This window comes from Chryseobacterium sp. BIGb0232, from assembly GCF_024810195.1.
Classification (GTDB): Bacteria; Bacteroidota; Bacteroidia; order Flavobacteriales; family Weeksellaceae; genus Chryseobacterium; species Chryseobacterium pennae.
Genome location: NZ_JANUEH010000011.1, coordinates 1 through 57671 on the forward strand (window position 1 = coordinate 1; position 57671 = coordinate 57671).

The window sequence follows — 57671 nt, forward strand, 5'->3', positions numbered from 1 at the left end:
TTTTATTTTAATTATTCTTTTTTATTTGATTAAAAAGTGAAAGAATCGTTTGGTAAACTGGAATTCCCTCCAGCTTCCAACTCCCATCTTCCAGCTCTTTACTCTAATTTCTTATTTTCAACTTTTGTTGTTTTTTCTACTTTAAATGCTCTGATCGGATCATTATAGTAGATGAATTTTGCGGTGTTCTGAATATTTCCTTTTAAAGAGTCTTTTACGTTCACCTCAGCATAGTTTCCATTTTTGGAATCGATATTCAGATTGGTAATTTTCCAGTAAGGGGCAATTAGACTTGCGGTATCGGAAATCTTTATCACTGCATCTTTGGTTAATCCTAAAAAGTTAGCACGGCTTCTGTTATGCATTTCCACTTCTGCCCTTCTTGTGTTGACAGATCCCATGAAGCTTGCATTATTTTTCATATTCAGTCTGAAATTATCGGTTTTAATTTCACTTGAAATATTCACTTCTACGGAGTCTGAAACGGCTACTTTTTCAAGATTATATTTTGAATAGATAGTTACGTTATAAAAATCGACTCCTTTTGTACCTCTTTTTTCTTTGATCGTAAGAGTTTTATCCTTTACATCTACGTCCAGATTACTGGCAACATTGGGATAGGTTTCTATTTCCACAAAGTTTTTCGGGCCTCTGGCATAAAATACACGGAATTTACCATTCAGATCTAGGTTTACAAATTCCGGAACGTCCACATCTTTCTTTTCAATATTTCCTTTTGGGGAAACTTTCCCACAGGAAACAACTGCAACCAGCATCAATGTGTATAGTACTTTTTTCATATTTAATTTTAAATATTCTACTGACGATCATTATGATCTGCTTTATTGAAAGTTTTCCGGGCTTTCAATATTATCTTTTAACAAAAATAGGATTAAAATTTCTAAAAATCTTTGTCTTTTGGCAATAAAATACCTGATAATTTTCAATTTTTCAGTTTTTCAGGGAAAGTTATTTTTTTGCTTTTATTTTTTTATAAAACCAGGTATCAGACTTCTCAGACGCTGATGACAACAGCAGATAATCCTTATTGATATAAGCAATTTTCATCCGTATTGTATCCTTACTTTCATTGTATTTCATTTTCAGTAGGTTATTTTCCTTTTGGTAATTTCCAGTAAGATCTTTGGAATCAAAGGAGTTATTGGGATGAAAACTCAAAATACCTGTTCCGTATCTGGAGCGGTTCTGCTTGTTTTTCAGGGTATCTATCTTTGGTACTGTCCCTTCATATAGTTCTATAAATTCCCATGAACCAATAAGCTTATTGGATGAACAGGAATATATAGACAATAGGACTGCAACAGCTAACAGCCTTTTTACGTTCAGCATTTAATTTTATTTAAGGTTTGTTTGGCGTAAAAATAAATAAAAAAACACCCTATTTACTATGGGTGCTGTTCTTTATAGCGTTTGCAATTGGACTTATTAATTTTTACGCAAAGGTTTAATAAGCTTGTAGAATATTTTTAAGGAACAAAGGTGAAATCAATTTCATTAATTTTTTTCAAGCGGATGGATAGCTGTCCTCTGTTAAGGTTTGATAGTATACTTTTTTTATCCATTTTATATTCATTCTAGCCACCCCAGATTCTTTTTACTTTAAATTTCTCTAAAGCTATCTTTTTATCTTTACACTGTACAACTACTTTAAAATCATTATACATAAAGCCGGGAACCAGAACAATGTCTATTGGTTGATCAGGGTATAACTTTCTCATTTCACCAAAAACCTCTAACATTTCTTGATCATTAAAAATAATCTCTGCATTGTATTTGGCAAAATAAAAGTTAACATCATAAGGAATTCCATCCGATTTATAAGACTCAACAGCTTTGGCATCTATTAAAAACTCAGATTCTCCATTATAATTAATACGATATAATCCTGTAATTTTGTCTTTATTATCATAAGGAGCCAGTACAAAACGGTAAGTATATTTTTCTCTGTATTTATCCCATAACCCAAAAGGAATACCCGTTTTTTCAATTGCTGTTTTTGTACTATCAGAAATATTTATTGAATATTTTTTATCAAAAAATTGTTGTTGAGTTTCATCATATTGTGGATGGGGTCTAAACTTATTTTTATCTACAGTTATTTCCTTTGCCTGTAAACGACAAACCTCTCTGCGGTGATGATTTCCTGATAACCAAACAACAACAACCCCTCCAGGTGCTGCTCCTATAGTAATTTTGTCATATGTGCTTTTTTCCCATGGAAAATTGCCATTATTATCAGGATTTCCCTGTACCATAAATCCCTCTTGAAATAATTGAAGTATTTTTTCTTTAGGTAACTCTGCATCTATCTTCCAAAATTTTTTTTCTGCATAATTAACATATGTAAGATCCAGATGCGATGGAATTCTACTTCCTCCTTGTCCACCAGCATCTCCATCATATTGCCAGCCCCCATCTTCAACACCCGTTTTAGGTACTCCACATATCAGCTCTTTTTTATCATCCGTCAATACTCCTATATGTACTTCTACAGGATATTCTTCTGGTGCAGTCATCGTTACCATATAAGAAAACTCTTCTTGTTGACTATTTTTCATCTTTGGTGTATCATTTTTTTTGCATGCTAGTAATAGAAATATACTACAAAGCAAACTGAGAATATATATTTTCATTATTTATTTTTCTTAAATCCATCCTCATCTCATTTCTAAAACATGGAAGTTTATTAATATACGGTTCTTTTTCTTTTCCCATCCACAATATTAGGATAATTTTTCTGGGAAATAAGATCAGATCCAGACTGTCCGTAAGTAGCATTCCAATGTAGGTAATGGTTTCTTAAAAACTTAATTTCTTTATTCTTTTTTTCTGCTTCTGCATCATTACGTCTTTGACCTTCCAACTGACGCTGTTGCCAATCCGCCACCGCTTTTCTATCACCTGTGGCATGTACAATGGGAGGTTCCTTATACACTTCAGGCTCAGTAAACACTAAAGGCTTTCCTCCATTAAAGCTATATTGTTTCAATTTCTCTTTAATACCTTCCAAGAACTTAACATTATCAGAAATCCAATTTTCCTGAAATTTATAATCATCAGTCACACCCTCTCCTTTAATAGGTATACTTTTTTTAGTGCAGAAGCTTACCATTAGATGCAGTGGAATAAAACTATACTGATTGCTAAGTTTTCTTTCCCCTTCAAGCCTATAATTGTTAACGGTAAGTCTATAAAAAGGGTCTGCTTTTATCGTAAGTTCTTCTGGCAGAAACCAACCTTGTCTTATCAGTTCTTGGGAAAGCGGATATAAAGAGTCCTTAATAATAGTTGCATCTATTCTTTTCGGATTATCAGTCCATCCTTCTACATAAGCACCTCCTACATCACAATGCACCCCAGGATAATGCAATTCAATTCCTCCTTTTTTACCACTGTCAGGAGAAACTTTAGCTACAGAAGAAATATCTACTAAACTAAAATTCGCACGATGCTCATCTGCTGCTACCATATGTACTACATAATCTGCTCTGTTCACATCATTTAACCCAAGATCCTTGGAATCATTCGATTGCAACAATCCATGGTGGGGTACCGTATCATAAATCCCCACAAATCTGATTTTTATTTTTGTCTGCTCATCCATTAGTCCTGCTTCGGAAAGCAATTGCCCTAGATATCCAAAGGCTGGCATTACCCCATTAGCATAAGACTCTGATATATTATATCCAAACATATCTTTAACAATAAAACCTTCCTTCCAAGCTTTTGTACGTGCTCTATAACTTCCCTGAGTCACAACATGTACAAAATGTCTTGCAGCAGCAGCTCCACGACTAAATCCAAAAACATCAAATGTTAACGTACCTACTACTTCTTTGCCTTTGACTACATTATTAACTATTTCTGTTTTAATATCATTTATTGATTTCCTTACTCTATCCATAATTCCAGCAGGCCCCATTCCAAAGGCAGGCCCCATCATCATATCATCTCCTTTATAATCATTTGTATTTAATACATCTCCATAGTTTTTAGGAGCTGTATTAGTTCCCATTCCTTCTGTATAAACTCTAAATATTTTATCATTTTTACTTTTCTTATAGTTTTTAAACAAAATAGCTGGATTAGAGAGGTCGTTTTCAAAACTTGTTTCTCCTTTAGAAGGTTTTCCATCTACAGCTCCACCCTTTTTCTTATAAATTTTTTGGGCTTCATCATCAGTTACTCCCGATATTTCAGCTTTAATAACATCTATACCAGTTACTTTTTGCCTGATCTCCGTATTATACATATTATTAAGAGTACCATCCAAGAAAACTCCAAATGTAAAATTAACAGGAGCTTTTTTTGTCTTAGCTACAGAATCCACCTTCCCCACCACAACAGGATTACTTCCTACACGGGGTGGCACCAGTTTAGAAAGCTCATTTTTAACCTGCAGCTGTATGGTATCTTTTATCTGATTAACCTTATTGCTGTACACTACCTTGGCGTAAAATTCATGTACACTTTCGTCCACATAATCCATGCTGTTCAGCTTTTTCTGATAGACCTTTATATTATCGAAGGTGATATAAGCGTAGCCTTTTTTATCTACATACGGTTCATAGGTTCCCATATTTCTTGAGGAATCTTCATCATGTCCGTCAGCGTATTCATCTTCATAGATGGTTACCTTTATTTTGTCATTGGCAGGGATATTTTTGGTTTTGATAACCAGTTTTACTGTATCCAGATAGCCTACAATACGTTTTCCGATTTTTTCATTATTAATATCCAGCCAATACAAATCTTCTATTGCTGGCATTGCAGCGAGAATCTGTAAATTGATGAAATAACTCATTTCTTTACCATGGATATCAACAACAGCGGTTAGTTTCACTGTTTTTCCAGCCATAGAAGGGTTAAAATTAAAAACGCCATTGGTACTTGTAGCAAGCACTTTACCGGCGTACTCCACCTTCCATTGTTTTACCTTTGGATTTCCTGTAGCCGCACTGATGGTATACGTATAATTCTTACTGGCAAGCGGGCGTGTATCTCCTATAATGACCATATTACATGTGTTTTTTAAAAAGTAACCTATTTCCAATTATTGTTACCGCTCAATATCAATCTGTTATTTTAGAATATTGCTCAGAAATAGCCTACTGCAATTAATTATTTAATTTTTATCTTATTTATTTCCAAAACACCTTTCGATTTCAGATATAAATGATCGGCAGGAAATGTTTTGTATATCTTTTGTTTTGTTTCAAAATTTGTTTCCTTACCCAATCCCACCTGAAAAGCAGTGATCTTTTCATTAAAGACCTTCTTCGAAATATCAAAAGTCTGTTCACTATCTGTAATTAACCGGCTTTCATTATTTCTATGAATAGCATATCTGAAAACTCCCTGATGATGCGACAAGATCTTTTTTTCTAATGCCTGATCTCCTTCTGCAGATTCTTTTAAAAGATATTTTAAAACTCCTTTTCCATCATAATCAAACTGTATATTCCATTTATCCAGATAATCTGAAGCCTGAGATCGATAAGATTCCATATAAGCCTTTAATACCCTGAAATCATTATGCTTATATTTTTCAAGGGAAGAAATACATCTTAGTTCTTCAATATTGTAATCTTCGAGAAAGTCTTCAAGAAAGTCTAGTAAATCCGGAATATTTAAGTTTTCATAAACACTTTTATGGAGATAGTTATAATATGCATCGTTCAGATAAAAAATATCTTTATTATTTATTGTAATTGTCTTTCCCTGATTATCAAATCCCAGATTCATATTACTCTCATCACTTCCTTTACAATGCAACACTATTTTATCCGTCTTTTTTTCAAGAATATACAATGACGGTTCTTCATTTTCTGTTACTGCTGAATTATAAAAGCTATAATATACTACACTGTCCTTTTTAGCATTATATCCATAAACCCGCTTCATTATATTCACTTCATCTTTTTTATCTACCTTTTCATCAGCAACATATTCTTCCCTATCAACCGTTTTATTCACTATATAAACAAGAGTATAAGGCTTAGAAGACTGAGCTAAAATATGTATGCCAACCAGAAATAATATAAAAGAGATCCCATTTTTCATGATATCATTGTACAATTTCTATTTATCATTCACAACCTGTAGGGAATCAATCATCTTTACAGAATAATTCTCCAGTTTCAGATTTTTAAATGCATATTTCTTTTTATACTGCTTCCTTCCCCAGGATTCAAGCTGAATATGATCTAAATACAACTCATTTACTTTATAAGACACTTTAACTTTTGAATACATTTTTGATGAATTCCCCTTTTCCATAGAGATTACAAAACCTTTTGGGTCAGGTATTATTTCCTGAAATGTATTGGGTTCATCCTCATATAAAGCATTTTTATAGACATTTGTTTTTTGAGTAGCATTATGCATAGACTAAAATCAGATTTCCATATGTTTCTTCAGGAAAACAATCTCCATAAGAATCATTCTGAGTATAAAAAGGATGGGCTATCATCACACTGTCTTTGGTATTGAAGGATAAACTTTTTTCTGCAGTATAAAATTTGGAGAGTAATACATTATACTTACTGTTAAAACCCTTCATACTCTGCTGACAATTGGGATCCTTTGCAGTATACCCTGCCGGCGCGAAAATAGTATCCTTCCTGAACGAATTCTGAATGGTTTCAAGCTTATTATTGTTTTTGCAAAAATAAAATAAGGTAGATATCATAAAATAAAAGTATAGTGCTTTCATAGTATTATAATTTAGTCAATGATATTTCACTTATCTCTTTTATGAACATATTGTTGTTCTATTTTTCCAGATACATTTCTACAAAACGGTTATTCTTAAAGATCAAATTACAATTAGCATACTGTTTACCATTTTTTACAATTAGCTTAAAGCCCTTTTTATCATTTAACAGAGTATAAGAAGACTTTTTAAAATATTTTTTAAAAGTCTTAACACTTGTATTAGTATTTAAAATCAGAGAATTTCCATTAGTTTTAAGCTTTAAATTAAAACTCTTATTTGGCTTTACATAAGTGATAAATATTTCATCATTCAGATTTTCATTATAGCTAAAAACAAGGTTTTTAGAAAAAACCGTATAAAAAATATCTTCAGATTTGAATTCACAGAATGGGATGTTCATTTCTTTTCCTGTAAATACCTTTGCATTGGTTTTAGTATCATCAATGTTTTTTCTAATACTCTGAAAATTGCTATATAACAAATGATTATTAACCATAATATTTTTAAAATCTATTGTATCATATGTTTGAGCATTCAGGACAATAGAAAAAAGTATAATGAGTATTATTTGTAGTTTTTTCATTTTTCCTTGGGTTTTGTGATATTTACTTCCTGCCAAAACATAGTCAGTCCATATTGTGCTACTGATTTCAATCTTATTTTATTTTTATTTGTCATACCTTTATAATTGGCTACTGCATATTTTTTCTGTGGAATATTAAAAAATTTTGTTCCAAATTTTGTTGAAACAGCCAATTGCCAAGAGTTATAATTGTCATTGTTAATATCCCACCCCATAACATTTACTTTAAACATAAATTTACCATTGGAAGAAATATCATGATTATCACTTGGCAAATGGGTCTGTTCTGCACCGTCCCATTGTTTTGCACCATTACTATAATCTTTTCCGTCAATTAATGCATTAATTTCAGCTGCTATAGAAAATACCATTGCCTCATTTTTATTCCTATCTGAATCAGATAGTTTTCTGAATTTCTTTGCAAAATCTGAATTTATCCCATATGCAACTTTATTCCTTTTATGTACACTAGCAATTGCAAAGAACTCATATTTATCAATAACATTATAAGCTGCTGAACTTTCCCCATAAATTGTAGAAGAATCACTAATAAATTTATCATGAGTTGAAGCAAGCTTTTTTATATTTATAAAAGTTTCTTCCTTACTCCCCCTTCCCTCACAAGCATAAACATCATTTTCCTTTCCCTTTTTTTGATCTGTGACTTTCCCTTCATACATTCCATTATAGTTATAATAATATCCGTTTAGCTTTTCCTCCAAAATAGGTACCAGCTGTGCCAGCACTTCAGGTCTGGCATTCGCCACATTCTGTGGAGTAGGTTCCGCCGTTTGTCCGTGGAATACAATTTTTATACTGGAAGCATTGCTTACCGCACAGGTTGCTTTGGAATCTTCGAGAAGTGCTTTCCCACTGTTGTCTTCTACTGTGATCTTATCATAGAATCCGTCCCATTTTGTTACGGCCGGAACGCAGGGATTGTTGTTGAGCTTTTTGCAGCTTCCAAATGTATTTTTTTCAAAAGTGGGTCCAATATCGGCATGAGTAGCCATCAGCTTTTGGGCACCGTCTTTATCGTTGATGTATCTTTTGGATTGGGTTTTCACCATAAGCTTATCAGTAGTGCTTCCGAAATCACAGCTACAGACAGCTCCCTGGCATACCAGATGTTTTTCGCTCATCGTAATTTTGTGTTTTTTTAATTCATAATTGACTATTCTTCCTTAAAGCATCTCCTGATCATTCAGGGTACTGTATGAGGATAAAAGAGTATTAAAACATCCTGACATCAAAGATATCCGGTTTCAAAAACACATAAACACCTCTTTTTCAGGAAGAATATTATTTCAAACAACAGAAAATAGGATCGAAATTCAGGGTTGATTTTCTTTTTCAGAGACAGGAAATATATTCATAACATTATTTTTAATGATTGGGTAAATCAAATATAAGATTTCTGCTGATAAATTTCAATATAAATCTTTATTTCTTCATTTCTGTAAAAAGTTGACAATTCCGCTTCCACAGAAGTTATATACTTTGTATTCTTATCTACTCTATACATTACATTCAAACTTCCTCTTTTTCCGCCTACTTCTCCATTATCTTCTTCCTCACCAGTTACATGAATTAAAATCTGATCCTGTTCCGTAAATGTTTTCTGCATTGAAAAGTGAGCTGCATAAGAAACAAACTGATCAATACCTGAAAAATTAAAACTCAGAGATTCTTCTTTCTCATAATCAGGATATGAAGTATATAAAGGCAAAAAGAATATCGGATAAAAGATATTAGTGTAAAGATCCTCCGGGGCTTCATCTATATTTTCATAAAAACCGTTCAACTTATTGATAAACTCTTCTGCCACAGAGCCTACGTAATACTGTTTTATTTTAGGAAGGTACTCTTTTTCCCATCGTTTCCGGATCTCTTTTCCGTTTAAAATTTTATCAATCTTTCCATCTTTTTTCAAAGAAAAATCTAATGGATAAAGAGCTTCTGACGCAGATTCTATCAGTTTTTCCATCATCAGTTCCAATTCCTGATCGTCTACATACATTTTCCTTTTTGTAAAAGAAACTTTATTTTCATATTCTCTCTGAATATCCACAAGGTAATGCATCTGAATCCCAGAGAGAGCGTCTTTTATCAATACTCCATAAGTAAGATCTGCCAGAGTATCCGGAAGATCAATTCTTGAATTAACGATCTTATCCTTCCGTTGAATTTGTATATCAGCAGGAATATAGAGGTATTTTATATATTTTGGAAGATGATCCGGAAGGATTTCATGCAGGGAACAATGTTGATTATGAAAGGCAATCAACTCTTTCTTTGGGATATTAAATTCCTTGGATAAAATTTCCAGATCCGCCAGATTACCGACTTCAATTCTTATACTTTCCATTTGTGTTTTTTATCATCCTACACTAAGATCGGAAAATAAATTAAATGAATCAAAAAAAAATCCCTTAAAAAGCCTGGTACTTTTTAAGGGATCATATTGTTTTAATTCTAAATTGATAAAATACAGTTGTTTTAATTCCTATATCACTTCGTCAATATTATAATTCTTATGCTCACGATTGGTTCTGATAATCATTTCTCCCAGGAATCCTGCTACAAAAAGCAGTGTTCCCATAATCATCATGGTTAAAGCAATGTAAAACCAAGGATTATTTGTGATTAAATGACCATAGATTCCTCTGGCTACATCAATCAGTTTTGAAAGTCCCAGCCAAAGTGCCGAAAGGAAACCGAAGATAAACATCAATGTTCCTACCGCTCCGAAGAAATGCATAGGTCTTCCTCCAAAACGGCTTACGAACCAAAGGGTTACCAAATCCAGAAATCCCCTTACAAATCTCTCTGTTCCGAATTTTGAAGTTCCGTAAGGTCTCGCCTGATGCTGTACCTCTTTCTCTGTAATTCTTCTGAAACCTGCATTGGCAGCCAATACCGGAATATAACGGTGCATATCTCCGTATACATCTACAGATTTTACCACCTGTCTTTTGTAAGCTTTCAATCCACAGTTGAAGTCATGAAGATAAACTCCGGAAACCTTTCTTGCTGCTGCGTTGAATAGTTTTGACGGAATATTTTTCGTCATTACATTATCAAAACGTTTCTTTTTCCAGCCGGAAACAATATCGTAATTGTCATGAATCACCATATTGTACAGCTCAGGAATCTCTTCCGGAAAGTCCTGTAAGTCGGCATCCATGGTAATTACCACATCCCCGTTTGTTCTTGCAAAAGCGGCATGAAGCGCCTGTGATTTCCCATAATTTCGGGAAAATTTGATAGCGTGGATCTGAGGATACTGTACTTTTAAGTTCTCGATAATACTCCACGATAAATCCGTACTTCCATCATCTACAAACCAGATCTCGTAAGATAAATTACTGGTTTTGCAGACGTTGTCAATTCTTGAAAAAAGCTCTTCCAGAGAGTCTTCTTCGTTCAGTAACGGAATAACTATAGATAAGTTCATTTAATTTTAATAAAAAATTAGTCTTGATTGGTTTCTTCGGGCTGATAGATACTTCTTGTTCTGAAAAATGCTCCGAAAAACACCGACAAAACTACGTAAAATATAAGAATTGCTGCAAAATATCCTGAAAAATGACTTGCGGTAAGCATATCTTTTCCTTTTACAGCCTCCGGACTAAAGCTCTGAAGCCTTTCATTATACTTCTGATCCAGCTCGTCAATATCTTTCTGATGCTTCATAATCTTTCTCGCAGAAGTATATTCCGTATCCAGTTCCGACTTCTGTCTTTGAACATATTGATAGTTCAAAAGCTTTTTTGCATCAGTATCTGCAAAGTTTAAAAAAGCATAAATACTGAAAATCGAAAGAATTCCTCCGATGAACATCGGAACGAATGATCTTTTGAAAGCTTCTTTAAAAGTTACCACGCGATGGTTGTTCCAATATAGTTTCACTGACCAGAATGCTGCTCCGGCATATAAAATAGGCAGCACAAATGCATTGGCTTTCAGTGATATATCAAAATAATTGATTCCTGAAAAAAAAGTGTACACTACAAAAAAAACGATCATTGTAGCGATAAAAAGTATAATTCCTAATGTTGATGGACTTTTCGTCATGTTTAAATTTTTAGAAAAAAGTTGAAAAATTATCCTCCTAAATGTCAGCTGTTTAGCTCTACCACTGCATTTTTTCGACAAATTTTCTTTAATAAAGTTTTGAAGTTTACAAATATTTCCTACCTTTGCAACGGCAAGTCCTAAACAACCAGCTCCTGAGAATCCTCCAGGGTGGGAACGCAGCAAAGGTAATTGGTCGTAGCGGTGTGATTTAGGTAGCTTGCCATTTTTTTTTGGTTTAAAGTGAAGAGAGAGGTAATTTGATAATTATCTTTTTTTGTTTTTAATACCTTAGTCATTATTTCCATTGTTTCTAATTTCGGTTTACCCCTTTCTTATTATTGATTAAAATTCGAACGTCTCCCCTAATGTTGGTAAAACAAGTTCTACATTTTTATCTGCGAAATGCTTTAATGCACTTTCATGATTGATCTCAATAGCTGGGAACGTATCAAAGTGACATCCGATTACTTTTGGAGTTTTTAATAGTTCTGCTGCTGCGAAAGAAGCTTTTCTAGGACACATTGTGTAATGACTTCCAATTGGAAGGATAGAAAGATCAATATTCCCGTATAATCTTGGAAATAGCTCCATATCTGCCATTACTCCTGTATCTCCAGCCAAATATACATTCTTCCCTTCAGGCAGTCTGAAAATATACCCTACAGGAACACCGCCATAGCTTCCATCCGGGAAAGAACTTGTGTGGTGAGCCGGAACCATGGAAATTTTAAGATCGTCGATTTTTGCCGATCCTCCGAGGTTCACATCATCTGTATTTTTAGCCTGTGTAAAGTATCCGCATACTTCCGGTACTCCAATTACGGTTGCTTCCGGATAATGCTGCAATACTTCCGCTACATCAGCAATGTGATCCCCATGAGCATGAGTCAACAGAATGTAATCGATTTTTTGAGCGGTAATATCAAAACCTGATTCCGCTTTTTTGTAGTTGTAGAAAGGGTCACTTAAAATTGTCTTGTCCTTGTACGTGAACAGAAAACAATTTTGCCCTAAAAATTGTATTTTCATTTTAAATTTAATTTCAATTATTATTAAACACAAATGACTCAAATGTTTTCACCAATAGCACAATAAGGTTAGTGACATTCGTGAAAATATTCGCGTCATCTGTGTTTGTTTAAAAACGCAAAGCGTTGTTTATTTACTTTAACTATTTCGATGGGAATTTATCTTCAATAAGTCTCAGATTGATCCCATGTTCCAGATACGCTTTACAACCGTCTAAAACTGTCGTAAAACCGCCTGTATTATCATTAACCTGTCTTAGGAGCTCTTCACCTGTTTGAGTGAATCCATAGCTCTTAATAATCACAAGAGTTCCATTTTCCATGGTTTTAAACTCATAGTCTACGTTTACAGAAGCTTCTCCCCATTCTGTCTTAATCAGTTGGTTCGGAATAATCTGATGAACGTTTACCACGTTTTTCACCCCATACATTTCCCATTCCCAGGTTACTGTTTTCCCTTCTTCTAATTTTCCGGTAGATTTTGTAAACCAGAAATTAGTGGTTAATTCAGGATTGATGAATGCTTCAAAAACATCTTCAACCGGTTTTCTGATAAGCATTTGTGCTTCAACATAGACATTGGAACTCATGATATACTATTTTTAGATTTAGTTAAATAAATTAAGTCCGGCTGCCGTAAGAATAGCCATTATAAACGTCATAATTCCTACCTGCTTTAAATACTGATCTAATTCTTTCGGCTCTTTTACTGACATGATGCTTCTTCTCAGTTTCGTCAAAGGAAACATTAGGATCATCACAATAAAAGCATAATAGTTTTGTTGCTCAAAGAATCCATTAATTCCCAGGAAAGCCAAGATCAATATCAATGGAAGATTTAACAGGATCATTTCATAGATCATTGCATTTTTGAATCCAATTCTCAATGCAAAACTGTTTTTTCCTGATAGCTTATCACTTTCGATATCTCTCATATTATTCAGGTTCAAAACAGCCATACTCATCATTCCTATTGCAGTTCCCGGCAACAGCATATCCCAGCTGAATGTTTTGGTAAACAGGAAATAACTTCCGCATACAGAAACCAATCCGAAGAAAATAAATACAAAGATATCTCCCAATCCCATATACCCGTAAGGCTTCTTCCCTACTGTATATCCGATTGCTGCCAAAATACAGGCCACACCCAATCCGATGAAAATATAAAATTCATTCATATAATCCGGAATGAAAGCTACGTATAACAAAGCAATGGTAGCAACAAATGACAATGCTGAGAAAAGAATCACTGCATTTTTCATCTGCTTAGCTGTAATTTTCCCTGATGCTACTGCTCTTGCTTCCGCTTCATTGATTCTTTTTGCATCAGTTCCTTTTACCCCATCGCCATAATCATTAGCATAATTTGATAAAATCTGATATAAAAGGGTTACCAAAAGGGCTAAAGCAAAAATCTTCCAGTCCCATGTTCCTCCTTCTCTGTACAGCCTCCATTTTGCGATGAAAGCTCCCATAATAATCCCGCTTAATGATAGCGGTAAAGTTCTTAGCCTTGCGGCTTTTATCCAATCTGTCATTCTATTTTATATACTGAATTTATAAAATTATTTGAATCATATTCTATTTCTGTAGGTTCGAGATTCATACCCAATAAACTGTAAGTAAACCACTTGCCACCATGAACAATCAATTCATCAACAGTATCCCCATCCCATTCATCGGTACATCTTGAACAACGTAACAGTCTTCCACCTTCATTTAAAAGAAAAACATTTTCGCTTATTTCCTCAATCCAGTCGTATACGCATGGAATGAGAATTTCTTCATTTTCATTGATGATTCCCCATTTACCATTGGGATGAAAAATGTAAACCAATATATCTGATCGGATTTCATCCAGTTTAGCCTGAACAATTTCAATTTCAGGATCTTCTTTTTCATATCCTGTAAAATGATACCAGCTTCCCTGAAAAAACTTATATTTTTGACTCATTGAACATTTTTCAACAAAATCATAAACCTGCTTCAAGAGCTGCTCTCCATCAAAATTGATAAGACTAAAGCCTACTTCATCTGTTGACTTATTATAAACTCTGAGACAATTCTCTCCAATTTCATCAATATGATTGAAACCGGGATAGGTTCTTTTCTTATCACCTTTGGTATCGAAACAGATTATTTCATTTTCATCTATAGCAAAAATGGTTTCTTCAGCAGGGCGAACTACTACATCAAGATAAGCTTTATCTAAAATAAAATTTCCATGATTATCCACTGTCTGTTTTTTTACAGCTTCACCAGAGCCTTTAATATACACAACAAACAGATCATATCGATATACCTCACCTACATTGAAACCATCCAGCTTTATTTCTTTTACTTCATTATCAATAACCGCAACATGAGGAAATAAATTAAGATAACGTTCTTTTTCCTGCCTGATAAATCTTCCTTTCGCATCAAAATAATATACCTGGCCTAATAAGGATTCCGAGTTTACAGGATCTTGAAAAGAGTTTCTACAAACAAAAACATTAAATAGGCTGTAAAACTGTATCGAATCAAAATAAGGCATTATGAGTATATTATTATTCTCTTCGGAACAAATCCCATAACAGGTTTTATATTTCCAAGGATAAATCGCCTTCGTATCCGTCAGATAAATACTCCTAAATCTTGAATCATAACCTTCAGAAGACATTTTACCTACTTCAAACTCCTGATCATTTATATTGGAACGATACCATTCGTGTTCGGGTTTTAATGGATTCAGTGGAAAAAAATCTTTCGAAGAGAAATCTTTATCAAGATTATCATAGAAATAGCGATCTGACAAATACTGTTCAAAGTCGACAGAGAGAAGAAATTCACTTTCCTTCCTTCTTTCTTTACTTGCTCTATTTTTTTCAAGATCTTCCCTACTGATTCCCATAGCCTACAAAAATAGTTTCCCGGAATTTATGAGATCCATTGATCGTCTCCGAAATTCGGTTTTCTTTTTTCAAGGAATGCATTTCTTCCCTCTTTAGCTTCTTCTGTCATATACGCTAAACGGGTTGCTTCTCCTGCAAATACCTGCTGGCCAACCATTCCGTCGTCTGTAAGGTTCATTGCAAACTTCAGCATTCTGATAGACATTGGGGATTTTCCTAAAATTTCCTGAGCCCACTCGTAAGCAGTATCTTCTAGTTCTGCATGTGGAACTACTTTGTTTACCATTCCCATTTCAAAAGCTTCCTGAGCAGAATAGTTTCTTCCTAAAAAGAAGATTTCACGGGCTTTTTTCTGTCCTACCATTTTTGCAAGGTAAGCAGATCCGTAACCACCGTCAAAGCTTGTCACATCAGCATCAGTTTGTTTGAAAATTGCATGCTCTTCACTTGCTAAAGTAAGATCACATACAACATGAAGTGAGTGTCCACCACCTACAGCCCATCCCGGAACTACCGCAATTACCACTTTAGGCATAAAACGGATCAGACGCTGAACTTCCAGAATATTTAAACGGTGTCTTCCGTCTTCTCCTACATACCCCTGATCACCTCTTGCTCTTTGATCTCCTCCACTGCAGAAAGCCCAGCCTCCGTCTTTAGGACTTGGTCCTTCTCCTGAAAGTAAAACAACGCCTATTGAAGGGTCTTCAGAGGCATCATAAAAAGCATCATATAATTCTGAAGTTGTCTTTGGCCTGAAAGCATTACGCACTTCCGGTCTGTTGAAAGCAATTCTTGCTACACCATTACATTTTTTATAGGTAATATCATCGTATTCCTTAACGGTTTTCCACTCGATCATCTTGTTAAAATTTTTCTCAAAGATACGGAATTACAGAGAATTTCTGGAGATGAAATTTACTGATCCTCTTCAGAAAGAAGAGAAATTTTGAATGATATATTTCAAGCAATAAATCCTGCTTTTTGCTAAAAACAAAAGCCGGAACATGTATGTTCCGGCTTTTTATTGTTGAGTTATCAAATGATTACTTTGCTGCTGCGCTTAGCTCAGCTTCTTTAGCTTTCATTTCTTTCACTTTATCCATGTTTTTAGTTACTACATAAATTTCTTTTAATGTACTAACGGCATCGATACTCTTAGGATCTGCTTTATACCAGCTTTCTGCAAAAGGTAAAGCTTGAGTAAATCTAGCTTTTCTCTCATCGATTAACTTAGTTGCTGCATCCGGCTTGTCTTTTCTCAATGCATTGATCTCAGTTACAATTTTAGAATCATCACCAATTGTTGTATAAACAAGGTTTTGATAAGCGTTAGCAAAATCTGGCTTAAGCTCAATTGCTTTTTTGAATGACTCTAATGCATCATTTACAGTAGTCGGAGTTTTTGCCTGCATTACTCCAAGGTTATACCAGTTTGTTGCATCATTAGGATTCTTAGCTAATTGCTCTTTCAGACCAGCAACAAATTTCTCTGTATTTCCTGACGCAAGATAAGCATTGGTCTGATTTTCTTTAAGCTTAGCATTATTAGGATATTTAGCTAATCCTTTCTCGATAACTACAAGAGCTTCATTTGGTTTTTTAGCGTTAAGATATAATGAAGCTAAAGTTTCATATAAATCTTCTTCTACCCCTTTTGACTGTTCAGTTTTGAAATCTGAGTAATCAGAACTTTTTTTCATAAGTTCCCAAGTAGCTTTATCAAGGTTTACTACCTGCCCACTTTTCTTTTCTTTTGCAGTATAAGTAGTTTCTACTCCTGTAAATCCGGAATTTACCAGATCAGAATATATTTTGATTGCTGCATCACTGTTATTAGCTAACGCCTGGCTAAGTCCGGCATAATACATATATAATTTATTATCCTGACCATTAGCCTTCAATAGGTCATAAACTTCTACAAACTTAGGTGCCGCAGCTGCATAGTTTTTTGCATTATATGCATCCATAGCTGCTTTATTAGCTTCCTGAAGCTGAGCGTTCACATCTTTCTTCTGTCCGAAAACCAAAGCAGATGCCACGATAGCCATACCTAAAATTAGTTTCTTCATAATAACTATTTTATATTAATTGTATATTTATTCTTCAGAGTCTGAATTCTCATTGTCAGCCTGAGATGCTGTATTATCGTCTTCCAGGTTATCAAATAATGTTCCGGTTCCTTCCTGAACTTCTCCCTCAGCTCCCTCAGCTTCGTTAAATTCTTCGGAATCCTCCTCTACATCCTTATCCATTTCTACTTTTGCAATCGCTGCAATTTCGTCATTTTTCTTAAGGTTGATCAGTTTTACTCCCTGGGTGTTTCTACCCATTACTCTCATTTCATCCATTCCCATTCTGATGGCAACCCCGGATTTATTGATAATCATCAATCCATCTTCGTCTGTTACGTTTTGAATAGCAATAAGATTTCCTGTTTTTTCGGTAATGTTTAGAGTGATAACACCTTTTCCTCCTCTGTTTGTAATTCTGTAGTCTTCTACTGCAGTTCTCTTACCGTATCCTTTTTCAGATACTACAAGTACTGTTTCGTTCTCTACGTCATTTACAACAATCATACCAATAGCTTCATCATTGTCTTCCATGGCAATACCACGAACCCCGATTGATCCTCTACCTACTTCTCTTACTTTTTCTTCAGGGAAACGGATACATTTACCATTTTTAGTAGCAATCATGATCTGAGAAGTCCCGTTTGTAAGGTAAGCCCCTAATAATTGGTCATTATCTCTAATCTCAATAGCATTTACCCCATTTACCCTTGGTCTTGAATAAGCTTCCAATGATGTTTTCTTGATCGTACCATTCTTAGTTACCATCACAACGCTCATTTGATTTACATATTCGGAATCCTTAAGGTTATTGGTTCTGATATACGCTTTGATCTTATCATCCGGCTCAATGTTGATAAGGTTTTGTACTGCTCTTCCTTTGGCTGTTCTTGAGCCTTCCGGAATTTCAAATACTCTTAACCAGTAACATCTTCCTTTTTCTGTAAAGAATAACATGTATTGGTGATTCGTTGCAGAAACGATGTACTCAAGGAAGTCAGAATCCCTTGTTGTTGCTGCTTTGTTTCCTACACCACCTCTACTCTGAATTTTGTATTCTGAAAGTGAAGTTCTCTTCACATATCCTGCGTGAGAAATTGTAAGAACTACAGATTCATTTGGAATAATATCTTCAATAGACATTTCTCCTCCTGAGTAATCAATTTCAGTTCTTCTTTCGTCACCGTATTTTTCTTTAACTTCAATCAGCTCATCTTTAATAATCTGGAATCTTCTAGTCTCATTAGCTAAGATATCTTCCAAATCAGCGATCTCTCTCATAATAGCATCATACTCGTCACGGATCTTGTCAAGCTCCATTCCTGTAAGACGCGCCAGTCTAAGATCAAGAATCGCCTGAGCCTGGATTTCTGAAAGCTCAAACGCTTCGATCAATCCTTCTTTTGCAGCCTGAGGGTTTGCACTGTGACGGATAATCGAAATTGCTCTATCAAGAGAATCCTGAGTACCAATCACCTTCATGAATCCTTCAAGGATGTGGGCTCTTTCCTTCGCTTTTTTAAGTTCATACTGAGTTCTTCTTACGATTACCTCATGTCTGTGCTCTACAAAGTGATGAATGATGTCTTTCAGATTCAACTGCTCCGGTCTTCCGTGTACCAACGCAATATTATTAACGCTGAAAGAAGTCTGAAGTGCTGTATATTTGTATAAAAGATTCAGAACTACATTTGGAATTGCATCGTTTTTTAATTCATAAACAACACGAAGTCCTTTTCTGTCTGATTCATCTCTGATCTCGTGGATACCGGGAATCTTCTCATCTTTAACAAGTTCTGCAGTTCTGGCGATCATCTCTGCCTTGTTAACCTGATAAGGAACTTCTGTTACAATAATTGCATTTCTGTTTCCAATTTCTTCAAAGTTAACCTTTGCTCTTAGCACCACTCTTCCTCTTCCTGTATGGAAAGCATCCCTTACTCCGTCATATCCATAGATAATACCTCCTGTAGGGAAATCCGGTGCAATAATATGCTGCATCAACTCATCGATGGTTACATCTTTGTTATCAATATAAGCACAGATTGCATCTACAGATTCTGACAGGTTGTGTGGCGCCATATTGGTTGCCATCCCTACTGCAATACCTGAAGCTCCGTTTACCAAAAGATTTGGAATCTTAGTAGGCATTACGGTAGGTTCCGTCATACTATCATCGAAGTTATTCTGGAAATCAACAGTTTCTTTGTCAAGGTCAGAAAGAACCTCATCAGAGATTTTTTTCAGTCTTGCTTCGGTGTAACGCATTGCTGCTGGTGGGTCACCATCCATGGAACCGAAGTTACCCTGTCCGTCTACCTGAGGATAACGTAAACTCCATTCCTGAGCCATTCTCACCATCGCGTCATATACAGAGGAGTCTCCGTGCGGGTGATATTTACCCAACACGTCCCCAACAATTCTCGCAGATTTTAAATATTTTCTATTCGAAAAAACCCCTAGTCCATACATACCATAAAGTACTCTTCTATGAACGGGTTTCAAGCCGTCTCTTACATCCGGTAACGCTCTTGAAACGATAACCGACATCGAATAATCGATATAAGACGACTTCATTTCATCAACAATGTTGATAGGAATCAGTCTTTCTCCTTCTTTTTGCATAAACAAATTTATTATAATGATTGCCAGACCTTTAGCTGTAAGTCTGAAAATTATTTATTTCCAATTTTTATTAACGGGCTAATTTACGAAAAAAATGCCGATTTTTGTCCTAGAATTTGTCCTAAAAATCTTAAAAATTCTTAAAATATGAGCGTATTAAGTATAACTTTCCACTGCACGAAAAATAATCTGGAAGAATGGGAAAATTATATTGATGAAACCCTGGTTTTAATGACCGAAAATCTGATGGATGTTGACAAGTATATCCTATCTGAAGTTCATAGTGATTATATTGATGAAGGAAAAAATTATAACCTTCTTTTGATCTTTGATAATGATGACCTGAGAACTGATTTTCTTGAAAGCGAACTGAAAAATATAGCGGAAAGGATTGAAAATAAATTCGGACAGGAAGTATTGATATTCGATACACTTCTGAACCCGAAAAAATCGAGGCTGTAATCCTACAAAGCAAAAAGCACTGAAACTTTCAGTGCTTTTTTATTTTTATCTGTGATGCCCGTGCCCGTGGCCTCTTCCTCTGTGATGATGGCCGCGATCTTCATAGATATATACCTTTTTAACATGTCCGGGTGCGTAATACCTTGCACTTCCACCATATACTCTTTTTGCATGACCAGGTGGCACTCCTCTTCTCTCATGAACCACACAAGATGATATCATCAGTGCTATCACACCTGCTGCTGCAATTTTTAACATACTTTTCATTATTTCACTTTTTCAAACTTAATAGCGAAATATATCAAGGTTAATGCCAAAAAAACTTATTTAATTTTTATTACACCCTATTTTTTAGTACCCATTTCTCTTTTTTACCTGTCCAGGAGCATAATCTTTAGCACTTCCGCCATATATTTTTTTAGCCTGCCCCGGAGGAAGCTTCTTTGCCTGATAGCCACCACCATTATCATATGCTACACAGGATGTAAACATAGACATCAGTAACAAAACACCTGTGATTTTAAATATATTTTTCATTATTTCTACTTTTTCCAACTTAATGGACAATCTATAACAAGGTTCAGGCCAAATGGTTTGAAGTTCTGTGTTGAAGGTTGATCGTTGAGAACAAATTACTTTCTCAACTTTACTACTTCTTATATTGTTTCGCTTCTTTTCTCCATCATAACAAGATCTTTCCATTCACCGTTGAGCTTTCCTATTTTTTTGCGCACGCCTACCATTCTGAAACCGTTTTTCTGGTGAGATTTGATTGCCATTTCATTTTCGGAGAAGATATTGGTCTGTAAAGTCCAGAATCCGTGATCTTCACTGTCCAGAATTATCTTTTTAAGTAATACTGAACCCAATCCCTTTCCCTGATATTCATTATCGAAATAGATGCTTACTTCTGCCACTCCTTTGAAAGCTTCTCTCTTGCTTACCGGTTTAAGAGCACACCATCCTACAACTTCATTATTTTCGTTTTCCAATACCCAACGGCAATCATTGAAGTATTCCATACTCCAGGCTTCAGCTGTGGGGACTTCTGTTTCCAAAGTGGCAATACCACCTTCTACTCCCTGTCTGAAGATTTCCAATACTCTTGCTTCATCATTGGGAAGCATTTCTCGTAATTCGTAATTCATGATGATTAATGATATTTTCTTTTATATTTTCTCTTAATTCTGGAATAATGGGTCTGCTTACTTTTTTCATCTTCAGAAACCACACTTATATTTCCATCCACTTCCAAAACAGACAGCTTCACATTCTTTATTTTTTCTATACCGTGTTCTCTTATTGCTTCTTCCAGTTCGTCCTGGGTTATCTTTACCCGATTCAGAGCCGACTGGTCCGCAATACCATCTCTTATTAAAATCACAGGTTCATCTTCCATAAACGCTTCAAAGGAACGATTGGAAAACATCAGTCTTTTTAAAATAAAATTAGCTACAAATAAAACTAAAGCCGCAATAATACCTCCCTGCAACGAAGTATCCTGCCCCACCATTGCATTCTGAACTGCATTGGAAATCAGCAGCAGCAAAACAATATCTCCTGCATTAAGCTGAGAAAGCTGGTTTTTACCAAATAACCGGATTGCTATCACCATAAAAAGGTAAACACAAAGGGAACGGACAACAACATTAAGTATAGGATCCATTATTTTTTTATCTATTCAAATGTATTGATTTTTTGGTATCGCATTCAGGTATTTATGACTTATCATAAAAATTGATCACCGAAGACTGCTGAAGCTGCTCTTTTTCTTTCCAGAGCACGCTCCTTTGGTATAGCTTTTGGAGTCAGACACCCATCAACATCCCCTTATGATACGACCATTTTTTTTATATTTTGTTCTTATTCTATGTTTTACTGCCTGTGGTAAAACTGAATCCCAGTCAGCTGAAAAGAAACTGATCACTGAAAAAACAAATCAGCTTTACAGTCAATATGGAATATCTAATGAATCTATTTACAAACACCCTCTACCTGATGACTTGTTTTCTCCTGAACTGAAAAAGGCATTGGAAACAGCAATACATGCTTCAAAAGCTGATATTGAAAAAGTGAAAAACAGTGACCACCCTGATGAGAAACCTCTAATATTTGAAGGGGCTATTTTTTCCAGTCTGTATGAAGGATATACAGGGTATACCATTAAAGATATTACTATTCATGGGAAAAAAGCGAAAGCAGTGATTCAGTTTGAATACAACATGGCTTCTCCAAAGATATTCTGGACAGATACAATACAGCTCATTGATTCTGATAAAGAATGGAAAATTGACAATATTATCTTTGATTCTATAAAAAACTCCAAAGATCTTAAAACAAGTCTGACGGATTTTATCCAATATACAAAACAATAAAAAAGCCGCTTCAAAAAGCGGCTTGATCTTTTATGGACACTGAACGATTGGAATTTCGCTGCAAAATACTTTATTTGCCCATTCGCAATACGTGCAATATTGTTTTGGCTGCCCTCCGTACACTGACTTTAAATCTCCTTTAGTCAATTTTTTTAAATTTTTCATATAGCTTTATTTTTATGGTATTGTAAATGTAAAACGAATATTGTTACAAATTATTACAATTTAAGGCTTTCAATTTTCATTATTTACACTTTTTTAACTAAAAAATTCTGCTTACAAATATTATCTATTATGAATTTCAACAGTAACAGGCATCACATAGGTATAAGCCACCATATTGTCCGTCAATTTATTACGGTCTACTCTATAATCCAGATCGCTTAGAACCGTTTCAATTTCTTTACTTACCGTCTTACAATCACCTTTAGAATGGACATTCACAATTTTTCCGTTTCTGGCAATATCAAATTTTACAACTGAATTTACAGTTCCCTGTTTGTATTCAGGATTATCCAAATCAAAATTTGACATTAATTTATTTCTTATATCATTAAAAGTTTCGCTTTTATTCAGCTGAATGGCCTGAATTGTATTTTTATCTGTAGTTTGGGCTTTTGTTTGATTCATTACAGCTGCTAATCCGGTAATAAAAAGTGAAGCAATCAATATTTGAATTTTATTTTTCATAACTATCTGGTTTTAAATATTATAATAAATTTATTTGTATCTCTTACCCAAAGTTATTAAAAATAATTCATATTAAATTTACTTTCAGTTAACATTCAGTTAACATTGAAATACAACTAACTGATTAACAATGTTTTAAATTTTAAAAATAAATGAAAATTTAACATTGGACACTGAATTTCATGTTGAAATCTCTAAAAATTAAGCCTAATCATTCTCTACAATAAGCGGTTTAGATTTTTTAGAATGCATTGAATGAATTAATTTGCTTTTACTGGTATTATATTAAAGGCATGGTAAACCAAGAAGGTCCATTTCAGAACTCCAAAGCAGATTTACTTTTCCTTTTGTTCCTATTTCGAAAACAGCTCTTTCCGGGAACTGACAATGAGAACCGGATTTTTTATCATACCATTTAAAATCGTCATAATAGGTAAAATACAGATTTTTATAGTTTCCGTAAGTGGTTGGATTATAATTTCCAAAGCCATAATTATTTTCTGTACTTTCTTTAGCCGCTGATTTTTTGATAGATTGATTGATCTCTGAGTAGCTATTGCCATATTTCAACGGAATTTCTTTTTCTGAAGCAATCAACGGATTCCCGATCAGGTTTTTATCAACATCCAGGATATAAGCAATATAATCGTTTCCACATTCTGTAGATTGAAAAACTACCCGTTTTATGGTACATTTCTGGAAAGATTTGGTTCCATACACAAAATAGGAAGCCTTCATTTCTTTTTTAAAGGTATCTTCAAACCTTTTATTATAATACAACGGACCTACCGATATTGTATCATAATATTTATAATCCTTCATATCTCTGCCATATATCCATGGAATGGAGTCTTTGATAAGGAAATTTTCGTATTTTCTGGATAAAGGTACATCAGGATCACCAAACTGCACGGGAATGCAGATTGCTATATCCTTGCTGGTAAGCTGATATACTCCGAAGAGTGAATTTTTATCCAATTGATATTGCTCTTCATCTGTTTTAATGCTGTCCTTCTTTTGAACTGCAGCTTCGGTGGGTACAGGTACAGTTTTCTCTTTTTTACAGGATAAAAGAAATGGAAAGATGGAAAGGATAATATATTTTTTCATGATTAGGTTTAGGATTTGATTGGGGATAAAAATAAAAAAAGAATCTGCTTTCGCAAATTCTTTTGTATACTTAAATTAATGTGTTCTATTATAATTCCCTCTTCAAAAACTTCCCGGTCAAACTTTTTTTAGACTTTACAATCTCTTCCGGAGTTCCCTGTGCCACGATCTGACCACCGTATTTTCCTCCTTCCGGTCCTACGTCAATAATATGGTCAGCCAGTTTAATTACATCCATATTATGTTCAATAATGATGAATGAGTTTCCAAGTTCTACCAATTGATTGATCGCATCCATTAAGATTTTTACATCCTCAAAATGCAATCCTGTGGTAGGTTCATCAAGGATATAAAGGGTATTTCCGGTTTGCCTTTTTGCCAGTTCTGTAGCTAACTTGATACGCTGTGCTTCTCCTCCCGAAAGGGTTGTAGATTGCTGCCCAAGAGTAATATAACCTAACCCTACATCCTGCAGAGTTTTCACTTTAGCAAAGATCTTTGGAATCGGCTGGAAGAAGTCTACTGCTTCATCAATGGTCATATCCAGCACATCGGAAATAGATTTTCCTTTGTAACGAACTTCAAGAGTTTCCCTGTTGAAACGTTTTCCGTTGCAGGTTTCACAATGAACGTATACATCCGGAAGGAAGTTCATTTCGATCACCTTTAATCCTCCACCCTGACAGGTTTCGCATCTTCCACCTTTTACGTTGAAAGAAAATCTTCCCGGTTTGTACCCACGGATCTTACTTTCAGGAAGCTCTGCAAAAAGATTTCTGATGTCTGTAAACATTCCGGTATACGTTGCCGGATTTGAACGTGGTGTTCTTCCGATCGGAGTCTGGTCTACGTCTACAATTTTATCGATATTGTCAAGACCTTCAATCTTTTTGTATGGCAAAGGTTCCTGAACCGCTCTATAGAAATGTTTGTTCAGAATTGGATATAATGTCCCATTGATCAGGGAAGATTTTCCACTTCCTGAAATTCCGGTTACCACCACCAGTTTTCCAAGGGGAACATCCAGGGTTACATTTTTAAGGTTGTTTCCCGTAGCTCCTTTCAGGACAATATTTTTTCCGCTTCCTGCTCTTCTTTCTGCAGGAATTTCAATTTTTCTTTTCCCGTTGATATACTGAGCAGTAATGGTATCTGCTTTTAGAAGATCTTTTGGTTTCCCTTGCCAAAGTATTTCTCCACCGAATTTCCCGGCTCTCGGACCAATATCCAGTACCTCATCGGCTTCCAGAATCATGTCCTTATCGTGTTCTACTACTAAAACTGAGTTTCCGATGTCTCTAAGGTTCTTTAAGGAATGAATCAGTCTTTCGTTATCTCTCTGGTGAAGTCCGATACTTGGCTCATCCAGAATATACAGAACATTCACAAGCTGTGACCCAATCTGCGTTGCCAGACGGATCCTTTGTGATTCTCCTCCTGAAAGGGTTTTTGAACTTCTGCTTAAGCTCAGATAATCTAAACCTACATCCAGAAGGAACTGAAGTCTGGTTTCAATTTCTTTTAAGATCTCATGAGCAATAATTTTATTTTTCTCAGAGAATTTATCTTTAACATCTGCCAACCATTCTTTTAAATCAGCTAAACTTAACCCATTTACCTCAGCAATATTTTTTCCATCAATTTTAAAACTTAAGCTTGAAGGCTGAAGACGGGTACCACCACATTCCGGACATATTTCTTCCGTTGTAAAGTGTCTTTCCAGTAAAATAGCTTCATAAGATTCTCTTTCATCGATAATTTCTTCCATGAAAGCGATCAAACCATCAAAGCTGATCTTGATCTTTTTGGTAATTCCTGCATATTTCAGATCTTTGTTGAATTCTTTGTGACATCCGTTATAGATATAGTCTAAAGCTTCTTCAGGAATATCCTTTAGCGGTGTTGTCATTCCCAATCCAAAGATCTCCAGAACGTTTTTGATCTGCGCCAGAATCCATTTATTAGATTTAATATCTTCCAGCGGCAGTAAACCTCCCTGATTGATCGACAGTTTTGGATTATCAATAAAATAGTCTGTATTGATCTTTTTAATTGTTCCTAATCCTTTACAGTTTGGACAGCTTCCTTTCGGAGAGTTGAATGAAAATGTATTAGGTTCCGGTAATGCTAAGGAATGCCCTGTGTCTGCATCCATCAGGTTTTTGGAGAAATATTCTATATCTGTGCTTCCCAGTTTCTGAATTCCGATGATTCCCTCACCCATTTCCATTGCAGTACGCAGGGATTTTTCCATTCTGCCTTCGGAAGCACTTTCTCCGATGATCCAACGGTCGATCACGATATCAATATCGTGGGTTTTATAACGGTCAAGTTTCAGATCATATTCAATATCCTGTAATTCACCATCAATTCTTGCCTGTCCGTAGCCTTTTTTAGCCATCTGTACAAAAAGTTCATGGTAATGTCCTTTTCTGGAACGTACAACAGGAGCCATCAGCATGATCTTTTCCCCTTTATAGTTTTCTTTAATGGTATCCAGGATCTGATCTTCAGTATAGCTTACCAGTTTCTGCCCTGTAGACAAGGAGTAAGCATCCGAAACCCTCGCATACAGAAGACGAAGAAAATCATACAGTTCTGTAACTGTTCCTACGGTAGAACGCGGGTTTTTATTAGTTGTTTTCTGCTCAATGGCAATAACGGGTGAAAGTCCTTCAATTTTATCTACATCAGGACGCTCCAATCCACCCAGAAACTGACGTGCATAGGCAGAAAATGTTTCTATATAACGACGCTGTCCTTCTGCAAAAATAGTATCAAAAGCCAGTGAAGATTTTCCACTCCCGGAAAGCCCGGTAATCACTACCAGTTCATTGCGCGGGATCTTAACATTAATATTCTTCAGATTGTGTTCACGTGCTCCGTAAACTTCTATATATTCTGTTGATTTGCTCATAATTTGGAGTGAGTTTGCCTGAAAATCACAACGTGCAAAATTACGGAATTTTTATGGAATTTATTTTATTCTGAAAGGGTTAAAATTTTTATAATATTACTTTATTTTATTTGATACTATAATAATATTTATATAAATGCTGTTGATAGGTTTTGGCTAAAGCCAATGATTGATTATTATTGAAAAAAAGATTAAAACCAGTTTCTATTGAACTTATTTGCCCACAGATTACACTGATTTTCACAGATGATTGTGGAGATTATTATTCTTATGCTGATTGATAGGTTAAGCAGCAGGTATCAGAGGATTAAAATTATGGATTCATCACTCATAGTTTTGGGTTATGGCTTGTTTATGTAGTATTCCCAGACTGCACTTCCTATATCTGCAATAATTTTTTCTGTGTCTTTCATTTCTTCATTGATGTTTTTCAGATATACAGATAAAATGAAATGTTTCCCATTAGGCAGTTTTGCAATTCCTACATCGTTCATGGCAGCTCTTATATTATCATCATTTCTTCCTGAAATTCCTGTACGGTGAGCCAATTCTGTTCCTATTGGTAAGCCGGCCTTCATCCAGGTTAGTCCTCTTGAAGTTTCTACCATAATCTGATATAGATATTTTGTAGTTTCCTTTTTCAGAACTTTCCCTTTGTAGAATTTTTCTAACAGGTCTGTTGTAGCTAAAGGAGTTGATGTATTAATGAAATAGGATTCAAAGGTATTCATTTGCTGTTCGTTCAATTTTACAGTAAAATCTTTAATACCTTGCTGATTGATGAATTTCTGAACAACAGGAGCTCCACCGATAATTTTAAGCAGAATATCACAACCATTATTATCGCTATGGGAAACGGTATATCTTAATAACTGATCTAATGTAAGATACATATCTCCTTCCTTATATTCTTCCCTGATCGGGCTCCAGGTCTCAGGTAATAAATCTTCTTTTTTAATAAAAAATTTCTGATCCAGTTTCAATTTCCCTTTATCTACCTGGTTTAAAACTGCTAATGCAATATGGAATTTAAAAACACTCAGCATTGGCATTTCTTTATTTCCGTTAATACTCAAGGTATCATGATCTTCAATTCCTTTTACAGAAATTCCAACTGTTGCATTTTTTGTTGATATGATCGTTTTGATTTTATTTCGCAGATCTTGTATTGTCTGGCTTTTTAACTGAAAGCTAAAAATACAAAGAGATATAAAAAGGAATATTTTTTTCATTTAAACCGTTTAGTTTTTAATAAATTTTTATAAATAGAGTATAAAAAATGCCGTACTTTCTACGGCATTTTATATTTTAAAATTGATTGTTGGTTGTACAACAAATCAAAAAAGTTACTTTACAAAGATATTATATGCTCCCAATACACTTTCATACGATGAATCGATCTGCTGGATATCATTGTCCTGAATTTTGCCTTTCTCTTTAGCATCCCGGATCAGTTTTCTGTACAAATCTAAAAAGTTAGAAGCATTTTTGTTGAAGCTTTCAAACTGAGGCTTTTTGTAGGAATACTGCTGATCTTTAACATCAAAATTTAGCTTAGAATTGGCTTCTACTGCTTTGGCAAATTCATCATACTTTTTCTGAGCTTCTGCCTCATTGAACTGCCCTGAATATTGTTTCTCAAGAAGGTCTATTACAGAATCCATTGAATTCATTACACTTTTGGAGGAAATAATATATTCTTTCATCGGATGATCCTTTAAAATAACCTCTTCCGCAGCATCCGTAGCAGGTTTGATCTTAAGCATAATATTCTCTCCTGCAGTATAGAAAGCATTCACGTCACCCTCAATTTCTTTTCTGATGGCCTCTGCTTTTGCTCCTTTATCATCTTTATAATCTTCTGAAGTCATATAAGACTTAAGTTCTTCAACTTTTTTATCTATATTTTCCTTTTTACTCTTATAAATACTGAAGTCTTTTTCAATAGCCGCCTTCTCTTTATCAAACCCTGATGGAATTTCTTTAATCTTTGAAAAGGAATAATCCATTGAGGTTAATGTGATAGGCATTATCAATACATTTTCACCTTTTGATTTGGCTACTGCCGCATCTGCATATTTTAAGATTCTTTCAATATGTTTGGATGTACTTTTATAGGAGTCTATAAAGTTGTTATTAAAATCAATAACAGCATTTGCATCTGCCTCACCTCCCATGTTTAAAACTGCACTCCCCAGTTTTCCGGCACCTTTTTTACAGCTTACCACTGTAGCAGTCAAAGACAGGGCCATTGCAAGTACAATAATCTTCTTCATATTTTTTGTTTTAATTTTTCAACTTACATATCCTGGAATTCAACATCCTCATTGGTTACTTTTACAAGATATTCAATACCGTCTATTGCTTTTGCAATAATCTGATTTCTGGTAATGTTTGCCATATTTTCCCAGTATGCTCTTCCATAGAAAGAATAATTCTGTGGAACAATCTCTACCTCAACAGTCCTTACAAAACCTTCTTTAGGTTTATTACTGATCATTGTTCCTCTTCTTACTCTTACTTCCCTCAACTCGTCTTTCAGGATCATCCGGCAATAGTTTTTTACATCTTCAAGGGAAATAATTTTATCTCTTGTTGTCAATGCATATTTATAAGCCTGAATACTGTCAGTCCCTTTTTGTTCTTCAGCTCCACCCAATGTTTCTGTAAGCAATACAACAGTTTGCGATTTCAGCTGATTGGAAAGTTCTGTTCCGGGGCGCATATGATTGGCCAGTGTACAATGTGTGATCCAGAAAGAGGCATAGGTATGGTCTGTTTTTTCTACAGGTTCCATAATGACGTAATTCAGTTCCTGTCTGATATTCCTCTTCGCATTATTTACTTTCTGTACCATAGACTTCATCTTGTCTGACATTTCGCTGAGAACACCTTTTACATTGTCTCTGTTTAAAAGGGAAAATGCGGCAATCTCATCTCTTGTAAGCTCCAGAACATTGGCAATCATATCCACTGCATTTCTGCTGGTGAAACGCTCCATTCCGCCTTTTCTTACGGTATATAATCCTTTTTTAAGATCATCAGCTGGTGTAAATGGTATTTCAGTATATTTTCTTCCATCTCCGTCCTGAACTTCATCCACATATAAGAAATGCTCACCTTCATCTGTCACCAAAGGAATATTGTTCCCCATGATATCAAGGCTGTACTCAGTTTTTTTCCATCCTCTGTTATAGATTGGAAAGGCATTCAGTACAAATGAAAAGTTATCGAGAATCTCTGCTGAAAACTGTGGCGGGAATTCAAAAGTAAGCCATAAATAGCGTTTGTTGTCCAGATATTTTACAATCTCTTCTTTTCCTGCAAGGAAATCCAGGTTCTGAGGAAGTTGTCCTGGCTCTGAAAACAAACTGTTTGATAGTCCTGTGATTTCAATAAATTTATGACGGTAGATACTTTTAATATCTTCAATCACTTTACTTCGGATAGACTGTTCTTTAAACATCTGCTCATAGCCATCCGAGGCACTTTCTGTAAGATAACTTAAACCTTCTCTTACAAACAAAGGATTACCGTTACTTGATACGGTAATATAAGGTAACAGTTTATACACAAAATCCAGATGTTCGAATGCCGGATTGGAGCAGAATATGCTCATGTATTTAGGAAAATATTCACTTACATATTTGCTAACATCAACCCCTACGGTAATTTTTCTGTAATCTTCCGGTCTGCCGTTAAATCTTGCAATAGGAATTTTATTGAATCTGTCATCAATACTGTAGCAGGTGTTTCCTACAAACATAATTGAAGTGTGAACTTTATTAATTCTCACATTCCCTACCGGAGTAAAAGGAATATTCAGTTGTTTATCCGATTCCGATTTTACTGTGGAAGTCATTTGTTTACGGAAGAAAAACTCCGTGTGCTCCAACAAAACTTCGGTAGAATCATAAGGCTGTGTAAATGCAACAGCATGAGCCGGAATAGGATGAGTATAAATGGATGGAGTTAACAGCTTTGCCAGTTTTTCAAGAATTCGGGCATTAACTGTCTGTATTTCATTATTCGCTTTGAAAACTTCTGTACTGAATGCATCAATTAATAGTTTTACAAATGGATCTAAAGACTGTGGGCTTTTCAATCCCCATACTTTAGTTGCATTCTGCAGCATTCTTGCTTTTACAGATTCTTTGGAATAAATATTCTGATCTAGGTTCATAATTTTTTTTCGCTGTTAAAAATATTAATCAATAGACATCGGGCTCAGGAACAGTTCTGTTGAAAAACTGAAACGATCTCCTGTTTCCTCCATCTTGGCATTGATGGCAATTCTTACTTTCTTTTTGATTTCGGTGTGTTCTTTGGTATCGTAACTGTGTTCTACAAACTGGATATTGGCATCAATCTGCGGCTGTACAATTCTTGGTTCATATTCCTGAATCTGCTTTCTCAGACTTTTAACAAAAACATTTTCCCAGATGGCACTTGTTACTCCATTATCGAATTCCAGGTTCCAAACATCGTTTCCATAGTTTTCATCATATCTGTTCTCTCCTTTTTTGGTAGTGATCAGCAGCATAATATTGTGGGCAATACTTTCCCCCATATCGCAGGTATCGATACTTCCTCCTTCGGTCATTAAAGTGGATGGCACAAAGGGCATTCTGTAATTTGGTGTATCCATAGCTTCTTGTTTTTTACTTCATGGTTCCGCTTCTTTAAAAACGAAATACCAAAATACACATTTTCACTTAATAATTGTTATAATAAATTAAAATATTATTCAAAAACCAGGGCCTTCAAACTGAATTGAAAGCCCTGAAACCATTATCTATATTGAATTTATTCTCTTAATTTACTGATCGCCTTTTCTCCGGTTGATGAAATAGTATACCGGAAGCCCTAATAATACCAGTACAAATCCAGGCCATGTATATTGCTGCTTATATATTAATAATAGGATACAGAAAACAGTTCCAATGATAAGGTAGATGATAGGCGTCACCGGATATAACCACGTTTTATAAGGTCTTTCCAAAGCAGGCTGTTTAATTCTTAAATAAATTACTCCGTAAACAGTAATCATATAGAAAAGAACGATCACAAACGAAATCATATCCAACAGGTTTCCATACTGTCCGCTCAGACATAGTAAAGAAGCCCAAACTCCCTGCATCCATAATGCATTTTCCGGTACTTCATTTTTATTGTTTTTTTCTGCGGACTTAAAGAACATTCCGTCTTTTGCCATTGTTTGAAAAACCCTTGCTCCGGCTAAAATCAGTCCGTTATCACATCCGAAAGTAGAGACCATTACCAACACAGCAATAATAATGGTTCCTGCACTTCCAAAAATATTCTGTGATGCTGCAACAGCTACTCTATCATTAGCCGCAAAAGCAATACTGTCTCTGTCCAAAGCATTTAAATACACAAAATTAACTGCTATATATAAAATCATCACGGCAGAAGTTCCGTAAATCATTGATTTTACAACATTTCTCTTTGGGTTCTCAATTTCCCCGGAAACAAACGTTACACTTTCCCATGCTACAGAACTGAAAACCGAGCCTACCATTGCAGCTGCAATACCTCCCATTAAAGTCATGCCACCAATAGGTTCCCAGCCTTCTTTCAGGAAATTTCCGCTCAGATCTTTTTTCAGGTTGCTAAATGAATCCATTCCCAGACTGAAATTTTCAGATAAATGAGAGAAATCAACCAGAATAAATCCGGCAGCAATAAGTCCCAGTAAAGCTAAAATTTTAGATCCTGTAAATATATTCTGCAGAAACTTTCCACTTTCCACCCCTCTTGTATTGATATAGGTAAGAATAAGAATGACCGCAATAGCTAAAATCTGTATCCATGTAATCTTGAACTCTCCACTTTGGATAATAGGTGCAGCATCATTAAGTGAGGGCACCAGATAGGCTGTAAACTTACCGAAAGCCATGGCTACGGCTGCAATTGTTCCCGTTTGTATCACAGTAAACAACCCCCAACCATATAGAAATCCCATTCTTTTACCGAAGATCTCTTTCAGATAAGTATATTGTCCGCCAGCCTTTGGAAACAGAGCAGAAAGTTCACCATAGCTTATCGCTGCGGCTACAGTCATAATTCCGGTTATAATCCAGACAACAATCAGCCAGTAGCCGGAGCCCAGATTACGCATCATGTCAGCGCTTACAATAAAGATTCCACTTCCGATCATAGATCCCATTACAAGCATAATGGCATCCCATAGTTTCAGTTTTTTCTGCATAGTCAAGTATAGGCGTCAAATATAAACAAATCTACCTTTCATTTTTAATTTTATTAACATTTCACGCAAGCACCTATGTATTATTAAATTTTATCGATTTATGATTCAATATTAATTAGTATTTTTGAAAAAAATATTAAACATGAAATTTAAAGCTATTTTATTTGCGGTGGCTGTAAGCGCTTCTACACTTGCATTTGCTCAGGAGACCTCACAGAAGAAATTTTCGCCGCCAGCAGGCAATGCCTTAGTGGGAGACACCTACGGAGCGGCAGTTGCTGCTAATACAGAATCCAAAGCTATTACAGTAGATAAACTGGGAAAGAAACTTAAAAAAGAAAATAAAAAGCTGGAAAATATAGCTATCAAAGGAAAAGTAACCGATGTATGTGAAAAAAAAGGCTGCTGGCTGACTATTCAGACAGATGATAACTCTCAGTTTTTTGTAAAAATGAAAGACTATGCCTTCTTTGTACCAACAGCTTTAAAAGGTAAAAATGTAGTTCTGGAAGGGAATGCTGAAAGAAAAGTAATTTCCATAGATGAACAAAAGCATTATGCTGAGGATGCTAAGAAACCTCAATCTGAAATTGATGCTATTACACAGCCTAAAGAAGAAATAAGATTCCTGGCAAGCGGAATTAAGGTAGTAAACTAAGATTTTCACTAATTGAATAAAATATTAAAATCTCTTGCTGATTTTACAGATTAGACAAATTTGAAAAATTAGGAAAAAGATAAACCTATAATGTATCATTTTGGAAGAATCTGATCTATGAATAGTATTAATTTTTTATTCATAGAAATTAAATAAAAAGCAATTTCGGCAACCCAAAGGGTTGCCGAAATTTTTAATCTTCTATTTTAAAATCCACTACTGCATCCAGCTTTGGATATTTATTGGCAGAAATAAATTTCTTTCCCGTACAATCTATTTCCAGCCAGCCTTTTCTTTTTTTAACATCACCAGCTTCCATTACAAATGGAACAAAAGAAATCTCGTTTTTCCCTTCCTCTTTCATTTCTCTATATTGAACTGCAATATCTAAAATGCATTCATGTTCCGTATTCAGTTTTACATTTCTGTAGATAATATCGTAATGGGTTTCTCTGTTCTCGGGGATATCAAGATAAGTTTCCCACCCTGTGATATCCGAGTTCAGTTCACTGATTGCTTTTAATGCATAATACAAAGCAATCGTATAAAATTTTCTGGTACCCTTTCTGGTATAATCATCTACAAAATGACCACCTTCAAATAATATAGTAGGCATTCCCGCTTTTATAAAATTATCTCCGGTAGAAGTAGGATAGAATTCATCAGAATATCTCCCGATCTGATTAGGGATCATTTCTTTTAAATGATCATAAACACTTCCGATTACAGCCATACATTTTTTTCGGTTTTCTGTAACTGTACGTTCTATATTTTCAGAAGGTGCCAAAAAAGAAAGCGTAGCCGGATGAATACCATCAGTAGTAAAAATGGTTCTCTGTTCATGAAGGTTTAAAGCATAATCATATTTCTTTGATGCTGCTGCTTTTTTCAGAAACTTAATCTCCTTACTAGCCTCGTTATGGAAATCGCGGTTAAGATCAATATCCACAGCATTCAATCTTGTCCATTTTTCAGACCCGTCAGGGTTCAGCATAAAGATAAAGTCCAGTCTGATTTTACTGAATAAATCTTCCTTCATTTCCGGAGCCTTATCAAGGGTTGTTAAAAGATCAAGCATCGCGTGCGTTGCATTGGATTCATTTCCGTGCATTTGTGACCAGGCCAATATCTGAATGCTTCCGGTTCCGATGCTTAATTGATAAATAGGTTTCTCTAAATAGGATGTTCCGATCTCCTGAATATAATCGCTGAGATTTGCCTGTAGGTAAGAAAATAATTTTTCAGGAGAAATATAGCGATTTGAGAAATCGGGATTGGGAGAATAAATGTGTTCAAAGTTCATTGCTGGAAAAATAATTTACTGGAATCAAATTTAACCATTTTGAGGCAAAAAATAAACATTAACATTTGTAAACAACATGAAAACAATAAAAATTGATGGAATTTTTGTAAACAGATTTTAATTTACAAAAGTTAAAAATAGAATTTTACTAGTTTCTTGCCTATTACCATCTGTAACATTGTTAAACAGCCTGTATGGACAAAATGTCTGTTGATAAAATTGTGGATTGCGAATAATTCAAACACAAATATTTAAAATGCTTAAATTCAATAAGTTATAAAATCCATCTAAACAGTATTTATAAGAATACTTTAAGTGACAAAACCCTTGTTTTAGGCCAAATGGGTATGCTTTTTTTAAACACGTAAAATATAGAAAACAATATTATTTCTTCTTTTATACAAATGTAAAAAAGAAGAAAAATTTTAAAATAGCATGAAAGTTTAGCTTAAATTGATTTTCTTGAGAGTTTTAAACTTAACCAAAAATTAATTTGCCCAACATGAGAAATTTATCCCTCAATTATCTTAAAAAATGACATTAAATTGGGTTTTACATAAGTAATTTACGGATGTATATCTGTTATAATCCTTCATATATGGTACTATAACGATGATTTTGGTTATTTACTACTCTATTTTCAAATGTATATCGGATTAGTTATGTAAATAGAAATATCGTAACATAAATCAAACAGAAAATGGACTATTATAGGTTGAAATTTACATTTATAATCACCTTTTCCAAGGTTATTTAATGAAAATTAACTGCCAGCATTATTCCAGGATAAATGAAATTTAATATATACAGTATTATAATACATTTGTAATTTACCTGTAAACATATAAAATACAGTTAATTATATCTTATTTACATTTGTATATTAAAAATATTTACAGTTATTTACATTTGTATTTTGCTTTTGTAAATTTTATAAGTTACATTTGTAACATAATTAAAGGCTTATTTTTATGAGTTTAAACGAAAGAATTTCAAAAGTTATAGAGTACTCCCAATTTACCCCATCTGAGTTTGCAGATGAGATCGATGTACAGCGTTCCTCAATTTCGCATATTACGTCCGGAAGAAATAAACCGTCACTAGAGTTTATCATAAAAATAAAATCCCGTTTCCCCGAGCTTCTTTGGGACTGGCTGGTCACTGGTGAAGGTGAAATGCTGAAATCAGAAGTCCCGGAAATAAAAATTTCTGAAGAGCAGCCTGAAGAAGATCAGGTAAGAACAACACCTCTACCCGATCTTTTCACCATGATGAATGATGATGATGAATTCGGAACCGATGAAACCGAAACAGAACCTGCTCTGACAGCTTCTGGAGAATCGGTTATACCAACACCAGATAAAGCTGCTGAAAAAATATCGGATTCTCAGCGATTAGAAACTTCACCTGAAGAAATTTTAAGTCAAGTTATTGGTAATCAAACCAATAAAATAAAACGTATTGTTCTGTTCTATGAAAATGGAAAATTCGAGAGTTTTGAGCCTTAAATTTAGATAATATTACTACTATATAGCTGTATTTTTTAATAGCCACGAATGCACGAATGATTTTTATTCGTGCATTCGTGGCAAAAAATAATCGTGTAATTAAGTTAAAATTATTGATTTTTCACTCCATATAATATAATCTTTACAACACATTTTCCTCTTATTTTAGTTTCAAATTATACAGATTTATGACCTATAGTCTATCCTTAATCTATGGAAAAGGAGAAGTTTTTATCTGTAGTTTTTATTGTAATAAGGGTAAATTTCAATAGACACGGATGATTTTTATTCGTCCATTCGTGGCAAAAAAACATCCTGTAATTGAGCTAAAAATTATTGATTTTTACTCCTTATAATATAATCTTTACAACACATTTTCCTCTTATTTTAGTTTCAAATTATACAGATTTATGACTTATAGTCTATCCTTAATCTATGGAAAAAGAAGAAATTTTTATCTGCAATAAGGGTAGATTTCAATAGCTTCGGATGCACGAATGATTTTTATTTGTGCATTCGTGGCAAAAAATAATCGTGTAATTGGACATAAAGATTTTATAATATCATAAATATTTTGAAAGAATAAAAAGGAATTAACTCACTATCCATTCTATGCAGAATCCTGCTTATTTATAAAAACCTGACCAAAGAAAATGGCCAGGCTAAAAAATATTTGAAGAAGAAAACTAAAGCTATTTGCTTTATTTGTTTTTAAATTTTAAGGGATTCCTGAGATGTATTTATCCTCTTTCACAAATCACTTACTGCTGCATATTGGGAAATTTTAAGGATATGATGTCTTCCGGAACCGGAGAAATCTGTTGCATTATAATATAATGATGGCAGATGAAAAATTTTTCATGTATTAGTTTTTTATAGCTTTATCAAATATAGAAAATTAAAAATTAAATCAACAATAAAAATTAAATTATTTTAACATATAATTAATATTAAAGAACAATTAATCTATAATCATTAATATGATGTATTTTATTGAAATTACAGATTTTATAATAAATACAGTGATTTAATTAAAATGATTCAAATAAAAAGACCCGCATATATTGCGGGTCTTTCCTTTATTTTGGGTAACAATTGTTATTGTTTTTTTCTTCTTTCAAGTTCTTTTTTAATCAGTCCAAGTTCCCTTCCGGTTTGTCCTGCTACAGAAGTATTTTCCTGGGCTCTTCTCGTAAGATATGGTACAACATCCTTTACAGGTCCGTATGGAAGATATTTAGCCACATTATAGCCTTTATCAGACAAATAGAAGGTAATGTTATCACTCATCCCGTAAAGCTGTCCGAAATACACGTGTGGATTCCCGTTTTCTAAAGATTTGGATTTCATTTTATCCATAATTAACTCAGAAGAGATCTCGTTGTGAGTTCCAAAGAACGCAGAGACTTTATCCAGGTGGTTCATCACAAAGTCAATTCCTGCATTATAATTCTTATCGGAGGCATCTTTGGTAGGCTGAATTGGATCTGCGTATCCTCTTTCTGCAGCTCTGGCTCTTTCTTTCTCCATATAAGCTCCACGAACAATCTTGTATCCGATGAAATAATTCTTTTCTCTGGCTCTTTGAAGGTGTGCTTCCATATATTCCAGTCTTCCTGTTCTGTACATCTGGATTGTATTCCAAACGATAGGTTTTTCCTGGTTATATTTCTCCATCATTTCTTCACAAAGCTGATCTGCAGAATCCTGCATCCAGGTTTCTTCTGCATCTACCATTACTTTTTTGTCATTTTCATGACAAAGAGCACATACTTCATCAAATCTTCTTACCACTCTCTCCCATTCTTCCTTCTGACTGGTCGTAAGCTCTACTCCTTTTCCAACGGCTTCATACAGATCAATTCTTCCGAATGCTGTAGGCTTGAATACGATAAAAGGAATTGCTGGATTTCCTACTGAAAATTTTACAATATCTTTGATCTCCTTACAAACAGCATCAAAAGTTGCTTCATCCTCTTTTCCCTCAATGGAATAATCGAAAATACTTCCAACTCCTCTCTTGAAAAGCTGTTTTACAACCTTCATACTCTCCTCACGGGTTTCTCCACCACAGAATTGTGCAAACAAAGTATTTTTTACAATTCCGGTAACGAATGGAAAGTCGTTGTGTACTGTAAAATTAAGAACGGATGTTCCAAGGCTGGTAAGAGTAGGCTGTTCAATCATTCTAAACATCCAGTAAGCCTTTCTCAACTGTGCATCTGTCTTGTCTGCAAATGCAACTTTAGTATCATTAAAAATGGGCATTCCTATTTATTAAATTTAGTTATGCAAAGGTAATAATAACCTTAGTTTATTTAAAGAATTTTTATTATAATTTATGTTCAATTCCATTTAAAAGCATAGCTATAATTCCTACAAAAACCCATAATCGTAATACATTGAGAGTGAGAAAGTTGCTTTTTCTGCTGGAATTTAAAAAAAGATAAATACAAAGGATCATCACAAATAAGCTGCCTGCAAAATAGTAAGCCATAAATCCAGAAACCCCAGTTTTAGTAATAATTTTCATAGAAACTCCCATTGTTATTAAAAGTAGGGAGATGAGAATAATCTTCGTATTTCTGCTTTTAAAATAATTCGGAATGGTGATATATCCAAATGTTTTATCCACACTTCTGGTAAGGGTGTCTTTTACAATATCAATGCATAAAAGGATGAGAAAAAGAAAAACAGCCATCAGAAAAACTTTCTTGGAAAAGGTTTCATAATAAACCATCATTCCAAAGAACGGATATAAGGTAAGGCTTACAAATGTGAGGTTATTCAGTATTAATATCCTGCTTAATTTATGACTATAAAACCACATGAAAAACTGATATACCACAAAAAACAGAAAAACATTATGGGAAATCATCCAGGCTACCCCTAATGAAATAGCACTCAATCCCAGATAAGCATATAAAAAATACTTTTGTTTGATGAAACTCTGGATTCTGGTTCGGAAGGGTTTTACAATATGATCTTTTTCCAGATCATAAAACTGATTGATGATTCCACCTGCTAGGATCGTCAGAACGGTACAGAAAATAATCCCGTGTACTTTAAAATCGAAAACAAAATTCCTGAAAGATTCTTCCTGATTGAACAGAAAAAAAGTGGAAACATAAAGGGCAAATGTTAGCAGAGATGCTACAAAAAACCGTGCTCCAAGTAAAAAGCCCACGAATTGTGAAACTCTGTAATATAGAGATTTTGAAATATATTTTTTGGATTGGAAAGTTTCTTTTTCAGAATTCATTTCCAGCCTGTTTAAAATCTGTAAATCACCTCTTTTTGGAATCCATCAAGCATTTTTTCTGCTTTTTCATAGTCCTGGGTAAAGCCTAAGATATAGCCTCCCCCTCCGCTTCCGCAGAGTTTTAAGTAATATGCATTGGAATCCAGTCCTTTTTTCCAGATGTTAAAAATACTTTCAGGTATCATCGGACGGAAATGTTCATAAGCCCAGTGAGAAAGTTTTTTTAGATTTCTGAAGAAAGGATTCATATCTTTTTTAAGAAAAGCTTCTATACAGGCGTTATTGTAACGGATAAACTCTTCTTTCAGTGTTTTACGGAACCCTTCTGTCTTCATTTTTTCAAAGAAGATCTGGATCATTGGTCCTGTTTCTCCTGTAATTCCGGAATCAATCAGGAAAATTGCTCCTTTTCCTCCTTCTCCGTCAGGAATTGACACTCTGTCTAAGTTTTCTTTGTTTTCAATAAGAATAGGAAGATTCATGTAGCAGATCAATGGATCCATACCTGAGCTCTTTCCATGGAAATAGCTTTCCATTTCACCGAAAACAGCCTTTAATTTTTTAAGATTTTCCTTAGAAATATTATCTGGATTTAATTTGCTGACCGAATATTTTTCAAAAATAGCAGCCACCAAAGCCCCCGAACTTCCTACTCCATATCCCTGTGGGATATTGGAATCAAAGAAAAGTCCGTTTGAAATATCGTTTTTAAGACTTTCAATATCCAATGTAAAATCATCAGAGAGATCAAGTGTTGTAAGAAAGTCTGAATATTTCTGCAGATGTCTGTTTGAATTAAGCTCAAATTCTGAAGCCAGGTCTGAAAATTTTAAGGTTCCTTTATAGAAGCTGTAAGGTACTACAAGCCCCTGGGAATCTTCAATCATTCCGTATTCTCCAAACAGGATTATTTTTGCATAAAATAAAGGGTTGGTCATATTGACAATAAATCTTTTTGCAAAGTTAAAAATTATTCCGCTGAATATAAGCAAAACCCGGACCGAAATATCAGTTATTTATATTTCTTCTCCGGTTTATATATTAAAAATACGAAAAAAGCCTGATATCCTCAGGCTTTTATTGATATTTATTTAAAAATCAGTGTTTGATCAGCTTTTTGTTGATCGTCTGCTTATCCGTTTCGATCGTTATTACATAGTTTCCTGTCTGGACGGATGAAAGATCTACTTCTTGCTTATTTCCTTTTAAAGAAGAGGCTGAAGCGACCAGTCTTCCGGACTCATCATATATTTTATAAGCTTTCAATCCTTCATTAGAGGATATGGTCATTATATTTTTAGCAGGATTCGGATAAATGCCGATTGTATTATTTTTCACATTTACATCTTCCACCCCCAGCACCGCGCAGGAGAAACCAGCTTTCCAACCAATACCGTTTTCGGCAGGATCTGAAACAAACTTGATTGTAATGGCTCCAGAGGGATTTGTAGAAGTAAAAGGTCCCGGAACAGCGCTTCCTGACAGCTTATTTCCGTTAGCAAATAAAGGTGAGGAAGTAGAAGGTCCATCATAAACATACATAAAATCATACCCCTGTTCTGTTCCAAATTCTGTAAAGGTCATAGTCATGGATGAACCTGAAGCGGGATAAAATGTTTTTATTATTTCTTCATCATTGCCATAATTGGCATTTGGGCCTCCTGTATCAATAAACTGAACTCCATCACACCAAGCTGCATCTGTCAGGAACACTCCTGATTTCTGATAGTATGTTTCATTAGCACAAGGACCTACTCCATCTATTCTGTAATAAGTTCCAGGCTGAAGATTGGCAATACTAAAGTTTGCTGTACTGGTATTTCCTGTTGTCACAGGGGTACCATCAATTTTTGAAACCTTATATTTCCAGGTTGAAGATATGGCATCAGTAATCAATATATCAGCAGAATTCTGTGTTGTAGAAGTTGCCGCAATAGATGAGATACTGGGAATACATGATACTGTACAGTTGGTTCCAAGACAAGGTTTGGAATCAATGGTATTTCTGATCAAAGCAGCCGGCTGATCTCCAAAACCATTGCTGAAATTGATTCCTATTCCTGACATTAAGTGGCAGTAGCTCATGATTGTACCTGAAGCAGGCAAAATATTACTCGTACACGTAAGCCCTTCATCCGCTATTATAGATGGCTTTGCAGTGGGTCCACACCAGTCAATTGGAGTATTATTTCCGTTCCAGGCACATGCATGGGTATGTGGTGATCCTAAGCTATGTCCCATTTCGTGTGTCATAGCCTGAATTGTCCAGGAATATACCGGTACATTATTATAACTTTGGCTGATTCCTGAATAGGCATGTGCATAGGTTTTACATAAAGAATTCAGATAGGCAACACTTGTTGTACTTGGAGCATTGATCAAATGAGCAAGATCACCATTAAAAACCTGTCTGTTGGCTGAAAATTTAGATAGATTATTACTCGGATTTCCTGTATACGGATCTGGCGTGGTCCAGATATAAATTTCATTCAAAGCTGTTCTTATATCATCATTGGTGTAGAGGGTTGCAATATTATTATGAACCGCTGTAAGCCAATTAGTAACAGTGGTGGTATTGGAACCGTTATTCTGATAGGGTTTATAGCAAACTTCATAGTAGATCCTTACACAATTTTGGGTCAACGTTTTTTTCTTACTTAGATTGGGATCATACGAAATTTTCTGTCCCTGATTTTCTTTTATTTCATCAATACCGCAGATAAAAGGGTTTGCTCCTGTTAGTTTGGAGTCTGAATAACTTACAAAATCTTCAGTATTTTTGGCTTTTCCCAATACTATATTTCCCAGCTCCGGCGTAGAAGCTACCCCTACTACATCATTCTCAAAGAAACTGAAAGCTACAACAGAACTGTTGCTCCCTTTTACAATTCCCTGATAATATACTCCCGGAGTATAGTTTACGGTTTTCCCTTTGTTGGTAACCACTTTAAAATTGCTTGTAAAGATTTGATTTTTATACATTTCAACGGTAATCTGCTTACCTCCGTCAAAAGGAAAGGAAATTTCGATAAATTCCGGTTTTTCACTCATCAACCTTTTCAACTCGGCAGCCTTTAAGGAAATAACGGTAATATCTGTTGCAGCACGTCTGTATTCAGCAAGTTTATTTGTATTCTGATTGATATCAAACAGATCATACTTGTTAACCTCACTTTTTCCGGAATGGTATTCTGAAATTTTTTGGGCAATTGGTCTTAGTTTTTGAGAAAGACCAAGCACAAAGCATTGCAAGAAGCAAAGCAATAGAATTTTTTTCATAGTTTTAATGATTAGATTTAATTAACAAATAAACAAAAAAAATCAAAACATAGTGAAAAATAAATATTATTTCACAATAACCACACAGTCATTATAATAAATAAAGCCAGATCAATAAATAATTGATTTTAATTCACGTAAATAAAAAAAGACGTTAAAATAACGTCTTTTAATTTTTATAATGTTTCTCTGTCTGTTCTCATTTTTACCTTCAGGAAACGGATCAGTATCAATCCTGCGCCGAAGAATAAAGTCATGGACAAAGCTGCAATTCGCATATTATTAAAATGTTCAATTAATGTTGCAAAGATAAATGTTCCGATAATGATTGCTATTTTTTCCAATACATCATAGAAACTGAAATAAGTGGTGTTTTCCATCGAGTTTTCCGGAAGCAGTTTTGAATAAGTAGATCTGGACATTGCCTGAAGACCTCCCATTACCAATCCTACTACTGCTGCGACTCCATAGAACTGATATTCTACTGTTGGATTTTCCTTATTCAGGAAATAAGCCCATAGACAGGCAACAATCCATAGGAAAATAGCGATTGAAATAACATTTCTATTTCCTATTTTTCTGGATAATCTTGAGAAAATAACAGCGCCTATAATGGCTTCGATCTGGATCACTAAAAGGGTTCCGATAAGTTTATCCTGAGCAAGATTGATCTCACTTTTTCCGAATAAAGTAGCCATAAGGAAGATCGTCTGCATTCCTACACTGTAAAAGAAGAAACTTGAAAGGAAAAACTTCAGGTTTCTATCTTTGAATAGCTCTCCTCCTACTTTAAATAATTCATGGAAACTTTCTTTGGCAATATCCTTGTAAAAGCTCATATTGTCTTTTAATACCTCAAAAAAACCACCTTGTTCTTCATGTTTTTTAAAGATGTTCTTATAGTTTAATAATACAAGATCTTTAGGAAGTTTATCTTTTACATCCCCGAATTGAGGAAGATGTTTGAAAGTATACTGTGAGAAACCAAACCACCACGCTCCGGTCAACAGGAAGCTGATTCTTGTAAATAATAGCTGTTGTGCTGCTCCTTTGGCAAAAACCTGAATCAGGACTAAGCACAATACCACTAAAACTACAGAGCCAAGATATCCATAGACATATCCTTTTGCAGAGAGTGCATCCTGCCTGTCCGGCGTTGCAATATCCGGAAGGAATGAGTTATAAAACACCAGACTTCCCCAGAAGCCAACACTCGCTGTAATACTGAACAGGAGCCCCAGAAACACATTATGCATTCCTGTGAACATCGCTAATCCCATACAGGATGTTGCACCCAGGTAACAGAAGAACTGCAGAAATGATTTTTTATTTCCGATAGTATCTGCCAATGAAGATAAAAACGGAGACAGTAATACTACAATAAAGAACGATATGGTTAATGAATATCCATATACGGCATCGGGTTGGTATTCGTTGCCGAAAATTTTGATCATGTGCCTTACCGGAACATCGATCCATTTTTTTGTTTCCGTTACATATTCCTTTTTTTCATACGCTGTGGTAAGAATAGAGTAATAAATAGGGAAAATGGTAGACGTAATAACCAGGGAATACACGGAGTTTGCCCAGTCATATACAGCCCAGGCTTTCATAATCTTCGGATTATTCTTTATGTTGTTGGGTTGTCGGTTCTCAGTTTCAGACATTTCAAATAAATATTAGTAGCACAAAAATAGAAAAACCATTAAGAAATGGATAAGATTTTAAAAAAATTATCAACTCCTTAATGGCAATACACTCTGAAACAGAATGTTATATATTTTCAATCACAATTGCAGAGGCTCCACCACCACCGTTGCAGATTGCTGCTGCACCGTATTTCGCGTTATTTTGCTTCAATACGTTGATTAATGTCACAATGATTCTTGATCCTGAACTTCCCAGTGGATGCCCTAATGCTACTGCTCCTCCATTTACATTTACTTTGGAAGCATCTAATCCTAAGATTTTATTGTTTGCCAGTCCTACAACAGAGAAAGCTTCATTAAATTCAAAGAAATCAATATCTGACACCTCTAAACCTGCTTTTTTAAGAGCAATAGGTAAAGCTTTAGCCGGAGCAGTGGTAAAGTTTTCAGGCTCATGTGCTGCATCAGCGTAAGAAACAATCTTAGCTAATGGCTTTAATCCTAATTCTTCCATTTTTTCTTTAGAAACAAGGATTAATGCAGATGCCCCGTCGTTCAATGTAGATGCATTAGCAGCTGTTACTGTTCCATCTTCTTTTTTGAAAACTGTAGGAAGTGTTGTAATTCTGTCGAAGTTTACAGCTTTGTATTCTTCGTCTTCAGCAAAGATTACTGGGTCTCCTTTTCTCTGAGGAATGGAAACCGGTACAATTTCGTCGTTGAATTTTCCTTCGCTCCAAGCTTTTGCTGATCTTTTATAAGATTCTATAGCAAAGTTATCCTGGTCTTCTCTTGTAATGCTATAATCAACGGCACATTTCTCTGCACATACTCCCATGTGTACTTTGTTGTATACGTCTGTAAGGCCGTCCAATACCATACCATCCAGCATTTTGATATCTCCAAGTTTTGTAGCGACTCTTGCATTATAATAGTGAGGAACTAAAGACATATTTTCCATACCTCCTGCAACAATTACTTCTGCATCACCTGCTTTGATAGCCTGTGCAGCCATTGTTACAGCCTTCATTCCTGAAGCACACACTTTATTTACTGTGGTGGAAGGTGTATTGATAGAAAGACCTGCTCCTAAAGCTACCTGACGAGCCGGTGCCTGTCCTTCTCCTGCCTGTAATACATTCCCCATATAAATCTCCTGAACATTGGCAGGATCTAAACCAATTTTATCTAATGCTCCTTTCACAGCGGTAGCTCCCAATTTAGTAGCCGGAACTGTTGATAAACTTCCCATAAAACTTCCCATAGGGGTTCTTACTGCGGAAACAATGAATACTTCTTTCATGTATATAATTTTTATTTTAGCTAAAATGAAACCGGAGTTTCATATTTAAATTTATTTTATTTTTATGTATACGACATTAAATTCAGAACCTGCAATCTTAGTGTTAATTTTCAAAAGATTATCCTGAGTTGCTACTACTCTATTGCTGAAAACATCTCCAATCTGTACAGGGTCATTCTTATCCGACTTTTCCATAACGATCGATTTATAATTGCAGTCATCCACAAAAACCAATGTAGATTTTATATAATCTTTCCCGTTATTGAAATATTCGGTCTGTACATTATCCTTAATGGTCATATGCCATATAGCTTCCGGATAATTAGCTCTCAGGAATTTCCCTTCTTTTATATTCGTACATTTAGTCGGGTTATCCGGCTTTTTCTGTACTGTTTGCTGGGATTTGACCTGTGAAGTCATTAACAATAATACCCCAGCTGAAAATGCTTTTAAGAGTCTCATATTCATATTTGAGTTCGTTGATTAACTTTTTTATTATTTCCTGCAAAAACCAACAGAAAGGCTCCTAAAAATTCTACGATCCATCCCCACTTCAATTTAACGATTCCTGCAAAAGTTTCTCTCCAGGATTTAAAAGGTAAAAAACTGAAGTAATCTAATGACTGTAGCTTTACAGCCACCAAAGTGAATGCAAACAAAAGAATAAGCAAAACACCAAAAGATCTTACGATTTTCGCATTACTATTGACAATTCCAAAGACTGCACATGCGGCAAAAATCCAACATGTAATAGCCAAATAGTGATCGAGTTTCCAATAATTCCAGTTTCCTATAATAGGTACATGTACCAAAGGCAGAAAACTCCCTACAACCACTAATAACAATCCTAATAACTGAATATTTTTCATATTTACTAAAGTGCCAAAATACGAAAAAAAACACATTTCCAAATCATCTGTTATCAAACATGTATTTCCTCTCCCTAACACTCATTAGTTATAATAAAAAGCTTTCAATATTAAATATTTATCAATAATATATCCATTATTTTAATGAATTAAAAACACCAAATAGCCATTATTATAATTTTTAAATCACATTTTATGCTTATCATCTGTTTAGCTTAATTATGAATTGATTTAAAATAAAAAAATTGCACTTTCTTATCGAAAGTGCAATTTTATATTATGGTACTGTTAATTGAATTAATGTTTAACTGAAGAAACGTCCTCAGGCTTGTGCTTATGTTTAAATAAAACAGCAAAGAATATAGCAAGAACCAATGAATAAATGGCAAATGATAACCATATCTGCTGCCAGTCTTTCACCATAACAACAGAGGAAAGACTACCATCTGAGTTTACGACTGCATTAAAGCTGTTTTTCAGGATCTCCAGGAACGTAGGGTTATCAGGAGTAGTCTCCAGATAAGTAGATAAATCCGTAGCTGTTGTAAATTTATGGGTAAAGAATTTATCTATCGCCCAACCTGCAATATAACTACCAAAAACGGCCCCAAAACCATTGGTCATCATCATAAATAATCCCTGTGCTGATGAACGGATCTTTTTATCTGTTGTTGTTTCTACGAAAAGTGAACCTGAAATATTAAAGAAATCGAAGGCCATTCCGTAAACAATACAGGAAAGAATGATTAGTGAAAGCCCGTATCCGTCCGGTACTCCATAAGCAAAGAATCCAAATCTTAATACCCATGCCAGCATAGACATTAACATTACTTTCTTGATCCCGAATTTCTTCAGAAAGAAAGGAATTGCCAGAATAAACAGAGTTTCTGAAACCTGGGAAATCGACATAATGATTGTAGATCTCTGTACTACGAATGAATCAGCATATTTTGGAAAATGAGCAAACTCACTTAAGAACACATCTCCGTAAGCATTTGTTAACTGAAGTGCTGCTCCTAAAAGCATTGAAAACAAAAAGAACAAAGCCATTTTATAGTTTCCAAAAAGCTTAAAAGCATTTAAACCTAATTGTTCTGACAAAGGTGAACTTTTATCAATCAGCTTTTGTGGTGGACATTTTGGTAAAGTAAGCGCATAGATTCCTAAGAATATAGCTACTGCTCCTCCGATATAAAACTGTCCTTCTGTTGCTTTATTTCCACTAAGATTAGTAATCCACATGGCCACAATGAATCCAATGGTACCCCAAACACGAATGGGTGGAAAATCTTTCACTACATCCAGATTATTATTCTTTAGAATAGTATAGGAAATTGAATTGGCCAGGGCAATAGTAGGCATATAAAAGCACATTGCAACAAGCATCACCGAAAAGAAAGAATTGGGATCTGCCGAATGTGGTAATATGAAAAGCATAACCCCGTAAAGAATATGTAATACTGAAAAGATACGTTCGGCATTCACCCAACGGTCAGCAATAATTCCAGTAATGGTTGGCATAAAAATAGAAGCAATTCCCATGGTTCCGAAAACAGCTCCAAACTGTGTTCCTTCCCAATGTTTAGTACCAAACCAGAAGTTCGCCATCGTAATCAGCCATGCTCCCCAGACAAAAAACTGGAGAAAACTGAGGATGGTCAGTCGTAATTTTAAATTCATTTTTATATAAAGTATCTCTTTTAGTCAATTTTCTTTTTCCTCCTCTTGATTTCTTCCTGAATTTCAAGGGCGGTATCATAGTCTTCTTCTTTAACGGCATCTTCCAGAAGCTTCTGAAGTTCTTCCATAGAAAGGGATTTTAAGTTGTCTTCAGTCTGCACTGTTTCTGAAAAGGTCTGCTCTTCTTTTGACACATCTTCCAGCTCTAATAAGATTCCTGCTTCGTTTAAAACCTGCTGTGTAGTAAAGATAGGTGCATCGAATCTTACAGCCATAGCAACAGCATCAGAAGTTCTTGCATCAAGGATCAGCTCTTCTTCAGTTGCTTTATTTTTAAAGTTAATATTTGAAAAGAATACCCCATCTACAATCTGATAAATGATTACAGAAACCAACTCATAATTGGTTGAAACGATAAATTTTGAGAATAAGTCGTGGGTAAGAGGGCGCGGTGGATGGATATCTTTTTCCAATCCGAGAGAGATAGATTGAGCCTCGAAATTTCCTATAACAACAGGTAATTTTATGTGTGTTTCCTCATGCTCCAGTAACAATGCGTACGCCCCAGATTGGGTCTGACTGTACGATATTCCGCGAATAATTAGCTGCTTATAATCCATAGCTACAAATATAGATTAATTTTTTGTTGTGATTTCACTTTTTTAGACAAAAATAAAAGCCCGGAAAGCCGAGCTTTTATTGTATTATATGTGATTGTCAATGGTCAATCGTGAATTTTACTTTGCAAGTGAATGATTAAAAATTAACTAACAAAGCGAATTGACTATTCACCATTAAATTTTATCCTTTAATAGCTTTAATTTTCTCTGTTAAAGCAGGAATAATCTGGAAAGCATCTCCTACCACTCCGTAATCTGCAGATTTGAAGAATGGTGCTTCAGCATCACTATTGATTACTACGATAGTTTTTGAAGAGTTTACTCCAGCTAAGTGCTGAATTGCTCCTGAAATCCCAACTGCGATATAAAGGTTAGGTGAAATAGCTTTACCTGTTTGTCCTACGTGTTCTGTGTGAGGTCTCCAGCCAATGTCAGAAACCGGCTTAGAACAAGCTGTAGCCGCTCCTAAAACATTTGCCAATTCTTCGATCATTCCCCAGTTTTCAGGACCTTTCATCCCTCTACCTGCAGAAACAACCACTTCAGCTTCTTTAAGGTCTAATTTCCCTGAACTTTGCTCGTGAGAAATTACTTTAGTATCTTCATTAGCAACAGATAAGTTTTTCACTTCTTCTGAACCTGATACTGCGTTTTCTTTAACACCGAAAGCATTTTGAGAAACTGTAACAATTACTCCGTTTCCTTCAGCTTTTGCATGCATAAAACCTTTTCCTGAGAATGCTCTTCTCTTCACCTGGAATGGAGAAAGACTTTCCGGAGCTTCCAATGCGTTAGTAATTAAAGAATAATTCTTCATAATTGCTAACATTGGTGCTACTGAAGAAGCATCTGTAGTGTGAGGAAAAACGATAATGTTTCCATCTGCTACTTCATTCACAGCCTGAGCAAATGCTTTAGCTGAGAAATTTTTAAGACCTTCGTCTTTGATATTGATAACGTTTGATGCTCCATATTTGTATAATAAATCTGAAGAATCGGTAGGGTTTACAGAGATTGCTGTAACGGTATCTCCTGCTTTGTCTGCAACAGCTTTAGCATAAGAAACTGCTTCGAAAGCTGCTTTTTTGTAAACTCCATTTATATTTTCTGCGTATACGAATACTGCCATTTTCTTAAATTTAAAGATTAAAAATTAAAGGATTAAGATTAGATCACTTTAGCTTCTTCGTGAAGCAATCTTACCAATTCATCCAGATTGTCCGGAGAAACCATTTTCACAGCTGCTCTTGGTGGAACACTGTCATAAGATACTCCCTGAACTTTAACTTCTGAAGAAGTAGGCTCTACTACCTGTAAAGGTTTTGTTCTTGCAGACATAATTCCTCTCATGTTTGGAATGATAAGGTCTTTTTCGTCTACTAAACCTTTCTGACCTGCAATAATTGCCGGTAATTTAACAGAAATAGTTTCTTTTCCACCTTCAATTTCTCTTACTGCAGTAGCTTCGCTTCCATTTACATCTAATCCTACAGATGCATTTACGAAAGGCTGGTTTAATAATTGAGCTACCATTCCCGGTACAGAACCACCGTTATAATCGATAGACTCTTTACCACAAAGGATTAAATCATATCCTCCGTTTTGAGCTACAGCAGCAATTTCTTTTGCTGTAGAATAGCTATCCTTTGGATCAAGGTTTACTCTTACTGCATCATTAGCACCAATTGCCAGTGCTTTTCTGATTACAGGTTCTGTACCAGCATCTCCTACGTTGATTACTGTTACAGTTGCTCCCTGAGATTCCTGTAGTTTAACCGCTTTTGTCAACGCAAATTCGTCTAGCGGGTTAATTACCCACTGAATTCCGTTTTTGTCGAAAGCAGATTTATCTGCTGTAAAGTTAATTTTGGAAGTAGTATCCGGAACACTACTAATACAAACTAATATTTTCATGTGTACTATTTTATTTTTTCTCTTTTAGGCATAAAATCATGACAGTTTATGCAGAGATTTTGTTTGAATTAATTTTTGCTAATATAAATAAAAAATATATTATGCATGCATAATACTTATTAAATTATTATTCAATACATTAGATGTACTTATTTACCTGGCTGTGTTGCTCTAAACTCTATTTTACTAGGCAAAACCCTTGAATTCATCTTTAAAATGTCCAATATCAGATTCCCCATATCTTCAGGCTGAATCTTCCAACTGTCTTTTTCAGATGGAACATTTCCGTTAAAATAGGTAGCCACTGATCCCGGCATAATTACCGTAGATTTGATATTGTACTTTCTCAAATCAATCATTGCTGCCTGGGTAAATCCTACGACTCCGAATTTTGAAGCGTTATAACCCGTTCCGTTTTCAAAGAAATTAGCTCCTGCCAGGCTTGAAATGGTAATATAATAGCCTTCTGTCTTTTTCAGTTCTTCTACAGATGCTTTTAAAGTATAAAAAACACCGGTAAGATTGGTCTCTATCATATCATTCCACTCTTCAGCGGTCAGTTCATCAACAGGCTTAAATATACCCAGTCCGGCGTTTGCAATCACATAATCCAGTCTTCCGAACTTTTCAATAACAGATTTTACAGCTTCTGTTTCACTTTCCAGGCTTCTCACATCAGAAACAACTCCCAAGACATTTGGTGAATATTGCTTAAGTTCATCTTCAGCTTTTATCACATCTTCTCTTTTTCTTCCTGAAAAAGCTACTGAAATTCCATTTTCAAGCAGGATTTTGGCAATTCCCAAACCTACTCCCTTAGTTCCTCCTGTTATATATGCTGTTTTATGTTTTAACATCCTGTTTAAAATTTATTTCTCTAAAATAACAAAAACGCTCCAATTGGAGCGCTTTACTGATACTAAGATTTATCAGGTCTTATTTTTTGATGAATTTCTCGGTAGTTCTACCTTCTTTTGTTTCGATATTAATGATGTAGCCTCCTGTGTTCAGATTTCTTACATCAATTTTATTTCCATCCAGACTAACATTCATTTTTCTTCCGTTCATGTCGAAAATTTCAACCGTGTTAATTTTCTCTGTAGAATTTACATTTAAATAATCTACTGTTGGATTAGGAGAAATTGTTGTTTTTTTAACATTGCTGAATATTTCTTGAGTTCCTAATGTTGCATTCTGACCTTCAATACTAAATGCAAGACCATCAAACGCAGGTTCGTCTGTAAGGAATGATATACTTGTCCAATTTGTAGCTCCTGCACCAAAAGCATTCATAGGGTCTACAAGTTTCGCTCCATTGCCATTGATTTGGCCTGAGAACCAGTTAAATCCATTATTGCCACTGTTGGCACCATAAGAAGTCTGATTAGTTTTTGCAGCGAATACAACCCAATAAGTAGTATTAGCAGACAAAACAACAGGTGTACTTAGCGCTGCCGTTACATCAATTTCAAAAGTATATCCCGTTAAAGTTTTTACCAAAGAATATCCAGGAGCTCCTTTAGCTACATTTATTGCTGCAATTGGATTTCCAGCTCCATTAGGGATTCCAGCAGGGGATCCGGCAGCATCTGCATAAATATAAAGCATTGCTCCTGTTGCAATAGTAGTTTCTAAATTTGACGCATTTTGAAAGCCCAGCACTTTCACTTTTGTTATTCTGCTTTGACTAGCAAGGGTAAAGTCATCTGCAGATGCGACAAAGTTCCCATTTGCCAAAGCGTCAGCAACAATTCCGTTTTGACTTGTAACTGTTTGATTAAAAATTGTTGTTTGCGCATTTAAAGAGGCTAGTCCTAAAAAAGCAGCCAATAGTAAAGTTCTCTTCATGATGAATAATTTTAGTTTATTACAAAAGTATCAATTTTAAGTTAATTAAACAAAAAATAAATAAATTAAACAAAAAAATATATAATAAAATAAATAATTATCATATTTAATTTCAAAAAAAACATAAATAATTCAAAACAAAAAAACATACACATCTAAAAAAAATAATACAAAAACACATTTAATATTAAAAATTAAATTAAATAAATTATTTTTTTAATATTTTCTTCAAAACACGATTTTTTTCTGTTGTTATTTTTACAAAATAGAGTCCTGGAATCATGGTTTTCATGTTAATAGTATTGTTATTTAATTCTACCCTCACTTTTTTACCTTGAAGATCAAACATTTCAATATCATTTATTTTTTCAACAGAGCTTATTTTCAAGAAATCTGTGACCGGATTAGGATATACTGTAAGAAGGTTAGAATTTGCTTTTGCTTCTTTCACAGATAGAATTAATTCATCATTAATCTTAATATTATCAAAATACGCCGTTCCCATCCCATTATTGTGAACAAACCGCAATTGATCCATCGTAAGAGGATTTGAAACAGGTTCAGAATAAATTAATGTATCATTAAGGTAATACCTGTTCTCTATAGCTGTACCCACTATTTTGAATCTATGCCATGTATTGGGAGTCCAGATTCCTGAGGTAGAAACCAGATTCTGAACATTTAAGTTTTTATCTAAAATCTTTATAACTCCCGTTTTATCAAAGTCAACTCTTACAGCCATCTGTTCATTTATATTATCTATTCCCTGAAATCCAAATATGGAAGTATCAAGCTGAGACATATTAATATCAAATGAAACTGAAAAATTAGTAGTATTAAGCGGAGATACCAGATTGCAAAATCCTCCAATAACGGGTTCCGACTGAACACCATACATAGTTTCCCTGACAATTTTAAGAGCACTGCTTCCATTAGTGGCATTATCTGTGCTGATTGTCTGGTGGATTACATTTTCTGGATTTCCTCCCGTAGGAGTACTGATCCATGGTCCCTGTCCGTGAATATTTCCGATTGTAAACCCTTCACTGTCTTCAAAAGATACAGTCTGCTGTGCAAAAGAAAGCATTGCCAATAAGGAGCACGCGATTGAGTAGATTTTTTTCATTAGTTTTCAAGTTTGGAATAAAAATATAAACTTTCCTTGAATAGTGAAATAACCTGTCATTAAATAAAGAATAAAGCTTTTATACTCAGTGGATTTAACTGCTTACAAACCCTATTTTATTCTTATTCTAATTAAATCCAAGTTAAATACTTTCATTAATATCATTTCTTCAGAGAATTATTCCTTACTATTAAACCTGCCTAAAGTTTATAAAATAAATAAGGCGCTTCGTAGAAGCGCCTTATTGTACCGAATGATATTCAATATTTTATTTTGAATAGTTTTCAAAAAATAATGGAATACTTTCAATTCCCTTATAGAAATTGAACAATCCATAGTGCTCGTTTGGAGAATGGATCGCATCAGAATCCAGCCCGAAGCCCATCAATACTGATTTAGCTCCTAAAACTTTCTCAAACATAGATGTAATTGGAATACTTCCACCACTTCTGTATGGTAATACTTCTTTACCAAATGCAGTTTCCATCGCTGTTTTAGCCGCTAAAAACTCTTTGGTGTCGCTTTGTAGTACATAAGGCATTCCACCATGGTGAGGTGTTACTTTCACTTTTACGGTATCCGGAGCAATTTTTTCGAAATATTTCGTGAATTTTTCTGTAATTTCTTCCGGAGTCTGATAAGGAACCAAACGCATTGAAATTTTAGCGAAAGCCTTGGAAGGAATTACTGTTTTAGCTCCTTCTCCTGTATATCCACCCCAGATACCATTACAGTCTAAAGTAGGACGGATAGAAGCTCTTTCTAACGTTGTATATCCTTTTTCACCTTCAATATTACTCAATCCGATTGACTTTTTGTATTCTTCAGGATTATCCTTCAGTTTATTCATTTCTGCTCTGTCTGCATCAGATACGACTTCAACGTTATCATAGAACCCATCAATAGTGATATGTCCATTTTCATCGATAAGATTAGCGATCATTCTTGATAACACATGGATCGGATTTGGAACTGCTCCACCATAAAGTCCTGAATGCAGGTCTCTGTTTGGCCCTTCCACTTCTACTTCTACATAGCTTAATCCTCTTAATCCTGTTGTTACAGTAGGTTGCTCATTACTATAGATGTGTGTATCTGAAATTAAAATACAATCGCAGGATAATTTTTCCTGGTTTTCATTCACAAAGTCTCCTAAACTTACAGAACCTACTTCTTCTTCACCTTCTAAGATAAACTTAACGTTACAAGGAAGCGTATTTGTTCTCATCATCGCTTCAAAAGCTTTCAGGTGCATAAAGAACTGTCCTTTATCATCTGCTGCTCCTCTTGCGAAGATAGCTCCGTCCGGGTGAAGTTCAGTTTTTTCGATATAAGGCTCGAAAGGAGGTTTTCTCCATAATTCCAATGGATCTGCCGGCTGTACGTCATAGTGACCATAAACCAATACTGTTGGCAGGTTTGTATCTATAATTTTTTCTCCGAAAACGATAGGATACCCTTTAGTTTTGCATATTTCAACTTTGTCAGCACCTGCATTTCTAAGGTGTTCAGCACATACATCTGCACACTTCAATACATCATCTTTATATGCCGGATCTGCAGAAATAGAAGGGATTCTCAATAACTCAAATAATTCATCCACGAAACGCTGCTTGTTTTCGTTAATGTAATTTAATGTCTCTTGCATTGTAAAATTTTATTTTGTTAAAATTAAAAAAAATGCACCGCTGGGCCAAGTAAAAACACAGGATTTTCTAAAGAAGAAGATTATTTCCTGATGATTGACCCATCAGCTATTTTTAAAAATAAAAAATGCCCTGCAAAATAACAGGGCATTTTTATATTGTATACTACTAATTAGTGTTCAGCTTTTGGAGCCTCTTCTTTTTTCTCAGCAGGTTTTGCAGCAGCAGTACTGTCTGTTTTAGGAGCTACAGCTTCAGGTTTTGCAGCTTCTTCTTTGTGTTCAGCAGCAGCACCATGTGCACCATGAGCTTCTCCACCCTGAGGGTCATCAGAATATCTTTCTACTCCTTCTTCAAGTTTCAAAACAGCCTTGCTTCCACCCTGCGGAACTTTTTTACAGCTTACCGCTACCGTTGCAATTGCTAAACATATAACTAATTTTTTCATATGTAAAATTTATTTTTTAAATATCATATGGAACCGCACTATTTTAGTCTATTCTGATAAGCTAAACAGCGATCGATTTCCTGCTCTAATTTTTGATTGCCCAAAATTAAGAAATCCTGCTTCTTTTGGCAACATTTTTAGACTGATTTTAAAATAATTTTCCCTTTTTTGGACTGTGTAAAAATAAGATAATCATTTCCACCATCTTTCAACCCATATTTCTTTTTTATTTCTTCAGGTTTTAAAGGGTAATTTTTCGCAATAATATTATATTGCTCTTTCTTTTTAATCTTTTTAGAATCAATAACTTCCATTTCAAAAACTCTTCCCGGAAAATCGATTATCCTTTCAGAAGAAGTATAAAAATGAGTATTAGGATGCAGTTTTTTAACACCAAATTTTTCAGAAACCAGATTGAAAGTTCCAGCCTTTAAAATAGAATTATTAGGAATATAAATGAATTTTTCAGGTTCGGAATATTCCGATTGAGCATTTTCCTCTTCCCCAAACGTGAAACTAAAGGTAGATTCTCCACTTTCAAGGTTCACACAGTTGCAAATAATTGAGTTCTTATTTTTCCCGGATAAAAATACCACCACCTCTTTTACATCATTTTTAAGAGCGATGATATCAAGTCTGAAAATATTGGGTAAAACTGAAACAAGGTATTTCAGATCAATCAATGGAGAGAGTTTAACAATCACCTGATCTGATATTGATATCAACTTTTCCTGAATTTCAAGGATATTAG

At 34.8% G+C, this 57671-nt stretch carries 55 protein-coding genes and 1 other RNA gene (1 of these 56 running past the window's edge); 5 read left to right on the top strand and 51 right to left on the bottom strand.

Features of this window, described 5'->3' with window-relative positions; genetic code table 11:
• Positions 1-98: 98 nt before the first annotated feature.
• From M2372_RS20010 to M2372_RS20065, 12 genes are all read right to left on the bottom strand, one after another.
• Positions 99-800: a GIN domain-containing protein gene (locus M2372_RS20010; RefSeq protein ID WP_123319019.1), complete on the bottom strand. Its 702-nt coding sequence runs from the start codon at positions 798-800 to the stop codon at positions 99-101.
• Between the two features lie 169 nt (positions 801-969).
• The gene (locus M2372_RS20015; protein WP_123319018.1) at positions 970-1350 is read right to left on the bottom strand and encodes a hypothetical protein; all 381 of its coding nucleotides are present in this window, start codon (positions 1348-1350) and stop codon (positions 970-972) included.
• A 245-nt stretch (positions 1351-1595) separates the two neighbouring features.
• The gene (locus tag M2372_RS20020) at positions 1596-2579 is read right to left on the bottom strand and encodes a DUF2931 family protein (RefSeq protein WP_228455673.1); all 984 of its coding nucleotides are present in this window, start codon (positions 2577-2579) and stop codon (positions 1596-1598) included.
• A 128-nt stretch (positions 2580-2707) separates the two neighbouring features.
• Positions 2708-5038 (bottom strand): DUF2235 domain-containing protein, encoded by a 2331-nt coding sequence (locus tag M2372_RS20025; RefSeq protein ID WP_115973775.1) that lies wholly within the window; start codon positions 5036-5038, stop codon positions 2708-2710.
• Between the two features lie 104 nt (positions 5039-5142).
• Positions 5143-6084, bottom strand: coding sequence for a hypothetical protein (locus M2372_RS20030; protein ID WP_123319016.1), 942 nt, complete (start codon positions 6082-6084; stop codon positions 5143-5145).
• Between the two features lie 18 nt (positions 6085-6102).
• Complete coding sequence (locus M2372_RS20035) at positions 6103-6408, bottom strand: hypothetical protein (RefSeq protein WP_123319015.1); 306 nt, start codon at positions 6406-6408, stop codon at positions 6103-6105.
• Positions 6401-6736 carry a hypothetical protein gene (locus M2372_RS20040; protein WP_148060744.1) on the bottom strand — a complete coding sequence of 112 codons (336 nt, stop codon included), beginning with the start codon at positions 6734-6736 and terminating at the stop codon, positions 6401-6403. The genes M2372_RS20035 and M2372_RS20040 overlap by 8 nt, the downstream gene beginning before the upstream one ends.
• A 58-nt stretch (positions 6737-6794) precedes the next feature.
• Complete coding sequence (locus M2372_RS20045; protein WP_115973772.1) at positions 6795-7322, bottom strand: hypothetical protein; 528 nt, start codon at positions 7320-7322, stop codon at positions 6795-6797.
• Positions 7319-8464: a DUF4280 domain-containing protein gene (locus M2372_RS20050; RefSeq protein WP_123319013.1), complete on the bottom strand. Its 1146-nt coding sequence runs from the start codon at positions 8462-8464 to the stop codon at positions 7319-7321. Before M2372_RS20050 ends, M2372_RS20045 begins: the two co-directional genes overlap by 4 nt.
• 260 nt (positions 8465-8724) lie before the next feature.
• A complete protein-coding gene (locus tag M2372_RS20055; protein WP_123319012.1) occupies positions 8725-9690 on the bottom strand; it encodes a hypothetical protein in 966 nt (321 codons plus the stop codon).
• A 138-nt stretch (positions 9691-9828) separates the two neighbouring features.
• Entirely contained in the window at positions 9829-10779 is a 951-nt protein-coding gene (locus M2372_RS20060; RefSeq protein WP_115973769.1) for a glycosyltransferase family 2 protein, read from the bottom strand.
• Positions 10780-10796: 17 nt separating this feature from the next.
• On the bottom strand, positions 10797-11399 hold the full coding sequence (locus M2372_RS20065) for a DUF4199 domain-containing protein (protein ID WP_115973778.1): 603 nt from the start codon (positions 11397-11399) through the stop codon (positions 10797-10799).
• 131 nt (positions 11400-11530) lie between these two features.
• Here M2372_RS20065 and ffs point away from each other — a divergent pair.
• Positions 11531-11628: signal recognition particle sRNA small type (gene ffs, locus M2372_RS20070), an RNA gene on the top strand.
• Between the two features lie 116 nt (positions 11629-11744).
• On the opposite strand, the gene M2372_RS20075 is transcribed toward ffs, so the two are convergent.
• The 7 genes from M2372_RS20075 to gyrA form a co-directional block, all read right to left on the bottom strand.
• Complete coding sequence (locus M2372_RS20075) at positions 11745-12431, bottom strand: metal-dependent hydrolase (RefSeq protein ID WP_115973768.1); 687 nt, start codon at positions 12429-12431, stop codon at positions 11745-11747.
• 142 nt (positions 12432-12573) lie between these two features.
• Positions 12574-13020 (bottom strand): SRPBCC family protein, encoded by a 447-nt coding sequence (locus tag M2372_RS20080; RefSeq protein ID WP_115973767.1) that lies wholly within the window; start codon positions 13018-13020, stop codon positions 12574-12576.
• 18 nt (positions 13021-13038) lie between these two features.
• On the bottom strand, positions 13039-13968 hold the full coding sequence (menA, locus tag M2372_RS20085; protein ID WP_115973766.1) for a 1,4-dihydroxy-2-naphthoate octaprenyltransferase: 930 nt from the start codon (positions 13966-13968) through the stop codon (positions 13039-13041).
• Complete coding sequence (locus tag M2372_RS20090) at positions 13965-15323, bottom strand: WG repeat-containing protein (protein WP_123319011.1); 1359 nt, start codon at positions 15321-15323, stop codon at positions 13965-13967. Before M2372_RS20090 ends, menA begins: the two co-directional genes overlap by 4 nt.
• A gap of 26 nt (positions 15324-15349) precedes the next feature.
• On the bottom strand, positions 15350-16186 hold the full coding sequence (locus M2372_RS20095) for a 1,4-dihydroxy-2-naphthoyl-CoA synthase (protein ID WP_123319010.1): 837 nt from the start codon (positions 16184-16186) through the stop codon (positions 15350-15352).
• A 184-nt stretch (positions 16187-16370) separates the two neighbouring features.
• Positions 16371-17396, bottom strand: a complete 1026-nt coding sequence (locus M2372_RS20100) for a tetratricopeptide repeat protein (protein WP_123319009.1) — start codon at positions 17394-17396, stop codon at positions 16371-16373.
• Between the two features lie 27 nt (positions 17397-17423).
• Positions 17424-20021: a DNA gyrase subunit A gene (gene gyrA, locus M2372_RS20105; RefSeq protein ID WP_115973762.1), complete on the bottom strand. Its 2598-nt coding sequence runs from the start codon at positions 20019-20021 to the stop codon at positions 17424-17426.
• A gap of 147 nt (positions 20022-20168) precedes the next feature.
• Between gyrA and M2372_RS20110 the strand changes: the two genes are divergently transcribed.
• On the top strand, positions 20169-20483 hold the full coding sequence (locus tag M2372_RS20110; RefSeq protein ID WP_115973761.1) for a DUF4286 family protein: 315 nt from the start codon (positions 20169-20171) through the stop codon (positions 20481-20483).
• A gap of 45 nt (positions 20484-20528) precedes the next feature.
• Here M2372_RS20110 and M2372_RS20115 read toward each other — a convergent pair whose 3' ends face one another.
• The 4 genes from M2372_RS20115 to M2372_RS20130 all read right to left on the bottom strand — a co-directional run bounded on the left by M2372_RS20115 (position 20529) and on the right by M2372_RS20130 (position 22149).
• Positions 20529-20750: a hypothetical protein gene (locus tag M2372_RS20115; RefSeq protein WP_123319008.1), complete on the bottom strand. Its 222-nt coding sequence runs from the start codon at positions 20748-20750 to the stop codon at positions 20529-20531.
• An 84-nt stretch (positions 20751-20834) separates the two neighbouring features.
• Entirely contained in the window at positions 20835-21020 is a 186-nt protein-coding gene (locus M2372_RS20120; protein WP_115973759.1) for a quinol oxidase subunit 4, read from the bottom strand.
• A gap of 119 nt (positions 21021-21139) precedes the next feature.
• The gene (locus M2372_RS20125; protein ID WP_115973758.1) at positions 21140-21631 is read right to left on the bottom strand and encodes a GNAT family N-acetyltransferase; all 492 of its coding nucleotides are present in this window, start codon (positions 21629-21631) and stop codon (positions 21140-21142) included.
• Between the two features lie 5 nt (positions 21632-21636).
• A complete protein-coding gene (locus tag M2372_RS20130; RefSeq protein WP_123319007.1) occupies positions 21637-22149 on the bottom strand; it encodes a DUF421 domain-containing protein in 513 nt (170 codons plus the stop codon).
• A 166-nt stretch (positions 22150-22315) separates the two neighbouring features.
• Between M2372_RS20130 and M2372_RS20135 the strand changes: the two genes are divergently transcribed.
• Entirely contained in the window at positions 22316-22858 is a 543-nt protein-coding gene (locus M2372_RS20135; RefSeq protein WP_123319006.1) for a hypothetical protein, read from the top strand.
• 30 nt (positions 22859-22888) lie between these two features.
• Here M2372_RS20135 and M2372_RS25680 read toward each other — a convergent pair whose 3' ends face one another.
• The 9 genes from M2372_RS25680 to M2372_RS20175 form a co-directional block, all read right to left on the bottom strand.
• A complete protein-coding gene (locus M2372_RS25680) occupies positions 22889-23023 on the bottom strand; it encodes a bacteriocin-like protein (RefSeq protein ID WP_082811220.1) in 135 nt (44 codons plus the stop codon).
• A gap of 120 nt (positions 23024-23143) precedes the next feature.
• Positions 23144-23548 (bottom strand): hypothetical protein, encoded by a 405-nt coding sequence (locus M2372_RS20140; protein WP_115973754.1) that lies wholly within the window; start codon positions 23546-23548, stop codon positions 23144-23146.
• A 285-nt stretch (positions 23549-23833) separates the two neighbouring features.
• On the bottom strand, positions 23834-24658 hold the full coding sequence (locus tag M2372_RS20145) for a hypothetical protein (protein ID WP_123319005.1): 825 nt from the start codon (positions 24656-24658) through the stop codon (positions 23834-23836).
• An 88-nt stretch (positions 24659-24746) separates the two neighbouring features.
• Positions 24747-27575, bottom strand: a complete 2829-nt coding sequence (gene uvrA, locus M2372_RS20150; RefSeq protein ID WP_123319004.1) for an excinuclease ABC subunit UvrA — start codon at positions 27573-27575, stop codon at positions 24747-24749.
• A gap of 341 nt (positions 27576-27916) precedes the next feature.
• The gene (bla, locus tag M2372_RS20155; protein WP_123319003.1) at positions 27917-28807 is read right to left on the bottom strand and encodes a class A beta-lactamase, subclass A2; all 891 of its coding nucleotides are present in this window, start codon (positions 28805-28807) and stop codon (positions 27917-27919) included.
• A gap of 114 nt (positions 28808-28921) precedes the next feature.
• The gene (locus M2372_RS20160) at positions 28922-29851 is read right to left on the bottom strand and encodes a DUF3829 domain-containing protein (protein ID WP_123319002.1); all 930 of its coding nucleotides are present in this window, start codon (positions 29849-29851) and stop codon (positions 28922-28924) included.
• Positions 29852-29874: 23 nt separating this feature from the next.
• Entirely contained in the window at positions 29875-31758 is a 1884-nt protein-coding gene (locus M2372_RS20165) for a type VI secretion system baseplate subunit TssF (RefSeq protein ID WP_123319001.1), read from the bottom strand.
• 24 nt (positions 31759-31782) lie between these two features.
• Complete coding sequence (locus M2372_RS20170) at positions 31783-32223, bottom strand: GPW/gp25 family protein (protein WP_115973748.1); 441 nt, start codon at positions 32221-32223, stop codon at positions 31783-31785.
• A gap of 171 nt (positions 32224-32394) precedes the next feature.
• The gene (locus tag M2372_RS20175; protein WP_123319000.1) at positions 32395-33807 is read right to left on the bottom strand and encodes an APC family permease; all 1413 of its coding nucleotides are present in this window, start codon (positions 33805-33807) and stop codon (positions 32395-32397) included.
• A 142-nt stretch (positions 33808-33949) separates the two neighbouring features.
• Between M2372_RS20175 and M2372_RS20180 the strand changes: the two genes are divergently transcribed.
• Positions 33950-34465 carry a DUF4920 domain-containing protein gene (locus tag M2372_RS20180; protein ID WP_115973746.1) on the top strand — a complete coding sequence of 172 codons (516 nt, stop codon included), beginning with the start codon at positions 33950-33952 and terminating at the stop codon, positions 34463-34465.
• Between the two features lie 193 nt (positions 34466-34658).
• Here the strand turns inward: M2372_RS20180 and M2372_RS20185 are convergent, their stop codons facing one another.
• On the bottom strand, positions 34659-35768 hold the full coding sequence (locus tag M2372_RS20185; RefSeq protein WP_123318999.1) for a M14 family zinc carboxypeptidase: 1110 nt from the start codon (positions 35766-35768) through the stop codon (positions 34659-34661).
• Positions 35769-36739: 971 nt separating this feature from the next.
• Between M2372_RS20185 and M2372_RS20190 the strand changes: the two genes are divergently transcribed.
• A complete protein-coding gene (locus tag M2372_RS20190) occupies positions 36740-37276 on the top strand; it encodes a helix-turn-helix domain-containing protein (RefSeq protein ID WP_123318998.1) in 537 nt (178 codons plus the stop codon).
• 1098 nt (positions 37277-38374) lie between these two features.
• On the opposite strand, the gene M2372_RS20195 is transcribed toward M2372_RS20190, so the two are convergent.
• The 18 genes from M2372_RS20195 to M2372_RS20280 all read right to left on the bottom strand — a co-directional run.
• Positions 38375-39544 carry a proline dehydrogenase family protein gene (locus M2372_RS20195; RefSeq protein WP_115973806.1) on the bottom strand — a complete coding sequence of 390 codons (1170 nt, stop codon included), beginning with the start codon at positions 39542-39544 and terminating at the stop codon, positions 38375-38377.
• A gap of 64 nt (positions 39545-39608) precedes the next feature.
• Positions 39609-40538 (bottom strand): UbiA family prenyltransferase, encoded by a 930-nt coding sequence (locus M2372_RS20200; RefSeq protein ID WP_123318997.1) that lies wholly within the window; start codon positions 40536-40538, stop codon positions 39609-39611.
• Between the two features lie 11 nt (positions 40539-40549).
• Positions 40550-41476: a mevalonate kinase gene (locus M2372_RS20205; protein ID WP_115973804.1), complete on the bottom strand. Its 927-nt coding sequence runs from the start codon at positions 41474-41476 to the stop codon at positions 40550-40552.
• A gap of 160 nt (positions 41477-41636) precedes the next feature.
• Positions 41637-43817: a M12 family metallo-peptidase gene (locus tag M2372_RS20210; protein WP_123318996.1), complete on the bottom strand. Its 2181-nt coding sequence runs from the start codon at positions 43815-43817 to the stop codon at positions 41637-41639.
• Positions 43818-43993: 176 nt separating this feature from the next.
• On the bottom strand, positions 43994-45484 hold the full coding sequence (locus M2372_RS20215; protein ID WP_123318995.1) for an MFS transporter: 1491 nt from the start codon (positions 45482-45484) through the stop codon (positions 43994-43996).
• Between the two features lie 106 nt (positions 45485-45590).
• Positions 45591-46769, bottom strand: a complete 1179-nt coding sequence (locus M2372_RS20220; protein WP_115973801.1) for an acetyl-CoA C-acyltransferase — start codon at positions 46767-46769, stop codon at positions 45591-45593.
• A 51-nt stretch (positions 46770-46820) separates the two neighbouring features.
• Positions 46821-47231 carry a hypothetical protein gene (locus M2372_RS20225; protein ID WP_123947443.1) on the bottom strand — a complete coding sequence of 137 codons (411 nt, stop codon included), beginning with the start codon at positions 47229-47231 and terminating at the stop codon, positions 46821-46823.
• A gap of 2 nt (positions 47232-47233) precedes the next feature.
• Positions 47234-47638 (bottom strand): hypothetical protein, encoded by a 405-nt coding sequence (locus tag M2372_RS20230; RefSeq protein WP_123318994.1) that lies wholly within the window; start codon positions 47636-47638, stop codon positions 47234-47236.
• Positions 47639-47935: 297 nt separating this feature from the next.
• The gene (locus M2372_RS20235; protein ID WP_123318993.1) at positions 47936-49318 is read right to left on the bottom strand and encodes a nucleoside permease; all 1383 of its coding nucleotides are present in this window, start codon (positions 49316-49318) and stop codon (positions 47936-47938) included.
• Positions 49319-49338: 20 nt separating this feature from the next.
• Complete coding sequence (locus M2372_RS20240) at positions 49339-49938, bottom strand: bifunctional nuclease family protein (RefSeq protein WP_123318992.1); 600 nt, start codon at positions 49936-49938, stop codon at positions 49339-49341.
• A gap of 181 nt (positions 49939-50119) precedes the next feature.
• Positions 50120-51067 (bottom strand): electron transfer flavoprotein subunit alpha/FixB family protein, encoded by a 948-nt coding sequence (locus tag M2372_RS20245; RefSeq protein WP_115973796.1) that lies wholly within the window; start codon positions 51065-51067, stop codon positions 50120-50122.
• Between the two features lie 38 nt (positions 51068-51105).
• Entirely contained in the window at positions 51106-51852 is a 747-nt protein-coding gene (locus M2372_RS20250; RefSeq protein WP_076351723.1) for an electron transfer flavoprotein subunit beta/FixA family protein, read from the bottom strand.
• 149 nt (positions 51853-52001) lie between these two features.
• The gene (locus M2372_RS20255; protein ID WP_115973794.1) at positions 52002-52709 is read right to left on the bottom strand and encodes an SDR family oxidoreductase; all 708 of its coding nucleotides are present in this window, start codon (positions 52707-52709) and stop codon (positions 52002-52004) included.
• A 79-nt stretch (positions 52710-52788) separates the two neighbouring features.
• A complete protein-coding gene (locus M2372_RS20260) occupies positions 52789-53700 on the bottom strand; it encodes a T9SS type A sorting domain-containing protein (RefSeq protein ID WP_115973793.1) in 912 nt (303 codons plus the stop codon).
• Between the two features lie 208 nt (positions 53701-53908).
• Positions 53909-54826: a T9SS type A sorting domain-containing protein gene (locus M2372_RS20265; protein WP_123318991.1), complete on the bottom strand. Its 918-nt coding sequence runs from the start codon at positions 54824-54826 to the stop codon at positions 53909-53911.
• 268 nt (positions 54827-55094) lie between these two features.
• Positions 55095-56474: a dipeptidase gene (locus tag M2372_RS20270; RefSeq protein ID WP_115973791.1), complete on the bottom strand. Its 1380-nt coding sequence runs from the start codon at positions 56472-56474 to the stop codon at positions 55095-55097.
• Between the two features lie 170 nt (positions 56475-56644).
• Positions 56645-56920 (bottom strand): hypothetical protein, encoded by a 276-nt coding sequence (locus M2372_RS20275; RefSeq protein ID WP_123318990.1) that lies wholly within the window; start codon positions 56918-56920, stop codon positions 56645-56647.
• A gap of 137 nt (positions 56921-57057) precedes the next feature.
• Positions 57058-57671, bottom strand: the 3' portion of a protein-coding gene (locus M2372_RS20280) for a class I SAM-dependent methyltransferase (protein WP_185018759.1). Its footprint extends 535 nt past the window's final position; 614 of the gene's 1149 nt are visible here — the last part of the coding sequence; its start codon lies off the right edge, out of view; its stop codon occupies positions 57058-57060.

Bases quoted from the DNA above. Each gene is read 5' to 3' on its own strand.
- M2372_RS20010 (WP_123319019.1), bottom strand. From the start codon at position 800: ATGAAAAAAGTACTATACACATTGATGCTGGTTGCAGTTGTTTCCTGT.
- M2372_RS20015 (WP_123319018.1), bottom strand. From the start codon at position 1,350: ATGCTGAACGTAAAAAGGCTGTTAGCTGTTGCAGTCCTATTGTCTATA.
- M2372_RS20020 (WP_228455673.1), bottom strand. From the start codon at position 2,579: ATGAAAAATAGTCAACAAGAAGAGTTTTCTTATATGGTAACGATGACT.
- M2372_RS20025 (WP_115973775.1), bottom strand. From the start codon at position 5,038: ATGGTCATTATAGGAGATACACGCCCGCTTGCCAGTAAGAATTATACG.
- M2372_RS20030 (WP_123319016.1), bottom strand. From the start codon at position 6,084: ATGAAAAATGGGATCTCTTTTATATTATTTCTGGTTGGCATACATATT.
- M2372_RS20035 (WP_123319015.1), bottom strand. From the start codon at position 6,408: ATGCATAATGCTACTCAAAAAACAAATGTCTATAAAAATGCTTTATAT.
- M2372_RS20040 (WP_148060744.1), bottom strand. From the start codon at position 6,736: ATGAAAGCACTATACTTTTATTTTATGATATCTACCTTATTTTATTTT.
- M2372_RS20045 (WP_115973772.1), bottom strand. From the start codon at position 7,322: ATGAAAAAACTACAAATAATACTCATTATACTTTTTTCTATTGTCCTG.
- M2372_RS20050 (WP_123319013.1), bottom strand. From the start codon at position 8,464: ATGAGCGAAAAACATCTGGTATGCCAGGGAGCTGTCTGTAGCTGTGAT.
- M2372_RS20055 (WP_123319012.1), bottom strand. From the start codon at position 9,690: ATGGAAAGTATAAGAATTGAAGTCGGTAATCTGGCGGATCTGGAAATT.
- M2372_RS20060 (WP_115973769.1), bottom strand. From the start codon at position 10,779: ATGAACTTATCTATAGTTATTCCGTTACTGAACGAAGAAGACTCTCTG.
- M2372_RS20065 (WP_115973778.1), bottom strand. From the start codon at position 11,399: ATGACGAAAAGTCCATCAACATTAGGAATTATACTTTTTATCGCTACA.
- M2372_RS20075 (WP_115973768.1), bottom strand. From the start codon at position 12,431: ATGAAAATACAATTTTTAGGGCAAAATTGTTTTCTGTTCACGTACAAG.
- M2372_RS20080 (WP_115973767.1), bottom strand. From the start codon at position 13,020: ATGAGTTCCAATGTCTATGTTGAAGCACAAATGCTTATCAGAAAACCG.
- menA (WP_115973766.1), bottom strand. From the start codon at position 13,968: ATGACAGATTGGATAAAAGCCGCAAGGCTAAGAACTTTACCGCTATCA.
- M2372_RS20090 (WP_123319011.1), bottom strand. From the start codon at position 15,323: ATGGGAATCAGTAGGGAAGATCTTGAAAAAAATAGAGCAAGTAAAGAA.
- M2372_RS20095 (WP_123319010.1), bottom strand. From the start codon at position 16,186: ATGATCGAGTGGAAAACCGTTAAGGAATACGATGATATTACCTATAAA.
- M2372_RS20100 (WP_123319009.1), bottom strand. From the start codon at position 17,396: ATGAAGAAACTAATTTTAGGTATGGCTATCGTGGCATCTGCTTTGGTT.
- gyrA (WP_115973762.1), bottom strand. From the start codon at position 20,021: ATGCAAAAAGAAGGAGAAAGACTGATTCCTATCAACATTGTTGATGAA.
- M2372_RS20110 (WP_115973761.1), top strand. From the start codon at position 20,169: ATGAGCGTATTAAGTATAACTTTCCACTGCACGAAAAATAATCTGGAA.
- M2372_RS20115 (WP_123319008.1), bottom strand. From the start codon at position 20,750: ATGAAAAGTATGTTAAAAATTGCAGCAGCAGGTGTGATAGCACTGATG.
- M2372_RS20120 (WP_115973759.1), bottom strand. From the start codon at position 21,020: ATGAAAAATATATTTAAAATCACAGGTGTTTTGTTACTGATGTCTATG.
- M2372_RS20125 (WP_115973758.1), bottom strand. From the start codon at position 21,631: ATGAATTACGAATTACGAGAAATGCTTCCCAATGATGAAGCAAGAGTA.
- M2372_RS20130 (WP_123319007.1), bottom strand. From the start codon at position 22,149: ATGGATCCTATACTTAATGTTGTTGTCCGTTCCCTTTGTGTTTACCTT.
- M2372_RS20135 (WP_123319006.1), top strand. From the start codon at position 22,316: ATGATACGACCATTTTTTTTATATTTTGTTCTTATTCTATGTTTTACT.
- M2372_RS25680 (WP_082811220.1), bottom strand. From the start codon at position 23,023: ATGAAAAATTTAAAAAAATTGACTAAAGGAGATTTAAAGTCAGTGTAC.
- M2372_RS20140 (WP_115973754.1), bottom strand. From the start codon at position 23,548: ATGAAAAATAAAATTCAAATATTGATTGCTTCACTTTTTATTACCGGA.
- M2372_RS20145 (WP_123319005.1), bottom strand. From the start codon at position 24,658: ATGAAAAAATATATTATCCTTTCCATCTTTCCATTTCTTTTATCCTGT.
- uvrA (WP_123319004.1), bottom strand. From the start codon at position 27,575: ATGAGCAAATCAACAGAATATATAGAAGTTTACGGAGCACGTGAACAC.
- bla (WP_123319003.1), bottom strand. From the start codon at position 28,807: ATGAAAAAAATATTCCTTTTTATATCTCTTTGTATTTTTAGCTTTCAG.
- M2372_RS20160 (WP_123319002.1), bottom strand. From the start codon at position 29,851: ATGAAGAAGATTATTGTACTTGCAATGGCCCTGTCTTTGACTGCTACA.
- M2372_RS20165 (WP_123319001.1), bottom strand. From the start codon at position 31,758: ATGAACCTAGATCAGAATATTTATTCCAAAGAATCTGTAAAAGCAAGA.
- M2372_RS20170 (WP_115973748.1), bottom strand. From the start codon at position 32,223: ATGGATACACCAAATTACAGAATGCCCTTTGTGCCATCCACTTTAATG.
- M2372_RS20175 (WP_123319000.1), bottom strand. From the start codon at position 33,807: ATGCAGAAAAAACTGAAACTATGGGATGCCATTATGCTTGTAATGGGA.
- M2372_RS20180 (WP_115973746.1), top strand. From the start codon at position 33,950: ATGAAATTTAAAGCTATTTTATTTGCGGTGGCTGTAAGCGCTTCTACA.
- M2372_RS20185 (WP_123318999.1), bottom strand. From the start codon at position 35,768: ATGAACTTTGAACACATTTATTCTCCCAATCCCGATTTCTCAAATCGC.
- M2372_RS20190 (WP_123318998.1), top strand. From the start codon at position 36,740: ATGAGTTTAAACGAAAGAATTTCAAAAGTTATAGAGTACTCCCAATTT.
- M2372_RS20195 (WP_115973806.1), bottom strand. From the start codon at position 39,544: ATGCCCATTTTTAATGATACTAAAGTTGCATTTGCAGACAAGACAGAT.
- M2372_RS20200 (WP_123318997.1), bottom strand. From the start codon at position 40,538: ATGAATTCTGAAAAAGAAACTTTCCAATCCAAAAAATATATTTCAAAA.
- M2372_RS20205 (WP_115973804.1), bottom strand. From the start codon at position 41,476: ATGACCAACCCTTTATTTTATGCAAAAATAATCCTGTTTGGAGAATAC.
- M2372_RS20210 (WP_123318996.1), bottom strand. From the start codon at position 43,817: ATGAAAAAAATTCTATTGCTTTGCTTCTTGCAATGCTTTGTGCTTGGT.
- M2372_RS20215 (WP_123318995.1), bottom strand. From the start codon at position 45,484: ATGTCTGAAACTGAGAACCGACAACCCAACAACATAAAGAATAATCCG.
- M2372_RS20220 (WP_115973801.1), bottom strand. From the start codon at position 46,769: ATGAAAGAAGTATTCATTGTTTCCGCAGTAAGAACCCCTATGGGAAGT.
- M2372_RS20225 (WP_123947443.1), bottom strand. From the start codon at position 47,231: ATGAGACTCTTAAAAGCATTTTCAGCTGGGGTATTATTGTTAATGACT.
- M2372_RS20230 (WP_123318994.1), bottom strand. From the start codon at position 47,638: ATGAAAAATATTCAGTTATTAGGATTGTTATTAGTGGTTGTAGGGAGT.
- M2372_RS20235 (WP_123318993.1), bottom strand. From the start codon at position 49,318: ATGAATTTAAAATTACGACTGACCATCCTCAGTTTTCTCCAGTTTTTT.
- M2372_RS20240 (WP_123318992.1), bottom strand. From the start codon at position 49,938: ATGGATTATAAGCAGCTAATTATTCGCGGAATATCGTACAGTCAGACC.
- M2372_RS20245 (WP_115973796.1), bottom strand. From the start codon at position 51,067: ATGGCAGTATTCGTATACGCAGAAAATATAAATGGAGTTTACAAAAAA.
- M2372_RS20250 (WP_076351723.1), bottom strand. From the start codon at position 51,852: ATGAAAATATTAGTTTGTATTAGTAGTGTTCCGGATACTACTTCCAAA.
- M2372_RS20255 (WP_115973794.1), bottom strand. From the start codon at position 52,709: ATGTTAAAACATAAAACAGCATATATAACAGGAGGAACTAAGGGAGTA.
- M2372_RS20260 (WP_115973793.1), bottom strand. From the start codon at position 53,700: ATGAAGAGAACTTTACTATTGGCTGCTTTTTTAGGACTAGCCTCTTTA.
- M2372_RS20265 (WP_123318991.1), bottom strand. From the start codon at position 54,826: ATGAAAAAAATCTACTCAATCGCGTGCTCCTTATTGGCAATGCTTTCT.
- M2372_RS20270 (WP_115973791.1), bottom strand. From the start codon at position 56,474: ATGCAAGAGACATTAAATTACATTAACGAAAACAAGCAGCGTTTCGTG.
- M2372_RS20275 (WP_123318990.1), bottom strand. From the start codon at position 56,920: ATGAAAAAATTAGTTATATGTTTAGCAATTGCAACGGTAGCGGTAAGC.